This window comes from Thiohalorhabdus denitrificans (assembly GCF_001399755.1).
Taxonomy (GTDB): Bacteria; Pseudomonadota; Gammaproteobacteria; order Thiohalorhabdales; family Thiohalorhabdaceae; genus Thiohalorhabdus; species Thiohalorhabdus denitrificans.
Map to the genome: position 1 here is coordinate 1 of NZ_LJCP01000008.1, position 57,671 is coordinate 57,671.

The window sequence follows — 57,671 nt, forward strand, 5'->3', positions numbered from 1 at the left end:
CCGGGTGGAGCGGGACTTCCAGGCCGAGGCACCGGATACGCTCTGGGTCTCGGACATCACCTATGTACCCACGGACGCCGGTTTTCTGTACCTGGCCGTGGTGCTCGATGTCTTCAGCCGCGGGGTGATCGGCTGGTCGATGGCCGGCCACATGCGCACCGAGCTGGTACTAAACGCCCTGGATATGGCGATTCAGAGTCGCCAGCCGGAGTCGGTAATTCATCATTCGGACCAGGGTTGCCAGTACACGTCGCTGGCGTTCGGCCTGCGCTGCCAGGAGGCCGGTGTGGCCCAATCCATGGGCTCAGTCGGTGATTGCTACGACAACGCCCTGGCCGAGAGCTTTTTCGCTACCCTCGAATGCGAATTGATCGACCGCCAGCGCTTCCGAAACCATGCGGAGGCCAAGCGGGCGATCTTCGAATTCATCGAGGGCTGGTACAACTTGAGGCGACGCCATTCCGCCCTCGGCCAGCAGGCCCCGAAGGCCTATGAAGCGGCCTGGCGGGATGCCGCGTAAACCAAACTGTTACCTGTCCACTGAAACGGGGCAACTCCACTTTAGGTAGTGGGTGTCCTTTAGGTTGCTCGCCACTGGATAGGAGTGGAACTCCGGCCTTGGAGTAACGAGGAAGGCAATAAAAAGGAGACAAATACCCCAAACCAGGCGGGCTTTTCGGCCAGTTCTGAGAAAAATTGGTAAAACCCTCCAGGCAACGACCACTCCTGCAGCAAGCACCGCCAACAAAGCCAAAATTGGCCAAAAAAGGCTCTTTGTTTTTCCACCTAACAGAAAATCCAGGAAAACCGGTAGGACAGATATTAAGAACCCTACAACCACCCAGACCAAGAGCAGGGTTAAGATCCAGGCCCCTAACTTATTCATTCCTGGTCCATTTCCAGCTCATTCAGAATGGGTATCCCTTACCTGCGCTGGGTAGCAGATCATTTGGCGTTAGGTTGATTGGGAAATTTTGAACTGACAGCCCGAGAAAAAAAGTACAACCTAGCATAAAATTGCCCATAAACCAGAATAATGAATATTGAATTTATTACCTCCCACTCCGTTACACCAACTCGGTAAAAACGGCTAAGAATATAAGCTAGAGCGTTTAGCCCCAAAAAATAAATTAAAAAGGATTGAAGCATGAAAGGAGGGGAAACCAAGAATAAAAATCCAGAAAACCCCAATTCCTTTTCTATATTATAACTTTTAAAAGAAAAAGTGGTTCCTACAGCTATCATCAAAATAACTACCGGGATTTCCATAAATAAAATGGGATATTCTGGAGCAGACCCCAACATTGAATAATACCCCAGGGCAACAATTATAATTTGGGTAAGAATTACATACCTAACTAGAAAAATATTTTTATTATCCGCCCTAAAGAATGAATCCATTGCCTTATTAGCACTTATATAATTCAGCATACCCCCCTCCTTTTTAAGCCCCCGCCCGGGGCCTGACATCTACTATCAATTATCTACCGCTTCTTACCCAAATAACCGATACCAGGCCCGAAAAAAAAGCAACTGGGAAGAAGACCCTAGAATTCATTACCCATTTTCCAAGAACACCGGGAATGCGGAAAGTGGCCAGAATTGGGTCCCACCAACTTTCGACCGGTCTCATTGAGATGTTCCCTGGACCAAAGGGGACGTCTGGATTTTTGGGGACCGGTATCTCACCGAGGCTAATAATCGACAAAGGCATGGTTACGAGTGGGGCAAGGAGAGCGACCAACAGGCTGATAAGAAGGATCCAAAAGAGCCCCTTAAGGGTTCCCCGCCTTTCGGCACTCCAAATAGGAGTTTGAAGGCGCGGTACTTCCCGGCAGGACCCAGTCGAAGGTTGGCTTTGGGCAACCCATCGGGCCGTTAAACAGCCAGTGAGCAATCCCACCACAAAAAGGGTGACAAGGTGTTGGAAACCGAACCACCCCCAGGCCAGGCTCCAGAAGGGGTAGGTCAGCTGTTCCCACCAACTTGAATTCAAGCCGTACATCCGGAGGGTGAACGGCTGATAGAAAAAAGCCACAACCAGGCTCACCACAGCGCAGCGCCATAAAATGGCCATTTCGCCCCCTTTTTAAATCGCCCCACCGGCTGCCCCGGTCCTCGGCACCTCCAAAGAAAGTGGGTGTCCCTTGGTGTCCCTACGCTGGCGCCGAGACCGGGCGGCTGTAAGCGAGGCCGGGGCACCCACCGCCGAGCCGAAGGCCCGCAACAGCCGGTCGGACTCGGCGGCCAGGGCCTCGGCATCCATGCCAAGGCGGTCCAGGATCTTGGGCTTTCCTGGCGGAATGCGCCCCCGCTTGGCCGGATGCACCGCCCGGCCCAGCCAGTCCACCAGCTCCAGATAGTCGTCGAAGGCGTAGGGGATGGCCCAGCCCAAATGCCCCGTCGCATCGAAGGGCATCAACGGCGCCTTGGGCAAGGCAGCCGCCCCCTCCTCGGAGCCCTCCGCCTCCCCTTCGGCCACCGGACCGTCCACCCGCTCCGGCTCCCGCCCCAACCGCTGCTGGATGGACGTATAGTCCGATTCTTCGGGCGTCTCGGCCATGCCCGCCCGGATGGGGTTCAGGTCCACATAGGCCAAGGCCGCGATCAGCGCCTGCTCGTCCAACAGGGCCTGGCTCTTGAACCGCCCCTCCCAGAATCGCCCCTTCACCCCGTCCTCGGCATTGGCCTGCCAGGCGATGCCCTCGTTCAGGGTGCGCATGAACCAGGACAAGTCCTGAAGCCGGGCCCGATACTGCTCGGCCCACTGAGACACGGCCAGGACCTCCCCTTCATCGAGCCCCTCGCGCCCTTCGGCCAGATACCGCCGAACCAATAGCGGCCCGGCGTACAGAGCTGTCCAGCGCCCCAAGACCTCGTCCAGGCTCCAATTGGCCGCACGCTCCGTATCGATCCGCACCACCACGTGGAAGTGGTTGCTCATCACCGCGTAGCCCGCGACATCCACCGCAAACACCGAGGCAAGCTGCTGCAGGCGGTCGGCGATCCAGCCGCGCCGGTGCTCATAACTCACGCCTGTAAGCCGGTCCTCCCCACATAGAAAGGCCCGGCGAACGCAGCGGGAGACACAGTGGTACCAGGGGGTATCGGAGACAGAGACCAGGGTGGAGCGAGGCTGGGTCATGGGGCAGGCCTCCCGACAAGAACATATTGAGAACTCACCAGGGAGGGTACCCCAGGGCAATCAAAGTGGGTGTCCCTTATCTATCTCGGTGTCCCTTATCCAATCTCAGCCCTCCAGAAGGTGGGTGTCCCTTTCCTTCTAGGAATACCTCTCAAGATTTCTTGCGGCATCAAGGCGAAGGTCGGTCCTTGCCCTAAACCAAGCCCGCCCGATGAAAAGATATATAGCCCAAGCCCAGGCCGAAGGGACGAGCCCTGGGGTTAGCTGAACCAAGATTAGCCAAGCGATAAAAGCCTCGAAAGCGGAAGCCAGGTGATGCCAGGGACGTCTAGTCAGCATTCCGAAGTCGTGCCCGATTCCGAGAATGAGAACGGGGAGAAGGTTCCATTTCAGTAGCGTTGCCAGCCCCGCAAGCCCAAGCCCTTGGGTAAGGGCGAGCAAAACTGCGGATATAGCAATATAGACCTCGATCGCCTGGTAAACCTCAAGGCGCAAGCGTTTCCCCGCCAGTCGGAATCTCCTCCGGCGTGGTAATTGGGCAGTATAGTCGACCAGTTCATCAGAGAGCGGAGAGGGATCTTGAGTCAAAGAGGGCTCGCAGGTTTCCGGTATTAAGGAGCTAAATGGGGCCCCCCTTGTTGGGAGGCCGCAAAGAAGATGGGTGTCCCTAGCAGAGTGAAATAACTTTCCATGATTACACCTGCCAAGCGAAGTGGGTGTCCCTTAGCTACGATCTGTTAGGTTCGCCCTGTCGCTGCATATCTATATCTACATCCCTTATCTTGCGAGTCGTTTGGTGATCCGAATTGGGGAGGTAGTTAATACTTCTTCACATCGAACCGACGGGTTTTCTTCGATTTTTATCCAAAAATCACCGTCCCAGTATTTTTGGGCTATCTGTGACATATTCATATTTAGGCCTGGCAGGGGTTGGACAAGGTTAAAGTCGGACCGATGCTCCCCCGCTTCTGGGTCAACCTTTTCCACTTCGTAAATTACCGGCCAAAAACTATTAGGAGAATTTTTCTTAATAGCCTCTACGTATAAATTTAAAGACTCTAGATTAGAACAGCAGAAGCAGGAATTAAGCCTTGAGGGTTTTTCTGGGTGATAAATGGAGCGCACCCTTTCTAGTTCGGTTTCTCTTTCCCAATGAGGATGCCCCTCTCCAACCGCACCGATTACTCGCCCATAATTTCCGGGAAGGATAACGCTTCCGATTTCTAGCAAAACGGGCGAAGAATGATATAACATATTCATTTTATTGGCCTTAGTAGAAACCAGATCAAAACGACAATTTGAGGGTATGAACCGCCCTCAGACAAAATGCAAAATCCACTTGCCGCGCTGAGGAGCCTTCAAAGAGGCCGAGCGGCATTTGGCATGGAGAAGCCTTCTTGAAATGGACATCCCGAGAACTTGCAAGGGAGGCTAACCCAAGGCAATCAAGGTGGGTATCCCATATCCAATGGTCGACTTCGTCGAAGAAGTCGCGAACAGAGAAAGTGGGTGTCCCTTACCCGATCCTACATCAATATCATACCTCGCACAGTTCCCTGGCCTTTTGGGCGAGAATTTCTGCTCGTTCCTGCACAAAGGGAATAAATGTATCTTTAAAAAGTGAATGGGGACAAAGGTGAGATTCAAGGATCTCATCAACATTTCCTGCCATATTCGTTTTATACTCACTCGGGGCCTTCTTCCCAATCTCTCTATTATCTGCCGCTGAAATAAAACACAGATTTGCCAACACATTAGGATTGTAATCAGTCTGACCTGTACTTAACAAAAAGGCTTTCGGCATAATATGATGAAACTGCTTTCTGTTATACTTTTGCAATTTTTCACTAAGATCGACGGACGTCCCGCTCACGAAATTTTTTGGATTATATTGGGCTAGCATCGCTACAAATGTTTTTGTGCTTACCGAATTTATCTGGAACGCATTTCTAATGAAGAAACCCGGATCAATTGAAACACTGATATTATCGATAGAGGAACTAGCCCCTTCTTTCAACTTTACCATTTCTACAATATCTGCATCCATGTTTCGGAGTACGCCACTGCTAAATCTTTTAGAGAAAGAGGATCTCCAAAACCACCTATTTAATTTTTCTTTTTGTTCTCCAGAAAAATTAAAATCTACACCATCCTTCTTGGAGAAGAAAACAGATAGTGGAACTATTATATTATGGTACGGGAGATTTTCTATAGTTGGGAGTGAGTATTCGCCCCAAATAAAATCTAAAGCCCCTTTAATTCCATTTAACACCTCATCAAATCTAGCTCGAACGTCGGCCCCATTCAAATTAACCAAACTTTCCGGACGCGATGAACCTGTTAAAACCGATGCAGTACATCTCAGTAACAAGCTAATATCATTAGAAATATCAGTGAATCCATACTGATTCAATTCATCTATTAGATCCTGAAATTGCTCTTGCAACTGGAAATCTTCACTCCAGGTCCAAGCTGACAGCAATTGCAAGGTGTCCAGAGGGACACCTTGACGATTAATCCTTTCAAATATTATTGCGACTTTTTCTTTTTCATCAGTCTTGAATGTTTGCACAGGTATTCTTGCTTCTTTAAATACAGACTGCATTTGATCAATATTTGCAGCCAAATCGTCGTCCATTTCTTTGGTCATTTTTCTATATTCAGACGTGTTAAATATACAACTTAATGGAAAATGCTTGCTAGGGTCCACCTCATCTTCGGACAAAGCAAAAAATTGTGTTTCCTGTATATCTTCCGTCTTAGAAAAATCGTAATAAATTTCCTTCCAATCCGAAGAACTGCCGGACAACTCCGTTTGGAAAACACCAAAAATAGAGGTTATTCTTTGCTGACCATCTAGAACATAATCAATAGGGAAATCTGAATTGGGCTCAGGCAAGTGGAATGGCCCAAGCTCTCTCTCTGTCTTTAGTTGCTCATTTGTTCTCCAAAATAGAAGGGTTCCAAAAGGGTAATTCTTGTAAACGCTATCAATCAAAAATGCAACCCTGTCCGGCTCCCAAACGAATCCCCTTTGGAATGCCGGTATTCTAATTTGACCTCGGTAAACAGCATCCAATATTTCCCTTATTGTAAAGTTATCCATAATAACTCTTTCCTCTATCCGGGGTTTTATAAGTTTCTTTATAAAGTTGCCTTTTAAGACATCTAACCAAACCCACCCCCACCCGGCAACGCCAACTCCAACTCCTCCCCAGGCGACATCCCAAAAGCCGCCTTAGGTTCTAATTGGTTGCCTCCCAACACCACCCTTCCAGGCCGCCCAACCTCACCACCACCGGCCCCAGGCGCCCCGGCCCGAGTCCGCTCCGCCATCACCGACACATGCGCCGCCTCATCCACAGTCAGCCGCACCCGCTGGCCGCGGCCCCCGGTGTGAGTCCCGCCCCCACCGGACCCCTCAATCAACGACTTCTCCAGAATACGAACTGGCGTAGTAGCCTCGATCACCTCCACGGGGACCGCCTGCACCCCGCTCGGGAAGGCGGTGGCGTCGAGGCCGTCCCATTCCGGGCCGGCACCCATGCCGCCGCTTAGGAAGAAAGTCTGCGCCCAGGGGCGCTCGGTGCCCTGGATGTTCACGCCCCACAGGCCCGTGGCCCCCTCGGCGGGCAGGGGGATGGCCTGGCCGAGCGCGCCCATCACCGCCGGGGTGGCGAAGTGGCCGATGATGTGGCGGGCGGCCACGGGCTGGGGCGGAACGGCGTTCAGCAGGCAGCCCTCCGGGGCGGTGACGTGGATGGGGCGGAAGGAGCCGGCGTTGTGCGGGATGTCCGCGGCCACGGCGCAGGTGACGGCGTAGATGGCGTAGGCGGCGGTGTAGTTGAGCACCACGTTGATGCCCCGCGCCTGCGCGGGCGCCGTCCCGGCGAAGTCGCAGGTGATCTCCTCGCCGGCCACGGTCACCGTGCAGCGGATGGGCAGGGGCTCCTCGAAGCCGTCCAGCCAGACTTCGTGGGAATAGGTGCCGTCGGGGATGCGGGCGATGGCCTCGCGCACCGCCGCCTCGGAGCGGCCCAGGATCTCGTCGGCGAGGTCGTTGACGTCCAGGTCCAGGCTCTCCAGGCGGCGGGTGGCCACCTCGCCGCCGGTGACCTGGGCTCTAAGGTCGCCGAGCACCACCTCCGGCACGCGCACGTTCTCGCGGATGATGGCCTTGATGGTGGGGTCCGGCTCGCCCCGGCGGTGGAACTTCACCCACGGCAGGCCCAGGCCTTCCTCGAAGACGTCGCGGCCCTCGGTGGTGAGGCCCCGGCCGCCGATGTCGGCGGCGTGGCAGGTGGAGGCGAAGTAGGCGACGGGGGCGCCGCCGTTGAATACGGGGGTGACCACGGTGATGTCGTGGCGGTGGCCGGAGACGGCCCAGGGGTTGTTGGTGAGCAGGACGTCGCCCGCTTCCAGGGTCTCGGCGGGGACGTCTTCGAGCATGTCGGCCACGGCCTGGGCCATGGTGTTGATGTGGCCGGGGGTGCCGGTGACCGCCTGGGCGAGCATGCGGCCCTGGCGGTCGAAGACGCCGGCGGAGAGGTCGCCGGCCTCGCGCACCACGTTGGAGAAGGCGGTGCGCTGCAGGCTGGCGGCCTGTTCGTTGACCAGGGCGATGAGGCGGTTCCAGGCGGTGCGGAGGGCGATCTCGGTCATGGTTGGGATCTTTGCCCTCGTTTGGGGAGGGCGGTGGTGTTTCGGATCCGGGGTTTGTTTGGGTGGTCGCGACGGGGGCCGTCGCTCCTACGGAATTCTTTCCGCATTGTGCCGCATCGGGCGGGTCGCGGGCTGGAGCCCGCTCCTACACCCGTTTGGGGCCCGTTTGGGTGGTCGCGACGGGGGCCGTCGCTCCTACTGGAATTTCCCGCATTGTGGCGCATCGGGCGGGGACGCCGCTCCTACGGTTCCCTCCGCCCGGGTTGTTACTTCGAGCCCCTTTGTTCCCCCTGATTTTTGGGGGCTTTGGGCTAGACGGTAGCGCCGTACGGGCTTGTCCGCAAGCGTGGGGGAGCGGGTCCGGAACCGTCAGTAAATGCCCACGTCCAGGTAGGAGCGGGCGATCTTGCGGATGGCGATGACGTAGGCGGCGGTGCGGTAGTCGTGGACGGTGTTGTCCTCCTCCAGGACCTCGCGGATCTCCTGGAAGGCCAAGCGCATGGTGTCGTCGAGGCCGGAGCGGATCAGGTCGATCTCGTGGGGGGCGCGGGTGAGGCCTTCCTTGGCGTGCGCGGGCATGTGGATGCCGGCGTGGTCCTCCAGCAGGGTGGCCATCTGCATGCCGCGCAGCTGGTCGTGGCGCCGCTGCATGAGGCCGAAGCGGATGTGGGAGAGGTTGCGGATCCACTCGAAGTAGGAAACGGTGACGCCGCCGGCGTTCACCAGGCTGTCGGGCAGGATCACCACGCCCCGCCGGTGCAGGATCTCGTCGGCGGCGAAGGTGACCGGCCCGTTGGCCGCCTCCACCACCAGGCCGGCGCGGATGCGCCCGGCGTTGCCGGAGTGGATTTGGCCTTCCAGGGCGGCGGGAATGAGGATGTCGCAGTCCATCTCCAGCGCTTGGGCGCCCTCCTCGCTGAACTCCGCCTTGGGGAAGCCGCGCAGGCCGCGGTGGCGCTCCAGGTAGCGGCGCACCTCCTCCACGGGCAGGCCGTCCTCGTCCACCACCACGCCGTCGCGCTCAATGACGGCGACGACGCGCGCGCCGTCCTCCTCGGCGAGGAACCGGGCCAGGTGGTAGCCCACGTTGCCCAGGCCCTGCACCACGATGCGCTTGCCGCGCAGGTCGCCCTCCAGGCCGGCCTCCCCCACCGCCTCCGGGTGGCGGAAGAATTCCCGCAGCACGTACTGCACGCCGCGCCCGGTGGCCTCCACCCGGCCGCGGATGCCGCCCTGGTCCACGGGCTTGCCGGTGACCGCCGCCAGGTAGTTGATGTCCTCGGGGTAGAGGTGCTTGTAGGTGTCGGCGATCCAGGCCATCTCCCGCTGGCCGGTGCCCATGTCCGGCGCCGGCACGTTGGTGGCCGGGCTCAGCACCCCCTTGCGCACCAGCTCCAGGGTGAAGCGGCGGGTGATGAGCATGAGCTCCTTGCGCGTGTACTCCCGGGGGTCGATGAGCAGGCCGCCCTTGGCGCCGCCGAAGGGGATGTCCACGGTGGCGCACTTGTAGCTCATCAAGGCCGCGAGGGCCTCCACCTCGTCCTGGCAGACCTCGGGGGCGAAGCGCAGCCCGCCCTTGGCGGGCAGGCGGTGGGTGCTGTGGGTGGCGCGCCAGCCGGTGAACACCCGCACCTCCCCCTGCAGCTCCACGGGGAAGGTGACCTGGATCACCGAGTTGCAGGGCTTGATGGCGGCGGCCACGCCGGAATCCAGGCCGATGGCCTCCACGGCCCGGTCCACCATGCGCTCCACGTTCTCCCGGAAGGAGGTTCGCGGCTCGACGGCCTCCGCTTCGGCCATGGGCGGGCTCCGTTGTGGGGAAGGAAACACCCGGGGCGTACCGCCGCCCCGTACCCCCATCCTTAGCCGGACCGCAGGCGCCGGGCAATCGGCAAGGGCCCTGTCGGGAGATGCGGGGAAGCTCTTTTGCGGGGCTGGGGGTTCGCTGTGGGGGTGCTGTGGGAGCGGTCCGTGACCGCGACAACCAAAGGGGGCCACCAGGGTCGCGGTCATGGACCGCTCCCACAACTGCCTTTTCCCCCTCAGTCCCTTTTGTCCAGGCCAGGCGCCGACCGCTTCCTAGTAGGGCACGGCGATGGGCTCGTAGGGGGCGCGGTCCGGGGGGCCGGCGGCGAACAGGAAGTGGACGCCGCCGCCGTAGCCGGGGTAGCGCGGCACGGCCACCAGGTGGCTGCAGATGGTGCCGAAGCCGTTCTCCTCCAGGTTCATGGCGGCGTCGGGGTAGCCGCGGGGGTAGCCGCGGTCGGCGAGCACCGTGCGCCAGGTGTCCCAGTTCTCCTCCTGGGGCTGGGGGACCTCGGCCTCGCGGAAGCGCGGCAGGTTGAAGTTGATGCGGTGGTCGGTGGGGTCGTCGAGGTCGCCGCTGGTGAGCATGTGCAGGCCCTCGGGCACCTCCCGGACCTCAATGTCGCTGCCCTGCTCGTCGCGGTGGGCGACCCAGTAGGCGGCGGTGGGGCCACCCACGAACAGGTTGAAGGCGCGGTAGGCGCGCGGCTCCAGCTCCGCCAGGGCCTCGGCGGCGCGCTCCGCCTCGGCGTGCTCCAGGGCCTCCAGCACCAGCTCGCCCCGGCTGCGCCGCCCCTCCTGCGGGCCCAGGGTGCCGCGCCGGTTGGCCACCGCCGCCACCAAGCCGTAGCGGTTCACGGCGAACCAGCTGCCGTGGCCGTGCTCGTCCAGGCCGCCCACCACCTCGGGCCGCTCCGGCCAGTGGACCCCCGGCCGCTCCCAGGAGCGGCCGCGCATCTCGTCCCGGTTGGCCCCCACCAGCAGGGGCCAGTCGTGGTCGGGGCGGCGGAGGACGACGAGGGTGCACATGGGAGCTCTCGGTGGGGGTTGCGGTGTTTGGTACGTCCGCTCCTGGCCCATGGATGCGGCATCGGAGCCAGGTGTTCAAGGGTGGAGAATCCCTAGCGGGGTCGCGGCGGGGACGCCGCTCCTACCCCGCAATTGCCCGTAGGAGCGACGGCCCCCGTCGCGACCACCCTGCGGGGAGGTGCGGAGGGGCCTCATTCGATCCGGTAGGGCCGCCGGTACTCTCCGTGCAGCTTCATGCGCCCGTTGGCAGCGAACCACCGGATCAGCTCGTCGGTGGCCTCCAGGATGTCGCGGTCGCCGTAGATGCGCGGCAGCTCGCCGCCCCAGGCCTCCTCCTCGTCGGGGTACTTCACGGCCAGGTGCACCAGGGAGGAGAAGAAGCGGCGCAGGTTCACCAGCAGGTCGAAGGGCGACTGGTCCCGGGACAGGTCCAGGGCCTCCAGGTTCTCGAAGGTGACCCGGAACGGGGTCTGGATCTCCGTGGGCACGTAGAGCGCGTCGTTCCAGAGCTGGGCGGTGTCGATGGCGTCGCCGGTGTCGTGGACGTACTCGGCGTAGGAGCGCGGGCCGCCCACGTGGACGTGCATGAGGCCGTCCAGGGCGTCGCCGAAGCAGGTGCGCAGCCACTCGGTGACCCGTTGGGCGTAGTCGCCCCCGGGGCGCTCCACCAGGTCGAAGGGGTAGACCGCCTCGGCGTTGGCGGGGTGGGCCTTCACGCCCAGGAAGGTGAGCATCTCCTCCACCGTGCCGGCGCCGCCGGGGTGGATGCGGCCGCGGTGGGAGGCGCGGATGAAGGCCTCCATGCGCTTCTCCACGTCCGGGAAGATCACCAGCTCGGAGATGATGCCGTTGGGGGCCTCGGCGGCGATAATGCCGCGCTCGGAGAAGCCGATGTAGTCGCGGTGGATGCCGCGCTTGTGGTAGTCCTGCTTGCCGTAGGCCACCAGGGAGCCCTTGAAGGGCGCCTTCATCACCCCGGGCCCGCAGCCGGTGATGAACTCGGTGCCGTTGCCGAGGGCGTCCCAGTAGCCGGTCTCCTTGGCGAAGTCGTACTCGTCGCGGCTCACGGCGTGGCCGCCCCAGACGAAGGTGCGCGGCCGCGGCGCCTGGTCCAGCAGCGGGGTGCGCGCCACGAAGCTGCGCACGTAGCGGGAAGTCGCGGCGGAGGGGTCGGTGGCCTCGGGGAAGGCCGGCTCCATGACGAAGTCGCGCACGGCCTGGCAGATCTGGCGCTTCTGCCGCGCGGGCAGGTCGCCGTTCAGCAGCGATCCCGGGGGCATCCCGGTGCAGCGCAGGACCAGCCCGCGGTCGGTGCGCCGCACGGTGATCTCCATGGCGGAGAACTTCTCGCGCAGCTCCCGCTTGTCGTCGTTGTCTTCCTTGTGGATGTCGATGAGGGCGGCCACGGTCTCGCGGAAGCCGTTGCGCTCGGTCTGGATCCGCTCGGCGATGCGGTCGGCCACCGGGCCGTGGAAGGTGTCGATGCCCAGGATCTCGGGGCGGATGTCCACCTCGAGCGTTTCCGTATAGGGGGGCGGATTCAAAGTCATGGCGCCTCGCTATGGTTGCAAAGCCGCCCCGGCGTGCGGAGGCCGGACTTCCCACCATAGCAGCTTGTCGCCCGCCGCCGATCCCCCCGAGCCGGGAGGCCGGCGGGCGCTGGCGTGACCGCGGACGGGGAAGATCAGGAAAGCGTGAGCCGCAGGCTGCCGTCGCCGAGCAGGTCCACCTGGCTGTCCGGTGGCACCACCAGGGTGGAGGCGGCGTCGACGATGAGGGCCGGGCCCTCCAGGTGGGGCGGCAGGTCGGCGCGGCGGTAGCGGGGGGTGTCCACCCAGTCGCCGTCGAACACGGCGGGTGCCTCGGCGTAGGGCGCGCCGCCGCCCGGGGCCACCCGCGGCCAGCCGACCTCCGGCGCCGGCCCGGTGGCGCGGACGCGCCAGGACACCGCCTCCACCGGGTTGCCGGGGGCGGTGCGGCCGAACAGCTCCGCGTAGGCGGTTTCGAAGCGCGCCCGCACGTCGTCGGCGTCCAGCTTGCCCTCCGCCAGGGCCACGGGGACCTCCGTGCCCTGCCCCGCGTAGCGCAGGGTGGCCCAGCGCTCCACCGCCACCTCGCGCGCCCCGGCGTGGCTAAGGCGCTCCAGGCAGTCGTCCTCCAGCTCCTTGAGAAGCCGGTCCACGGCGTCCAGGTCCAGCTCCCCCAGCACCCCCGGCCAGGAGCGGGTGCGCTCGAAGGCCGGGGCCTGGGCCAGGCAGCCGTGGGCCGAGGCCACCCCCGCGCCCACCGGCAGCAGCACCGAGCGCACCCCCAGCCGCCGCGCCACCGAGGCCGCGTGCACCGGCCCGGCGCCGCCGAAGGCCACCATGCTGTACTCCGCCGGCTCCAGGCCCTTCTCCACGGCGTGGATGCGGGTGGCCTCCACCATGTCCTCGTCGATGGCCTGGCGCACCGCCCAGGCCACCTCCACCGGATCGTCGCCCAGGGTGGCCAGGGCCCGGCGGGCGCCCTCCACGTCCAGGGCCATGGACCCGGCGGCGAAGGCCTCGGGATCCAGATAGCCCAGCAGCAGGTCGGCGTCGGTGACGGTGGGCTCGGTGCCGCCGCGGCCGTAGCACACCGGGCCGGGATCGGCCCCGGCGCTGTCGGGGCCCGCGTGGATCAGGCCCAGGGAGTCGCGGCGGGCGATGGAGCCGCCGCCGGCGCCGATCTCGATGAGGTCCACCACCGGCACCAGCAGCGGCAGGCCGGAGCCGGCCTTGTGCCGGTGGACGCGGGCGGCCTCGAACCGGGGCTCGATGAGCGGCCGGCCGCCCTTGATGTAGCAGGCCTTGGCGGTGGTGCCGCCGATGTCGAAGGACAGGATCCGGTCCTCGCCCGGCATGGAGCGGGCCGCCTCCGTGGCGCCGGCGGCCGGGCCCGACTCCAGGATGCGGATGGGGAAGTGGGCGGCGTCCTCGGGGGTGGTGATGCCCTCGTGGGACAGGGCGATGTACAGCGGCGCCCGCAGGCCCTCGGCGGCCAGGGCGTCGCGCATGCGCTCCAGGTAGCGGCGGGCGATGGGCAGCACGTAGGCGTTGGCCATGGCCGTGGTCATGCGGGGGTGCTCGCGGATCTCCGGGGCCGCCTCCGAGGACAGGGAGACGTCCACGCCGTCCGGCAGGGCGTCGCGCACCGCCCGCTCCTGGGCGCCGCTGGCGTAGGCGTGCAGCAGGCACACCGCCACCGCCTCCACCCCGGAGAGGTCGAGGTTGCGCACCGCCTCGGGGTCCACGGCCTCCAGCTCGGTGCCGTCGGCCTTGAGCCGCCCGGGCACCTCGAAGCGCCGCTCGGGCGGCACCAGCGGCTCGGGCTTGCGCAGGGCCAGGTCGTAGAGGTCGTAGCGGCCCTCGTCGCCGATGTCGGGGAGGTCCTTGAATCCGGCGTTGGTGATCAAGGCGGTGGGGACGCCCTTGCGCTCGATGAGGGCGTTGGTGATGAGGGTGGTGGCGTGGACCACCGCCTCGGCGGCGCCGAAGTCCACGCCCTCCGCCGCCAGGCCGCGAATCCCTTCCAGCACCCCCTGGATGGGGTCGTCGGGGGTGGTGAGGACCTTGCGGTCCACGCGCCGGTGGCTGCCCGGCTCCACCGCCACCACGTCCGTGAAGGTCCCGCCGATGTCCACGCCGATGCGCCAGGCCATGTTCCCTCCCGTTCCCTGCTGGCCGTGTCCCGCGCCCGAGCCCGGCAAGGGTAGCGCCCCCCGCGCTCTGGGGGGAAGCCCCGCGTCCCCTAGGTAGCCGCAGCCCCCGTCCATCCCTGGGCAGCGCCGGTCCCGTGGGCTAACAATCGAATTTTAGCCCTTTTCTCCCAATCCGGCCGAACGGCCCGGAGCAAGGAAGGTTTCCATGCAGGCACGAACTTGGCTCCAGACCGGCCTCGCCGGCCTCCTGGCCCTGGCCGCCTGGCAGGCACAGGCCGGGCTGGAGATCGTCGGCGAGGAGGACACGACCACCCTGGTCTCCGAGGGCCAGCTGAAGAGCGAGGCGCGGGGGCCGGAGGACGTGACCCACATCTTCGACGTCAACGCGGGCACCATCACCCTCGTCCACCCCACGGAGGGAATTCACGCCACCGGCACCCCGGCGGACTACTGCCAGGCGCTCAAGGAGCTCCAGGAGGAGATGGAGGCGGACCTGACCGAGGAGGAGCGCCGGATGGTGGAGGAGTTCAAGCGCGGCCTCCGCGAGCAGACCAAGGAGAACCCCGAGGTGCGCGTGGAGGAGCGCGGCCCGGGGGAGCAGGTGGCCGGCTACGGCACCCGCCACTACCGGGTCTTGGTGGACGACCAGCTCACCGAGGAGGTGTGGCTGAGCAACGATCCGAGCCTGCTCGGGGAGTTCGGGGACTACGGCAAGCTCATCGACATGACCACCGAGGTCAGCCGGTGCGTCTCCGACACCATGGGGATCGCCGGGGGCTCCCTGGAGGAGCAGGCGGCCTACCAGGATCTGATGCGCAAGGGGATTGAGCTGAAATCCACGGAGCACAGCGACGGCCAGACCGCCACCGAGCGGGTCCAGGCCGTCCGGGAGCGCAACATCCCCGCCGAGGTCTTCCGCCCCCCCGAGGACTCCCGGGAGGCCACCATCAAGGAGGTGATGCGCGCTGCCCAGGAGGCCGGATCCGGGCCGTAGGGGCTCGGGGCCGCGGGCCTCAGCCCCGGATCCGGGTGAACAGCTCGGCGCGCGCCCCGCTGTCGAGCAGGCCGTCGATGCCCGGGTACAGCACCTGCTCCTCCTTGGCGTTGTGCAGCCCCAGGCGGTCCTGGAGCTGCTCCTCCAGGTCCGGGAGCCCCTCGGGGCGTCCCGCCGCCAGCGCCTCGTCCATGTAGCCGAGGACCCGCTCGATCTCGCGGTGCTCTTGGCGCATCACCTCCGTGGGTCCGGCCAGCTGCATGCCGGTGTGCTCCTCGAAGAGGGGGAACAGGTGCTCCTCCTCCCAGGCGATATGTTGCCGAAGGCCCTGCTGGAAGTCGCCGAGCAGGGCCGGCGCCTCCTCGGGGCGGTTGGCGCGGGCCTCCTGATAGCGCTCGTACAGCGTATCCAGGCGGCGGTGGTCGTTCTGAAAGAAGGCGGTGACGGTTTCCGTTTGCGCATCCATGGCCGGGCCTCGCTGTCTGCCGCGCGGCGGGGACGCCGCGGTTGCCGAAGGGACGAACCCAGCCTAGACCCTACCCCTTTGGTGGGAATTGACGACCGTCAACGGGCCGGTCGAGAATACGCCGGTCGAGCGTTCCAGTGCGGCATTCTCCGCGAAGCCACCGACCGGGAGACTCCCAAGTGACCAGACAGAAGGGCCCGCCGGGGCGCGTGGTCTACCCCATCGGCAACCGGCTGTACGTCAACCTCACCAACGGGTGCAGCCTGAAGTGCAGCTTCTGCTTCAAGAACACCGGGCAGGGGCCGCAGGTGGACGACTATGACCTGACCCTGGAGCGCCAGCCCTCCCCCACCGACATCCGCAAGGGCCTCGCCGACCTGGAGGGCTACGAGGAGGTGGTGTTCTGCGGCTTCGGCGAGCCCACCCTGCGCCTGCCCACCATGCTGGAGATCGCGGAGTTCATCCAGCGCAAGGGCAAGCCGGTGCGGCTGAACACCGACGGCCTAGCCAACCGGGTGTTCCGCCGCGACGTGACCCCCCAGCTCGCGGGCCGCGTCGACCGCGTTTCCGTCTCCCTGAACGCCCAGGACGCCGAAACCTACAACCGCCTCTGCCGCCCCCCCTGGCCCGACGCCTTCGACTACCTGCAGGACTTCATCCGCAAGGCCCGCGAGCATGTGGAGCAGGTCACCGCCACCGCCGTGGAGGGACTGGAGGGGGTGGACATCGAGGCCTGCCGTCGGCTCGCCGAGGAGGAGCTGGGGGTGGAGTTCCGCCCCCGCCAGCTGGACCGCGTGGGCTGACCCCGCCCGGAGTCCCTCTTGGCCACCCACCATCACGACCACAACCACGGGCACGGCCACGCCCCCGCCAACGGCCGGTTACTGCGGTGGGCCCTGGCCCTGACCCTGGGCTTCGCCGCCGTGGAGGCCGTAGGCGGCTGGCTCTCCGGCTCCCTGGCCCTGCTCGGCGACGCCGGGCACATGCTCACCGACTCCGTGTCCCTCGGCCTGGCCGCCCTGGCGGCGCGGGTGGCCCAGCGCCCGCCCAGCGCCCGGCACTCCTACGGCCTGGGGCGTATCGAGGTGCTCGCCGCCCTGGTGAACGGCGCCTTCATGCTGGCGGTGGTGGCGGGCATCGCCGTGGCCGCCCTGGACCGCTTCGCCAACCCCCGCGAGGTGGCCGGGGGCACGGTGCTGGTGGTGGCGGCCCTGGGGCTGGTGGTGAACCTGGGCGCGGCCTGGCTGCTGCACGGCGGCGAAGGCCTGAATGTGCGCGGGGCCCTGCTGCACGTCATGGGCGACCTGCTCGGCTCCGTGGCCGCCATCGCCTCCGGCGCGGTGATCCTGCTCACCGGCTGGACGCCCATCGACCCCATCCTGTCGCTGGTGATCTGCGTCCTCATCCTCTTCGCCAGCTTCAACCTGCTGCGCGAGGGGGTGCACGTGCTCATGGAGGGGGTGCCGCCGCACCTGGACCTGCCGGAGGTGGGCCGGACCCTGGCGGAGGTGGAGGGAGTGCACTCGGTGCACGACCTGCACATCTGGGTGCCGGACTCGGGCATGACCGCCCTGTCCGCCCATGTGGTGGTGGAGGACCTGAAGGACTGGGAGGTGCTGCTGGACCGCCTGCACGACGTGCTGCGCGCGGAGTTCGGCATCGAGCACGCCACCCTGCAGCCGGAGCCCCTGCACAAGCCGCTGCACCCCATGCCCTTTGAGGAGGCGCCGCACCGCGGACCCTCCGCGGAGTGATTGCCAACCCCTGTGGGAGCAGTCAGCCATGTGGGAGCGGTCCGTGACCGCGACCGAAAAGCCCTACAAACCATCGCCGGGGTGTGGGGGAATGCGCCTCGTTCCCGGGAGCCCCGGGCTCCCGGGCTACGGGCGTCTGTCCCCGTCCTCGCAATCCCCGTACCAGAAAACCCTTTTTTCCCAGACAGCAGAAAATAAAGGCCTTTTCCGGACCGGCTTGAAACCGGCCCGGGAGCCCGTCAAATCCGCCTTCACCCGCCGGTCGCCGACCCACCCCCCTAAAGGAGGTTCCGGAGCCCCGGCCGGAGGGGCGAGCCCCCGGATCAGGCTGGCCCGGAGCCGCCGGCTCCGGGGTTGGGCCCCGTTAAACGGGCGGACACCCCCATCCTTCCTATTCCAGCCGCGCGCCCCGCAGCCGGTTCAGCGCGGCCATGGCCTCGAACACCCGGGGCCGGGCCAGGTCGCCGTCGGGCTTGTCGAACAGGCGGTGCCACTCCGCCCCCTCCAGACGCTCGCGCAGCCAGGCGGGCGGGTCGGCCACCGTGCCGCCCTCGTCGCTCAGCTTGGCCAGCAGCTGGCCGACGGCACGCACCTGGGAGGTGTCGGCCACCTGCTCCACCGCGCGCAGGTCCACGTCCTCGCGGCCGAACACCAGGTGGTCCCGGCCCTTGCCCTGCACCTTGCGCTTGCCCTGCTTGACCGTGGGGTCCACCGAGCGGGTGTCCAGCGCCCGGACCCGGGGGGCCTCCAGGTCCGTCTCGTGCTCCTCGCGCCGGCCGGTGACGTGGGTGGCGGCGATCTCGCGGGCCTTGTCGGTGACGTCGAGGGGCACGTACTCCTGCATCTGCACCACCGTGTCGGCGCAGTCGAAATAGTCGCCGGAGCCGCCCATGACCAGGATGGTGGAGATGCCCAGGCGGTCACGGAGCTGGCGGATGCGGTCCACGAAGGGGGTGATGGGCTCGCTCTCCTTGGCCACCAGCGCCTGCATGCGCTCGTCGCGGATCATGAAGTTGGTGGCGGAAGTGTCCTCGTCCACCAGCAGGGACCGGCAGCCCGCCTCCAGGGCCTCCTGCAGCGCGGCGGCCTGGGAGGTGGAGCCGGAGGCCAGGTCGGTGGAGAAGGCGCTGGTGGACTTGCCGTAGGGCAGGTGGTTGATGAAGGGGGACAGGTCCACGCCCGAGACGGCGCGCCCGTCCTCGGCACGCACCTTCACCGCCGTGGGGTCGGCCACGATCTGCTCGCGGCCGTCCCCGGGAACGTGGTCGTAGACCCCCGTCTCCAGGGCGTTCAGGAGGGTGGACTTGCCGTGGAAGCCGCCGCCCACGATGAGGGTGATGCCGCGCGGGACCCCCATGCCCGTCACCTCGCCGGCGTTGGGGGTGGGCAGGGTCACGCGCAGGGACTCGGGGCTCTGCCAGGGGATGGCATCGGCCAGCGGCCGGTCGTCCACGCCGGAACGGCGCGGCAGCACCGCGCCGTCGCCGACGAAGGCCACCAGGTCGCGCTCCGCCAGGGCCTCGCGCAGGGCCACTTGGTCCTCCACCGCCGCGCAATGGCGCAGCAGGGCCCCGGTGTCCAGGCGCGCCGCCTCGGCGGCGTCCCGGACGATGCGGGGCAGGCGGTCGCACAGCAGCTCCCGGGCCTTGCGGCCGAGGATCTTGCGCCCCGCCGCCGGCAGGCTGGCGGTGAAGCGCAGCTCCACCCCCGCCTCGGTGAACAGGCAGGCGGTGCGCTCGAGGACGGTCTGGCGGCCGGCGTCGATGCCCACGTCCTGCTCCTCGCGCGCGGCGCGGCGGAAGGCCCGGGCCAGGAAGTCCCTCGCCGCCCGCGCCCGGGACGGCGAGGCGTGCACGGCCTCCGGCAGGTCCGCCACCGCCCAGGGCACAACGGCCCGCAGCCGCGAGGGGGCCGCGAAGGGGTCGGCCTGGACGTGGTCGATGAGGAGGGTGAAGCGCTCGAAGTCGTAGCGCCCGGCGATGTCCTTGTAGGCCTTGTAGCCGCGGCCGTCGATGCGCTCCAGGGTCTGCTCCAGCTGCTTGGCGTCGGCCATCAGCGCTCCTCGCTGGCTTGTGCGTTGCCGGTGTCGGCGAGCGGCCATTCCCGCAGGGTGGTGTAGGCGGCGCCCTGCGGCCCCAGGCTGGAGGCCACCAGCACGAAGCGGTCCACCCGCCACTCCAGGGGGCCGATCACCTGGCGGCCCGGCATCCGGGCCGCCTTGCGGGCCACGGTGATGTGCACCTGGAAGGGGCGGCGGTCCCGCTCCACGCCGCAGGGCTCCAGCGCCCGCCCCAGTTCGTCGGCCAGGGCCGGGAGGGCCTCGGGGGTCCGGGTGGGCCCGGCCCAGAGCAGGCCCCGGCGGGCCCAGTACCCCAGGCGGTCGAGGGTCAGGGGGAAGGCCTCACCGTTTAGCGTGTCCGCGGCTTCCTCGGCGCAGCGCCGGGCCTCGGGCCCCACCTCGCCGAGGAAGGCGAGGGTCACGTGCAGGTTCTCGGCGGGCACCAGGCGGCCCCGCCGTCCTCCCAGGGCCGCGCGGGCGGCCTCCGCCAGCTCCTTTTGAAGGTCCGCCGGCGGCCACAGGGCGAAGAACAGTCGCTGGGCTTCCTCGGTTTCCGCCATGCCATCCCCCGAACCGGGAAAGGCTATCAACCCGCCGGAGGCCCTTCCAAACGCCCCCCGGGCCTTTCCCGCCATTCTACAGAGGGCGGCGCCAGGGGCAGCCCGCCCCGTGGGAGCGATCCGTGACCGCGACCGGCCGGAAGGGAACCTCCGGGCCGGCCTGCCCTCTTACTCGCATAATACCCACCGGTCGGGCCCCTTCCCGAGGGGGCTCCCAGGGACGTTACAATAGGACCCCTGGACCCTGTATGCCCTTAAGGTAGCTCTAACCATGGACCTTCCCGACGGACTCCTGCCCACCTCCTGGGTTCTCGGAAGCCACCTGCTGTTCGCCTTCCTGCTCGCGGGGCTCGTCCGCACGGCACCCTGGCGGAACCTGGCCAACCGGCCGGACCTGGCGCTGGTGTTCGCCGGCTTCCTGGCCGGGGTGGTCTTCCTGTGGACCGCCCGCGCGGGGATCCCGCAGAACCCCGGGCTCAACCTGCACCTGCTCGGGGCGGCCATCCTAACCCTCGCCTTCGGCTGGCCGCTGGCCCTCCTGGGGCTGATCATCGTCCTGCTGATCACCACCTTCCTGGGGAACTCCGGCTGGGAGACCTTCTCCCTCAACGCCCTGCTGCTGGCGGGGGTTCCGGTGCTAGTGGCCGCGGGGGTGCACCAGTTCGTCCACCGCCGACTGCCCAACCACCCCTTCGTCTACATCTTCGTCAGCGCCTTCCTGGGCGGCGCGCTGACCATGGGGGCCCTGGCCGCGGTATCGGGGGCCGTGCTCTCGCTGTCCGGCACCTACGGCGTGGAGGCCCTGGTGCGGGAGTACCTGCGCTACTTCCCGCTGCTCATATTCCCGGAGGCCTTCCTCACCGGCGGCATCCTCGCCATCCTCGTGGTGTATCGGCCGGAGTGGGTGGCCACCTTCGACGACGAGGCCTACATCAAGGGCAAGTAGGAGCGGCCGTCCACAAAAAAGGCCCCGGCTCATGCCGGGGCCTTTGCTCGTCGCGCCGGGGCGGCCTCAGGCGAGGGGGCTGCCCGTTTCGTCGGTGACCGTGACCCGCACGGGGATCCCCTGGCGCACGCTGGAGGTGACGGGGCAGTGGTCCTCGAACAGCTCGGTGCAGCGGCGCACCTTGGTGTCCACCTCCAGGCCGCGTACCCGCAGGGTTACCTCCAGGCTGCCGACGCGTAGGTGACCGCGCTCGTTGCGGGTCATGAACCCCCGCACGGTGGTCTCCAGCCCCTCCGGCTCGCGCTCGAACTTGCGCAGGCAGAACAGCAGGCTCGCCGACAGGCAGTCGCCCACCGCCGCCGCCAGGGTGCGGGCGGCGTCCGGACCGGTCTGGTCCCCCAGGGGGGCGGGCTCGTCCATCACGCCGTGGGCCACGCCCTCCTGCCGGAAGTCCACGTCGAAGGCCCACCGGCCGCGGTGGGCCAGCTCGACCTCGAAGTCCGGAGCGCCGGAGTCCGCCATGGGCCGGTCCTCAGGCCTTGCCCTGCAGTTGGCGCACCACGTTCTCGTCCTCCAGGGTGGAGATGTCCTGGGTCACCTCCTCGCCGGAGGCGATGGTGCGCAGCAGCCGCCGCATGATCTTACCCGAGCGGGTCTTGGGCAGGGCGTCGGCGAAGCGGATCTCGTCGGGCCGGGCGATGGCGCCGATCTCGTCGGTGACGTGCGCCCGCAGGGCCTCGCGCAGGGCCTCCAGGTCCTCGTCCTCCCGTTTCCCCTGCAGGATCACGAAGGCGAAGATGGAGTTGCCCTTCACCTCGTCGGGACGGCCCACCACCGCGGCCTCCGCCACCTTGTCGTGGGCGACCAGGGCCGACTCGACCTCCATGGTGCCCATGCGGTGGCCGGAGACGTTGATGACGTCGTCGATGCGGCCGAGGATCCAGAAGTAGCCGTCTTCGTCACGCGTGGCGGAGTCGCCGGCCAGGTACATGTACTGGTCGGGGAAGTGGGACCAGTAGGTATCGATGTAGCGCTGGTCGTCGCCCCACACGGTGCGCAGCATGGAGGGCACCGGCCGGCGCAGCACGAGCAGCCCGCCGTGGTGGCTGCCGGGTTCCACCGTATTGCCCTCCTCGTCCACCACGTCGGCCATCACCCCGGGCAGCGGCAGGGTGCAGGAGCCGGGCTTCAGCGGCACGGCGCCGGGCAGCGGGCTGATCATGTGGCTGCCGGTCTCCGTCTGCCACCAGGTGTCCACGATGGGGCAGCGCCCGCCGCCGATGACCTGGTAGTACCACATCCAGGCGGCGGGGTTGATGGGCTCGCCCACGGTGCCCAGCAGCCGCAGCTTGGACAGGTCGTGCTTGTTCGGCCACTCATCGCCCTGCTTCATGAGCGCCCGGATGGCGGTGGGGGCGGTGTAGAACACGGTGGTGCCGGTGCGCTCGGCGATGGACCACAGCCGGCCCGGGTCGGGGACGGTGGGCGCGCCCTCGTACATGACCTGGGTGGCCCCCACGGCCATGGGCCCGTAGGCGATGTAGGTGTGGCCGGTGATCCAGCCCACGTCGGCGGTGCACCAGTAGACGTCGTCCTCGCCGATGTCGAACACCCACTTCATGGAGGTGATGGCGCCGAGCAGGTAGCCGGCGCTGGAGTGCACCACGCCCTTGGGCTTACCGGTGGAGCCGGAGGTGTAGAGGATGAACAGCGGGTGCTCGGCCTCCACCGGCTCCGGGGCGCAATCCGCGGACTCGCGCTCCATGATCTCGCGGAACCAGACGTCGCGGCCCTCGGTCCAGTCGATCTCGTTCTCGGCGCGCTGGAGCACCACCACGTGCTCCACCGTGTCGCAGCCCTCGTTGAGGGCGCGGTCCACGTTCTTCTTCAGGGCCACGGTCTTGCCGCCGCGGATGCCGCCGTCGGCGGTGATCACCACCTTGGCCCCGGCGTCCTCGATGCGGTCCTTGAGCGCCTCGGCGGAGAAGCCGCCGAACACCACCGAGTGGGTGGCCCCGATGCGAGCGCAGGCCTGCATGGCCACCACGGCCTCGGGGACCATAGGCATGTAGATCACCACCCGGTCGCCCTTCTCCACACCGTAGGACTTCAGGGCGTTGCCGAGCTTGCCCACCTCCTCGAGGAGCTCGGCGTAGGTGAAGTTGCGGGTGTCCCCGGGCTCGCCCTCCCAGAGGATGGCGGGGCGGTCGCCGTTGCCGGCCTCGATGTGGCGGTCCAGGCAGTTGTAGCTGACGTTGAGGGTGCCGTCGGCGAACCACTTGTAGAAGGGCGGGTTGCTCTCGTCGAGCACCTGGCTGAAGGGCTTGCTCCAGGTGATCTCCTGCCGGGCCTGCTCGGCCCAGAAGCCCTCGTAGTCCTGGGTGGCCTGCCTGGCCATGTCCAGGTACTGCTCCATACCGGCGATGCGGGCATGCTCGGCGAATTCGGCGGGCACCTCGAACACGCGGTTCTCGGTGAGCACTGTCTCCAAGGTCTCGTCCGTCATAACGCCCCGTCCTTGCCGTTCCAGGTGAGCTTTCCGGCCTCCCGCGCGCGGCGCCGGGAACCGGCCTTTATCTCCGCCGGACCCGCCGGACGGGTCCGGTTCCTTCCTCGCATGTCCGCATCCGGGGGCAGCCGTCGGCCTCCGAGCCTCCTAAAAGAATAGCCGCTTCCGGGCGCCCTCCTCCACCGCCCCCGCCCCTTCAGGGCAGGGGCTCCCAGCCGACCGAGGCGACCCGGAATTCCCCGGGGCACCCGGTGAGCCGCAGGATCTCCATCCCGGGCCGCCTTCCGGCCCCGTCGGCGGGCGCCCTATCGTACCCCACCACGTAGCGGTCGGGACGCACCCGGCGCACCCACAGGTTCTCCGGGTCTCCCGCCTCCCGATCCGCGAGGAAGGCCTTGACCCGCCACAGGATTTCCGGACCGGCGGGCCGCTCCAGGTGCTCCGCGGCCAGCAGGCGTGGGGAGCTTCCCTCTTTCGCGGTGAAATACAGGCGCTGGCGCCCGAAGGCGATGCCGTCGGGCGCGCAGCGGAAGCGCTCGAAGTCGTAGACCAGCCGGTGGCCGTTTTCCTTGTAGATCCGGACCTCGTCGATGTCCATCCGGCGCTGGGGGTAGGCCGCCGCGCGGCGTTCGATCCTTCGCAGGTAGGCCCCCGCGTCCTCCCCCCGGTCGTTGCGGAAGTCCGGGTGTATCAGGGCGTCCAGGGCGGCGTGATCGCCGCTTTCCCGGGCCTCCAGGAAGCGGTCGAGCCGCTCCAGGAGCTCGGCGCGGCGCTCCTCGTACCGGCTGGGGGCCAGGAGGTCCGGCCTGCCGGTTATGACCACCGGGGTGCCGATGTCCAGCGCCTCCTTGAGGACCTCCAGGCTGGTATTGTCGAAGGCCACGCAGCCCTTGGTGTCCGTCTTGTCCTCGTCTTCCTCGTCCACCCCGTGGAGCCAGATGCCGTAGCCGGTCTTGTCGCGGATCCGGTCGACGATGTTGGGGTAGTTCAGGGGGAAGGCCCCGGCGCCGTACCGCGGGGCCAGACGCGGCTCGGGGAGATAGCGCTGGATGTAGTACACCCCCTCGGGGGTGCGCTTGTCCCCCTCCACCCGCTTGTCGCCCGGGTTGGCCCCGAGCAGGATGCGGCCGAAGCGCCGCACCACCCGGGGCCGGTCGTCCTCGGCCTCCACCAGGTAGGCGGAGCGAACGTCCTTGGCCACCAGCACCATGCGGTGGGGCGGGGCGTCGCGGAAGAAAGCGTTCCCCACCACCTTTTCGGCGGCGTGGACGCTCGCCGCCGTCATGCCCCCCAGAAGCACTCCGGCCAGGATGCCGATGCGCATGGTCCCCCCTTGCGGCCCGCCCGGCCGCCTCCCCCTTGTTCTTCCCGATGCCCCGGGCGGGCTTCCCCGCCCGTTGCTCCTCAGCCCTCGTCGAGCCCCGATCCGGATGCCTGCTCAACAACCCCGCCCGCCAGCAGGTGATCGGAGCGGCCGTTCTTGGCGAGCTTGTAGGTCACGGCGTCCACCAGGGCCTGGTAGGAGGCCTCGATGACGTTGGCGGACACCCCCACCGTACCCCAGTGCTCGTGCGGGTCGCCCGACTCGATCAGCACCCGCACCGCGGCGTCGGTGCCGCCCCCGGCGGACACCACCCGCACCTTGAAGTCCACCAGGTCCATCTCGCGCAGCTCCGGGTAGAAGCCCACCAGGGCCTTGCGCAAGGCGTGGTCCAGGGCGTTCACGGGGCCGTTCCCGGTGCCCGCGGTGTGGGCCCGTTCGCCGCCCACCTCCAGCATGACCGTGGCCTCGCTCTCGGGGGCCTCGCCAGCGTGGCGCTTGGCGTCGAGCACGCGGAAGCCCACCAGGCGGAAGTACTCGGGCAGGTCGCCGATGACCCGGCGCACCACCAGCTCGAAGGAGGCGTCCGCGCCCTCGAACTGGTAGCCCTGGTGCTCCAGGTCCTTGATGCGCTCCACCACCTGGGCCACCGCGGCGTCGTTGCCTTCCAGGCGGTCGAGAAGCCCCAGCTCCTGGAGCTTGTGGACGATGTTGGAGCGCCCCGATTGGTCGGAGACCAGGATGCGGCGCACGTTGCCCACCGCCTCGGGGGCGATGTGCTCGTAGGTGCGCGCGTCCTTGCGTACCGCGGATACGTGGACCCCGCCCTTGTGGGCGAAGGCGGACTGCCCCACGAAGGGCTGGTTGTTCCGGGGGCTGCGGTTGGCCAGCTCGTCCACCAACCGGGAGGTGGCGGTGAGCCGTTCCAGCTCCTCCGGCCCCAGCTGCGCCCCGCGGTAGCCCAGTTTGAGGATCAGGTTGGGCAGGATGGCGGTAAGGTCGGCGTTGCCGCAGCGCTCGCCCAGGCCGTTGAGGGTGCCCTGCACGTGGCGCACGCCGTGCTCCACGGCGGCCAGGGTGTTGGCCACCGCCAGGCCGCCGTCGTTGTGGCAGTGGATGCCCAGCACCTCGCCGGGCAGGCGCTCCCGCACCGCGTCCACCGCCGCGCCGATCTGTGCCGGCAGGCCGCCGCCGTTGGTGTCGCACAGGACGAGGCGGTCGGCGCCGCCGTCGGCCGCGGCTTCCAGGACGCGCAGGGCGTAGTCGGGGTGGTTGGCGTAGCCGTCGAAGAAGTGCTCGGCGTCGAACAGCACCACGCCGAGCTGCTCCTTGAGGTAGGCCACGGAGTCGCGCACCAGGGCCAGGTTCTCCTCCAGGCCGATGCCCAGGCCCAGCTCCACGTGCAGGTCCCACGCCTTGCCGAAGATCACCGCGCCGTCCGGGCCGGCGGCCACCAGGCCCGAGAGGACCGGATCCTGCGCGGGGGTGTTGCCCGAGCGCATGGTGGAGCCGAAGGCCAGCAGCCGGGCATGGCGGAGCGTGCGCTCCCGCGCCGCCTCGAAGAAGGCGTCGTCGCGGGGGTTGGCCCCGGGCCAGCCGCCCTCGATGAAGTCCACGCCCAGATGGTCGAGGGCCTCCGCGAGGTGCAGCTTGTCCTCCACCGAGAAGGACACGGCCTCCGACTGCCCGCCGTCGCGGAGGGTGGTGTCGAAGACCTCGATGTTGCTATCGGTCGGGTTGGTCAAGGCGTATCGGTCCGGGGGAACGGTCAGGCATTTAAAGTGGGACGCGGATGGGGCGCACCACCCGTGGGAGCGGTCCGTGACCGCGATCCGTATCCGGAGCCTCATCGTCGCGGTCAGGGACCCCTCCCACGGCGGCCGCGCCCCTCAATGGATGTGGTCGCGCTCCTCCACCGGCTTGTCCAGCTCGAAGGCCTCGTGCAGGGCGCGCACCGCCAGCTCGGTGTACTTCTGGTCCACCACCACCGAGACCTTGATCTCCGAGGTGGCGATCATCTGGATGTTCACGCCCTCGTTGGACAGGGCCTCGAACATGCGGTCCGCCACACCGGCGTGGTTGCGCATGCCCACGCCCACCACGGAGATCTTGGCGATGCGGTCGCTGCCGGTGAGGGCCTCGGCCTCGATCTCCTTGCAGACCGGGTCGAGCACCTCCATCACCTGCTTGTAGTCGGAGCGCGGCACGGTGAAGGTGAAGTCCGTCTTGCCGTGCTCGCCCTGGTTCTGAATGATCATGTCGACGTTGATGCTGGCCTTGGCGGCGGCGCCGATCACCGCGTGGGCGATTCCCGGTCGGTCCGGGACGCCGATGATGGTCACCTTGGCCTCGTCCTCGTTATGGGCGATCCCGGAAACTAGGGCCTTTTCCATGGCCTCCTCCTCGACGGTGATGAGCGTGCCTTCCCCTTCCCCGAAGGTAGACCGCACACGCACCGGGACGTTGTACTTGCCGGCGAACTCCACGGCCCGGATCTGCAGCACCTTGGCGCCCAGGCTGGCCAGCTCGATCATCTCCTCGAAGGTGATCTTATCCAGCCGCCGGGCATCGGCCACGATGCGCGGGTCGGTGGTGTAAACGCCGTCCACGTCGGTGTAGATGTGGCACTCGTCGGCTTCCAGGGCCGCCGCCAGGGCCACGGCCGTGGTGTCGGAGCCGCCCCGGCCCAGGGTGGTCACCGAGCCGTCGGGCCCCAGGCCCTGGAAGCCGGCCACCACCGGGATGCCGCCCGCCTCCAGCTCGGCCCGCAGGTTCTCGCGGTCGATGTCGTGGATGCGCGCCTTGGTGTGGACGTCGTCGGTGTGTACGGGCACCTGCCAGCCCGCGAAGGAGCGCGACGCGTGGCCGCGCTGCTGCAGGGCCATGGCCATGAGGCTGATGGTGACCTGCTCCCCGGTGGCCAGCAGCTGGTCCATCTCCCGTTCCGGCGGCTGCTCGTGGAGGGCCTCCGCCATCTCCACGAGGTCGTCGGTCTGTCCGCCCATGGCGGAGACCACCACCACCACGTCGTTGCCGCGCTCGCGCTCGGCGAGCACGCGCTCGGCGGCGTGGCGGATCTTGCCCACGTCCGCCAGCGAGCTGCCCCCGAATTTCTGAACGATTAACGCCATGGATTCCCTATGTTGGTGCGCTCCGCGTCCCGACGGACGCACCATTTTGGTGCATTCGCGATCCGTAAGCGGCCATTGTATCGCACGCGGCGACGCTCCGGGAGGCACGGGGGCCGCCTTCCGCCGCCACCCGGCCGAACCGGCATCCCCCTTGCAAGAGGTCCTCCGGAAGCACCAAACCGGAAAGGCCCGCCCCGATGAGCAGCATGAGCTACCTCCACATCCTCGAGCGCTACCAGGACCACCGCGGGGCCATCGCCGAGCTGTTGGCCTCCCTGGTGACCGGGATCGCCGAGCATCGCGCCGTGGACGACCCCGCGTCCCTGCAGGGGGAGGTCCACGCCCTGGCCGAGCGCTACCCCTTTCTCGACATGGTCTACACCCTCGATGCCCAGGGAATCCAGACCAGCGACAACATGGTGAACCAGGGCAAGGCCCTTGCCCGCACCGGGGTGGGCGCCGACCGCAGCCAGCGCCCCTATTTCCGCCTCGCCCGCGGGACGCAGGAGGTCGTCGTCACCGAGCCCTACCTCTCGGCCACGGGCCACAACCTCTGCCTGTCGGCGGCCCTGGAGCTGCGCGACGCCACGGGCCGGGCCCGGGGCTACCTGGTTCTCGACGCGGACCTGGCGGAGATCGTGGCCTTCCTCCTGGGGGACCGCGAACGCCGGCGGTTCCAGCCCGTGTTCAAGGCCGTCTACTCCCTGATTGTGGCCGGGCTCCTGGCGGTGGTGGGGGTGCTGCTGGCCTTCTCGGTCCAGGAGCTCGGGGCGCTGCTGCCCGGGGCGGACGGCGGTTCCGACAGGGCGCTGCACCTCAAGCCCTTCGGGGTGATCATCTTCCTCACCCTGTCGCTGGCCATCTTCGATCTGGCCAAGACCATCCTCGAGGAGGAGGTGCTCACCCACAAGGACATCTTCCGCCACAGCTCCACCCGCCGCACCATCACCCGTTTCATCGCCGCCATCCTGATCGCGGTGTCCATCGAATCTTTGCTGCTGATGTTCAAGGCGGCCCTCGGCGAAGGGGAAGGCATCCTGCCCGCCGTGGCCATGATGCTCACCGTGGTGGGCCTGCTACTGGGCCTGGGGGTCTACGTCTACCTCGGCAGCCGCGCGGAGGTGACCCTCCTGAGCTGGCAGAAGCGCCGGGAGGAGCCCTTCCCGGCCGCGTCGCCCGCGGCTCCGGCCCGGCACCCGGAGGCCCCGGGACCGGCGGCGCCTCGACCCGAGCGGGCGCTGACGGAATAGGCGGGGGCGAACCCCGCCGGGAACCCGATCCGGCACCCGGGGTCGGAGGATGCGAAACGTATTGCGAATCGTTCCCATTTCTTCTATGTTGTGTGGAACAACTTCCACCCGGTGGGGATTGCTCATGTACGTCTGCATCTGCAAGGGGGTGACCGAGCGCCAGATCCATCAGGCCGTGGCCGAGGGCGCCCGGGACCTGGAGGACCTCCAGAACCGGCTGGGCGCATCCACGGGCTGCGGCACCTGCGCGGAGTTCACCACCGAGTGCCTGCGCGAGGCCCTGGAGCAGTTCGCCCCCGAGACGACCCTTCCCCAGCCCGCCTGACCGGAGGCCGGGGCGGAAAAGCCCCGCTCCTCCGTCTCCCCGGATCTCGTTCGCGGAAAACCCCCAGCACCCTCTCCGCCCGACCGCGCGTCTGCTAACTTGGACAGAAGGCCTTTCCGGCCCGTCGCCTCCCCACGACGGACCGGGGGTCGGGGCCTTTCCGACGGCCCGGACCGGGCCGCCGTACCGAGACCCGTTGCCGCCCGCCCAGGGGCGGCGGAAATGGCTTGCTTTGCCCCCACGCCCGCGGCCCCGCCCTTCCGCTCCCGGACCACCGTCGCCGCTGCGGCGCGCGGGGGCGCTGCTCGTCCTCGCCCTGGTGCCCGGGCTCGCCCCGGCCGATCCGGACACCCTGCGCCTGGAGGTGGACGGCGTGAGCGGGGAGCTGGAGCGGAACATCCGCGCCTACCTATCCATCGCCGAGCTGGCCGGGACCGAGGACCCTGACCCCACGAACATAAGCCGGAACCACCGCGCCGCCCCCGAGGAGATCCGGGAGGCCCTCCAGCCCTTCGGCTTCTACAACCCGGATATCCGGGGCTCCCTGGACCGGGATGGCGACGCCTGGGTGGCCCGCTACGAGGTGGATCGCGGGCCGCCCACCATCATCACCGAGCTGGAACTGCGGATCATGGGACCCGGGCGGGACGATGGTGGGCTGGCCCGGGTCCTGGAGGACTCGGGCCTCAAGGAGGGGGAACGCCTACGCCACGACCGCTATTCCGCCACCAAGGACGACCTTCTGGAGCAGGCCGTGGCGTCCGGCTACCTGGACGCCCGCTTCACCCGCAACGAGATCCGGGTCCATCCCGCCCGCAACGAGGCCCGGGTGGCGCTGGTCATGGACAGTGGCCCGGCCTACTACTTCGGCAATATCCGCGTGGAGCAGGACATCCTGGACCCCGCTTTCGTGGAACGGCTGCTGCCCGTGGAACGCGCCGAGCGGCTCACCTCCCGGCGGCTCCTGGATCTGCAGTTCGCCCTCTCCGATACGGACTACTTCGAGCGCGTGGCCGTGAACATGGCGCGGCAAGAGGCCGCGCCCTACACGCCGGAGGAGGACGGAGCGGAGGAGGCCCGAATCGTCCCCGTGGAGGTGGCCACCGACCCGAAGAAGCCCCGCCTCTACAGCATCGGCGTGGGGTACGGCACGGACACCGGCCCCCGGCTCACCGGCGCCGTGGAGTTCCGGCACATCAACCAGCAGGGCCACCAGTTCCGCACCGACCTGTTCCTCTCCGAGGTGCGCCAGGGGCTGGCGGCCCGCTACCGGATCCCCATCAAGAACGTGCGCACCGACAGCTACAACATCCTGGGGCGGATCACCCAGGAGGAGCTGGGCGACACCCGCAACCACCGCTACCTCTTCGGCGTCAGCGAGGACCGGGGCTTTCTCGGCTGGCAGCGCAGCCTCTACGCCAACGTCTCCCGCGACTTCACCTTCGTGGGGGACGACGACCGCGACTACACCTTCCTGGCCCCCGGGGGCAGCATGTCCCGCTCCAAGGCCGACGACCGCCTCTACCCGCGCCGCGGCTGGAGCCTGTTCTTCGACCTGCACGGGGCCCATGAGAGCCTGCTCTCCGACGCCAGCTTCCTGCAGGGCCAGACCCGGGCCCAGGGGATCCTGCCCCTGGGCCCGCAAACCCGCCTGCTGGGCCGGGTCCACGCGGGGGCCACCCGAGTGAACCGGGTCACGGACATCCCCGCCTCGGAGCGCTTCTTCGCCGGTGGTGACCGCAGCGTCCGCGGCTATCCCTACCAGGACCTGGGGCCGCAGGACGCCGACGGCCACACCATCGGCGGCCGCTATCTCCTCACCGGCAGCGTGGAGGTGGACCACCGGGTGTGGGGCAACTTCGGCGTGGCCGCCTTCTGGGACGCCGGCAACGCCTCCAACCAGTGGCCTCCGGATCCCGTGGAGGCCGTGGGCGTGGGACTCCGCTACGCCTCGCCCCTGGGGATGATCCGCCTGGACTTCGCCACCCCGCAGGACACGATCATCCGCGAGGACCTGGAGATGGCCCCGGACTGGCGCCTGCACTTCAGCATGGGGCCGGACCTGTGAGGCGGCGCTGGATCGCCTTCTGGATCGTCCTCGCCGCCCTCCTCGGCGGCGGGGCCTTCCTGCTGCTCACCGAGACCGGCCTGCAGTGGACGTGGCGGCTGGTCCGACCCGCCCTCCCGGAGGGCCTGGAGGTGGCCTCCGTGGAGGGGCGGCTGGTGGGCCCCGTCCGGGTGCGGGACGCGACCCTGGAGACAGCCTCCTTCCGGGCGCGCATGGCCCGCGGGGAGCTGGACTGGCGGGCCTCGGACCTGCTGCGCGGCCGGATCACGGTGAGCCGCCTGATCGTGGAGGACTACCGCTACACCGCCCTGCCTGGCGCCCCGGAGCCCGAACCGGAGACCGGGGAAGGGCCGACCACCTCCGCCTTCCTGCCCGTCCGCATCGAGGACGCCCGCTTCCTGAACGGCGAGATCCGCGGCGCCCCGGACGCCGAGCCCACCCTGGTGACCGCCCTCACCGGCGCCGTGGGGATCGGCCCGGAGGGGCTGTACTGGGACAACCTGGAGCTGGAAACCCCGGAGCTGGAGGCATGGAGCGGCGGGCGCATCGACCACGCGGACGACGCCCCCGACGGCGTGGCGGGGAGCCTGGGCTGGACCCTCCGGCTGCCCGACCAGCCGGAGATGGCGGGACGGCTCGAGGTTTCGGGTACTCTTCAGGCCCTGGAATTCGACCACCGGGTGACCCGGCCCTGGGCCGTCGCCACCACGGGACGCATCGATGACCCCCTGGAGGAGCCCCGCTGGGAGGCCCGGATTACCGGGGAGGATCTGGACCTGCGGACCCTCGGCCCCGGGCTCCCCGCGGGTGCGGGGGATCTGGACCTGCGCCTGCACGGCAGCACCGAGGACCTGGAGGCCTCCGGGGGGGTGGACCTACGGCTCCCGGAGCGCCCGCCCCTGCACCTGGAGGTCGACCTGGCGGGGAACCTGCCGGAGCGGGCCGTGGATATCCGCGAGCTGTTGGTTACCGCCGAGGGCCTGCCCGCCCGGCTGAGCGCCCGGGGGCGGGTGGCCATGCCGGCGGAGGGGCCGGAGGTGGATCTGCGCGGCGACTGGCGGGACTTGCGCTGGCCCCTGGAGGACGAGGCGGCCCCCTGGCAGTCGGCGCAGGGCAATTGGCGGGCTTTCGGCGACTGGGAGGCGCTGCACGCGCGCATGGAGGGCGCCCTGGGCGATGGGGACTTCCACGCCGCCGCCACCTACCAGGGCGGACCCTTGGGCCTGGCCATCAACTGGCACAATCTGCGCTGGCCCGGCCCACGCGCCCTGGCCTCGCCCCGCGGCCACGCCACCCTTGCCGGGACCATGGAGGACTACCGCCTCCGCCTCGATGCGGCGGGCCGCGCCGAGGAGCTGCCCGACCTCCACCTGACCGGCCGGGCCCGGGGCGGCCCGGACAGCCTGGATCTCCAGAGCCTGCGCCTGGAGGCCCTGGAGGGCACCCTCGAGGCCAGCGGGGACGTGGGCTGGGGGGAACGCTTCGCCGCCGACCTCGCGCTCCGGGGCCGGGACCTCAACCCCGGCCCCCTGCTGCCTCAGTGGCCCGGGGCCCTGGATATGGAGGCCGGGGTGCAGGCGGAGATGAGTCCCGAAGGGCCCGCGGCGGAGGTCTCCGACCTGCTCGTGGAGGGACGGCTCCGGGGCCGCCCGGTGCGGGTCAGCGGCAGCGGCGCCTATGGCGGCGGGGCGCTGGAGCTGACGCGTCTGCGGCTGCGCAGTGGGGCCTCCACCCTCGCGGCGGAGGGCCGGGTGGGGGAGGAGCTGGACCTGGCCTGGAACATTTCCAGCGACGACCTGGAGGAGGTCCATCCGGAGGCCGGGGGCACCCTGCACGGCGAAGGGCGGGTCACCGGGCGCCTGCCGCTGCCCCGGGTGAGCGCCGAGCTGACCGGCGAGGGCCTGCGGTGGGGAGAGTCCACCGTGGAGGGCGTGGAGCTGGAGGCCGAGATCCACCCGCGGGGCGCCGCCCCCTCCCGCCTGAAGGTGGCGGTGCGCAACGCCCGGGCCGGTGACACCCGCCTCGCCACCCTCGCCCTGGAGGGCCGCGGGACGCCCGATGACCACGCCATCCGGCTGGACCTCGACTCCTCCCAGGGGCAGGCGGATCTCCGGACCTCGGGGAGCTGGCGGGAGGCGGCCCAGGAGCTGACCTTCCGCCTGGAGCAGGCCCACCTCCGCCCGGCGAACCTGCCCGACTGGCGGCTGGAAGCCCCGGTGGAGGGGGCCATCGGCGCCGCCACCGCCCGCCTCGGGCGCGGCTGCTGGAGCGACGGCGAGGGACGGCTCTGCCTGGAGGGGGAGCGCGGCCCCGAGGAGGTCCACGGGGCGCTCGCCGCCCAGGGGATCCCGCTGGGCTACCTCCTGCCCCTGCTGCCGCCGGACACCGGTATCGAGGGCACCCTCAGCGCCTCCGGGACCTTCACCATGCCCACGGACGGCCCGCCCACCGGCCGGATGACGGTGGTCACCAGCGCGGGGCGCATCCTGCAGACCGGGGACGCCGAGGCCCTCAACGGCCAGCAGGTGCTGGAACTCCGCCCGAGCTGGGCGACGGCGGAGATCGACGGCCAGCGGGCGGTAACCGATTTCGCCCTGAACCTCGGCGACGACGACCGGCTCACCGCCCATGCCGAACTGGGCCTGGGCGAGGGCCCCATGGCCGACCAGCCCCTGTCCGGCCGGCTGCGGGGCGCCATCACCGACCTCGAGCCCATCTCCATCTTCGCCCCCGACATCCAGGACGTGGATGGCGCCCTGCGCGCCGACCTCCGGGTGGACGGCACGGTGGCCGAGCCCCGCCCCTCCGGGGAGCTGGGCCTCCAGGCCGACACCGCCACCCTGGTCCCCGCCGGCCTGACCATCCGCAACTTCCGCCTGGTGGCCACACCCGAATCCACCCGCTCCATCAGCCTCCAGGGCCACGCGGAATCGGGAGAAGGCTCCCTGGACCTGGCGGGCGCGGCCGCCATGGGCGAAGACGGCCCCACCGCGGACCTGGCCATCACCGGGGAGGACTTCCTCGCCTACGACACCACCGACATCCGGGTCTGGATCTCCCCCGACCTCAAGGTGGAGGCGCAGCGTCCGCGGGTCGACGTCACCGGGACGGTGCGCATTCCCCGGGCGGAGATCGAGATCAAGGAGCTGCCCGCCTCCGGGGTGGTGCAGGTCTCCGAGGACCAGGTCCTGGTGACCGAGGAGGACGAGGTGGAGGGCGTGGAGCCGCCCTGGGAGGTCTCCGCCCGCGTGCGGGTGGTCCTGGGCGACCTGGTACGGTTCGAGGGCTTCGGCCTGAAGACCCGAATCGTGGGGGACCTGACGGTGCAGGAGAGCCCGGGGCAGCCCACCACCGCCACCGGCGAGGTGCGCACCGAGGAGGGCGAGTACAAGGCCTACGGCCAGGACCTGGAGATCCGCACCGGACGGCTGGTGTTCGGCGGGGGACCGGTCTCCTCCCCGGGCCTGGAGGTGCGGGCGGTGCGCACGCCCCGGCCCGACATCACCGTAGGGGTGGAGGCCAAGGGCCCCCTGCGCGAGCCGGAATTCTCCCTGTTCTCCGAACCCGGCATGTCGCAGACGGAGCAGCTGTCCTGGCTGGTGCTGGGCCGGCCGCTGGATCAGGCCTCGCGGGGGGAACAGTCGGCCCTGAGCCAGGCGGCCATCCTCCTGGGTCGCAAGGGCGGCCAATTCCTGGCGGAGACCATCGGCGAGGACCTGGGCCTCGACGAAGTGTCGCTGGAGGCCCAGGAGACCACCACCGAGGAGGGGGAGCAGACCGAGGAAGCCGCCCTGGTGCTGGGCAAATACCTCTCGCCGCGCCTATACGTGAGCTACGGCATCGGCCTGTTCGACTCCGCCAACACCTTCCGCATGACCTACACCCTCGCCCGCCATTGGCGGCTGGTCACCGAGTCCAGCGCCCAGGAGACCGGCGGCGACTTGTTCTACACCATCGAGAGCGGCGGGGACTGAACCGGCCGCCCTTCCCTGCTAGGATGTGCGGCCTTTCGAACCGCTCCCGGATGGCCCCATGGCGCACACCCATCTCAAGGGCAAGGACTGCCCCCTTGAAGCCACCATCGAGACCCTCTCCGCGCGCCTGGCCGAGGCCGGCTTCGCCGTGGAGGAGGCCTCCTGGCTGAACCCCGTGGCCCACGTCCACTCCGTGCACATCCGCGAGGTGGACTGCCCGCTGCTGTTCACCAACGGCAAGGGCGCCTCCCGCAAGGCCTGTCTGGCCAGCGGGCTGGGGGAGTTCGTGGAGCGGCTGGCCAACAACTACTTCTTCGCCGACTTCTACCTGGGCCCGGAGCTCGCCGCGGCGCCCTTCGTCCACTACCCCTTCGAGCGCTGGTTCCCCATCCCTGGGGACGGTGGGATCCCCGAAGGCCTGCTGGACGAGGACCTGCTGGCCGTCTACGACCCCGAGGGCGAGCTGCGCGCCGAGCACCTGGTGGACACCAACTCCGGCGCCTTCGAGCGCGGCGTCTGCGCCCTGCCCTACGTGCGCCAGCGCGACGGCACCACGCGCTGGTTCCCGGTCAGCCTGATCGGCAACCTCTACGTCAGCAACGGCATGTCCGCCGGCAACACCCCCGAGGAAGCCCAGGTGCAGGGCCTGGCGGAGATCCTCGAGCGCGCCGTGAAGAGCCGCGTCATCGCCGAGGGCCTCGCCTTGCCGCAGGTGCCGGAAGCGGTGCTGGACCGCTACCCGGCCATCCGGGAGGGCATCCGCGGCCTGGAGGCGGCCGGCTTCGGCGTGCGGGTGTGCGACGCGTCCCTGGGCGGGCGCTACCCGGTGATGAACGTCACCCTGCTCAACCCCGCCGACGGCAGCGTGTTCGCCTCCTTCGGGGCCCATCCCACCTTCGAGATCGCCCTGGAACGGGCCCTTACCGAGCTGCTGCAGGGCCGCGGCCTGGACCAGCTGGACGGCTTCCGCCCGCCCACCTTCGACATGGCGGAGGTGGCCGATCCGCAGAACCTGGAGCTGCACTTCATCGACTCCAGCGGCGTGGTGGCCTGGGATTTCCTGCGGGAGGAGCCGGACCATCCCTTCGCCGACTGGAACCTGGAGGCCGACAACGCCACCGAGCGCGACCACCTGGTCGGCCTCCTGCACGAGGAGGGCTTCGACGTCTTCATCGCCGACTACACCCACCTCGGCGCCTACGCCTGCCGCATCCTGGTGCCCGGGCTCTCGGAGATCTATCCGGTGGACGAGCTGGTGGTGAACAACAACAACGAGGGCGCCCGGGTCCGCGAGCGGATCCTTTCCCTGCCGGACCTGGGGGCCGCGCAGTGGGCCGCCCTGTACGAGGAGCTGGAGGAGGGCGCCCACAACGACTACCAGCCCGTGCACGAGCTCATCGGCGTCGCTCCGGAGCCGGACACCCTGTGGGCGCAGATGCGCCTCGGCGAGCTCAAGGCCCTGCTGGCACTGGCCCTGGGCCGGGAGGAGGAGGCCTTGGGCTGGGTGGAGTGGTGCCTGCACACCGGCGAGCTCCCGGAGGCGCGCCTGCCGCTGTTCCGCTGTCTGCAGGCCCTGCTGGAGATGGCCCTGGCGGGCCGAGCGCCCGAGGACTTCCGGCCCGCCCTCGCCCGGCTGTACGGGGTGGCGACCGTGGCCCGCGCCGAGGCCGTCCTAAACGGGCGGGAGCTATTCCCCGGCCTGGGCCGCCCCGGCCCAAGCCTGGAGGGCTTCGAACGGCACCGGGCCCTGCTGGCGGCCTACCGCAAGCTCCACGAGGTCAAGGAAGGGGCCGCCCTGGCCCAATAACCGATCCGTAACCGGGGGGACGAAACAAAACGGGCAACCCCTCAGGGCCGCCCGTTTCCGGTTTGGCCGACCTGGCGGTGGCTCAGGTAGCCAGGCAGCTCTCCACGTACTCGGGCACCCGCTCCAGGGCCGCCTCCAGGTTCTCCGGATCCTTGCCGCCAGCCTGGGCCATGTCCGCCCGGCCGCCGCCCTTGCCACCCACGCCTTCCGCCACCCGGTTCACCAGGTCGCCGGCGGAGAAGCGGTCGGTCAGGTCGTCGGTGACGCCGGCAATGAGGCTCACCTTGCCCTTCTCCGGGTCCGGCACGCCGAGGACGATCACCCCGGAGCCGAGCTTCTGCTTGAGCTGGTCCACGGTCTGGCGCAAAGACTTGGGGTCCTGGCCCTCCAGGGCGGCGGCAAGCACCTTGGTCCCGCCCACCTCCTGGACCCGGTCCAGGAGGTCGCCGCTGGCGGCGGTGGCCAGCTTGCTCTTGAGCCGCTCCACCTCCTTCTCCAGATCACGGGACCGCTCCACCAGCTCCGCCACCCGCTCGTCGGCGTCGGCGCGGGTGCCCTTGAGGAGCCCGGCGATGCGGCCGATCTGGTCCTCCTGGCCCTGCACGTAATTGAGCGCCTCCTGGCCGGTGAGGGCGGTGATCCGCCGCACCCCGGCGGCGATGCCGGTCTCCTCCACGATCTTGAACAGGCTGATGTTGCCGGTGCGGGAGACGTGGGTGCCGCCGCACAGCTCCATGGAGGCCGGGCCCATTGTGATCACCCGCACCTGCTCGCCGTACTTCTCGTCGAAGAAGGCGATGGCCCCCTTGGCCTGGGCCTGGTCCAGGGTCATCCAGTCGGCGCTCACCTCGTAGTTGGCGCGGATGTGGCGGTTCACCTCGTTCTCGATGGTGCGCAGCTGGTCGGGGGTCAGCCCCTCGTAGTGGCTGAAGTCGAAGCGCAGGCGCTCCGGCTCCACCAGCGAGCCCATCTGGCGGACGTGCTCGCCGACCTGGCGGCGCAGCGCCCCGTGCAGGAGGTGGGTCGCCGAGTGGTTGTAGGCGGTGGCGTGGCGGGCGGACTCGTCCACCGTGCAGTGCACCGTCTCGCCGGTCTTCAACCGGCCCCGCTCCAGCCGGCCCACGTGGGCCACCAGCCCGGGCAGGGGAAGCTGGGTGTCGGTGACCACGAACTCCGCCTCGGCGGTGGTGATGCGCCCGGTGTCGCCCACCTGGCCGCCCGACTCGCCGTAGAAGGGGGTCTGGTTGAGCACCAGCACCGCCTCCTCGCCGGCGTTCAGCTCCTGGAAGCAGGCGTCGTCCTTGAGGATCCCGGTGAGGGCGGCCTCGGCGCTGAGGGACTGGTAGCCGAGGAACTCGGTGCCCTGGTGGCTCTCCAGGAGGTCGTAGTAGGCCTGCGGAACCCGCTCCTCGCCGGAGCCGCCCCAGGAGGCCCGGGCGCGGGCCTTCTGCTCGGCCATGTGCTCGTCGAAACCGGCGGTGTCCACGCTCAGGCCCCGCTCCCGGGCAATGTCCTCGGTGAGGTCCAGGGGGAATCCGTAGGTGTCGTAGAGCCGGAAGGCGGCCTCGCCAGGGATCTCCCGGGCGCCCTCGGACAGGTTGCGGACCACCTCCTCGAGGTGGGCCAGGCCGTCGGACAGGGTGGCCGCGAAGCGCTCCTCCTCGATCCGCAGCACCCGCTCGATGGTGGCCTGCTGCTCGTCCAGCTCGGTGAAGTGGTGGCCCATGGCGTCCACCAGGGGCTGCACCAGCTGGTGGAAGAAGGACCCCTCGATGCCGAGCATGCGGCCGTGGCGGGCGGCCCGCCGGATGATGCGGCGCAGCACGTAGCCGCGCCCCTCGTTGGAGGGGATGACGCCGTCGGTGATCAGGAACGAGCAGGCGCGGATGTGGTCCGCGATCACGCGCAGGCTGACGTCGGTGGCGTCGGCGTCGTTGTAGCGCACCCCGGCCAGCTCCGCCGCCTTGTGGATCAGGGGCAGGAACAGGTCGGTGTCGAAGTTGTTGTGCACCCCCTCCATGACCGCGGCGATGCGCTCCAGGCCCATGCCGGTGTCGATGTTGGGCTTGGGCAGGTCGTGGAGATTGCCCTCGGCGTCCCGGTTGTACTGCATGAACACCAGGTTCCAGATCTCCACGTAGCGGTCGCCCTCGTCCTCGCCGGAGCCGGGAGGCGAGCCGGGCAACTCGGGGCCGTGGTCGTAGAAGATCTCGGAGCAGGGGCCGCAGGGACCGGTGTCGCCCATGGACCAGAAGTTGTCCTCGGCGCCCACGTAGGCGAAGCGCGCGGAGTCGATGCCCATCTCGTCGAGCCAGATGCGCGCCGCCTCCTCGTCCTCGGTGTACACCGTGACGAAGAGCTTCTCCTCCGGCAGGCCGAGGTCCTCGGTAAGGAAGGCCCAGGCGTACTGGATGGCCTCGCGCTTGAAGTAGTCGCCGAAGGAGAAGTTGCCCAGCATCTCGAAGAAGGTGTGGTGCCGGGCGGTGTGGCCCACGTTCTCCAGGTCGTTGTGCTTGCCGCCGGCGCGCAGGCAGCGCTGGCTGGTGACTGCGCGGTTGTAGTCCCGGTGCTCGCGACCCAGGAACACGTCCTTGAACTGCACCATGCCGGCGTTGGTGAACAGCAGGGTGGGGTCGTTCTGGGGCACGAGCGAAGCGCTCGGCACCACCTCGTGGTCCCGAGCCGCGAAGAACTCCAGGAACCTTCTACGAATCTCGGCGCCTTCCATGACGGGCCTCTTCCGCAATCCAGTGGGGGGAGTCGGTGCGCCCTTCCGGGGGCGCAAGGCACGGACGGGCGGGGCCTCGGCATGGCCCCGCCCGTCCGCGTCCTCGGTTCGTGGTTTAGAAACCCGCTTCGTCCTCCGGGTTTCCGCCGCCCCGCAGCAGCCCGGCGCAGACTTCCGGATCAAAGCCGCGCTGCTGCAGATAACGCGTGCGCTTGGCCCGCTCCCGGACATCCGCGGGCGGTGTGTGGCCGAAGCGCTTGGCAAGCTGATCGGCCGCCAGGCGCCGCTCCTCGTCCCGCTCCAGGGCGGCGTGCCGCAGCCCCTCGCCGTCCACGCCGTGCTCGCGCAGCTCCGCCTCCACCCGGCGCGGGCCGAAGCCCTTGGCGAAGCGGGCGCGGGCGTATTCCTCGGCGAAACGCCGGTCCGACTGGGCCCCCTCCGCCTCCAGGCGGTCCAGGGCGGCATCGGCGGCCGGGCGCGGGTGGTCCCGCTCGGCCAGCTTGCGGGCCAGCTCCCGCCGGCTGTGATCCCGGCGCACCAGGAGCTTGAGCGCCTGCGCGTAGGCGGCCTCCACGGCCTCGTCGTCCCGGCCTTCCGGCTCCGTCATGGCGCCCCGTCCGGACCTAGGCCTGCCCCTGCTCCGCCTTGCCGCCGGCATCCTTGCCGCCGCCGGCCTTCTTCTCGGCGCCCTGGGCCGCGCCCTTGTCCGCGGCGGCTTCGGCGGCCTTTGGCTCCCCGTCGCCGACCGGCGCGGGGCTCAGGCCGGCGGCCTCGCGGATCTTGGATTCCAGCTCCGCCGCCATCTCGGGGTTGTCCTTGAGGAACTGGCGGACGTTCTGCTTGCCCTGGCCGATGCGCTCCCCGTTATAGGAGTACCACGCCCCGGACTTCTCGATCAGGCCGTGCTCCACGCCCAGGTCGATGATCTCGCTCTCCCGGGAGACGCCCTCGCCGTAGAGGATGTCGAACTCGGCCTCGCGGAACGGCGGGGCCACCTTGTTCTTGATCACCTTGACCCGGGTGTGGTTCCCCAGGACCTCTTCGCCCTGCTTGATGGCGCCGGTGCGGCGGATGTCCAGGCGCACGGCGGAGTAGAACTTGAGGGCGTTGCCGCCGGTGGTCGTTTCCGGGCTGCCGAACATGACACCGATCTTCATGCGGATCTGGTTGATGAAGAAGACGGTGGTCTTGGAGTTGTTGATGGAGCCCGTGAGCTTGCGCAGGGCCTGGGACAGCAGGCGGGCCTGCAGGCCCACGTGGGAGTCGCCCATCTCGCCCTCGATCTCGGCCTTGGGCACCAGGGCGGCCACCGAGTCGATCACCACCGCGTGCACCGCCCCGGAGCGCACCAGCATGTCGGCGATCTCCAGGGCCTGCTCGCCGGTGTCCGGCTGGGAGACCAGCAGCTCGTCCACGTTGACGCCCAGCTTGCGGGCGTAGGTGGGGTCCAGGGCGTGCTCGGCGTCGATAAAGGCCGCCACGCCGCCGGCCCTCTGGGCCTCGGCCAGGGCGTGCAGGGTCAGGGTGGTCTTGCCCGAGGACTCCGGACCGAAGATCTCGATCACCCGGCCGCGCGGATAGCCCCCCACGCCCATGGCGATGTCCAGGTTCAGGGAGCCCGACGGGGTCACGGGGACGTCGAAGGCCTCCTGGTCCCCCAGGCGCATGACCGAGCCCTTGCCGAACTGCCGGTCGATGTTCTTGATCGCCGAGTCGAGCGCCTTCTGCTTTTCCGCATCCATAGCCGCCACCTTTTCGGAACGCCGGCGCCTCTCGGGCACCGCGGAATATTCGGACTGTTATCCGCAGGGTAACGCACCCGGAACGTTTTGAGAACTTTCCGAGAACAAAAAGCCGGCCGACCCCGGGGAGCCCCCGGCCGGATTCACTCCACCAGCTCCAGGGCCAGGGCGATGGCGGCGTTCACCGTCCGCCAGCGGACCTCCCCGCGGGTGCCGGGGAGCACGAAGCGCCGGGCCTCGGGGGCGGCGTCGCGGCCCCCGGCGCCGATCCACACCGTGCCCACCGGCTTCTCCCCGGTGCCTCCCCCGGGGCCGGCGATCCCGGTGACGGCCAGGGCCAGATCGGCCGGGCTCCGCTCCAGGGCCCCCTGGACCATGGCGCGGGCCACCGGCTCGCTCACGGCCCCATGGCGCTCCAGGACGCCGCCGGGGACACCCAGCAGGGCCTCCTTGGCGGCGTTGGTGTAGGTGACCCAGCCGCGCTCCACGTAGGCGGAGCTGCCGGGGACCGCCGTGAGCCGCTCGGCAATGCCGCCGCCGGTGCACGATTCCGCGGTGGCGATGGTCCGCCCGGCGGCCGTCAGGCGCTGCCCCAGGTGGCGCTCGGGGGACCGCAGCCCGGGATCCAGCCAGGGATCCCGGGCGCCCGCCGCATCGTCCACCCACCACTCGCCGGGGAGGCCGGGGCTCAGGGTGGCGCCTGCCGGCAGGCGGGCGCGCAGGCCCTCCTCGTCGGGGGCCACGGCAGCGAACCGGCCCGGCCGCCGCGGGTCCAGCCCGGCCGCCGCCAGGGCCGCCACCAGGGCCTCCTCGGCCAGCTCGGGCTGGCGGATGCGCACGGCGAGGATCCCCTCCTCCCGGGACCAATCCGCCACCGCCAGCCCGTCCAGGACCACCGGCTGGCCCGCCTCCGGGCCCGCACCGGGGGCCAGGGTGACCCACAGGTCCGGGCGGGCCGCCTCCGGGACGGGCGCGAAGCCGGACAAGCCGACAAGTGTCCGAAGCCGGGCGAGCCGGGCGGCCAGCCAGGGCTCGGCCACCTGTCCGGGGACATGGATGACGGCCTGTCCGGACATGGCGCGTACCTCCGGGGCCTAGCCCGCGTAGCCCCCGGGCCACCAGCGGAACAGGAGCTGGAGCACCGCCAGGGCGTAGAGCCCCGCCACCACATCGTCCAGCATGATGCCCAGTCCGCCGGAGATCCGGGCATCCAGCCAGCCGATGGGAAATGGCTTGAGAATATCAAAGGCCCGAAAGAGGATAAAGCCGGCCACGATGGGGCCCCAGCCGGGAGGCGCGGCGGTCATGGCGATGAGGTAGCCCACCACCTCGTCCCAGACCACGGGAGAGGGATCGCCCACCCCGTAGGCCCGCGCACCCACGGAGCAGATCCAGACGTGGAGGGGGAAGGCGGCCAGAACCACCAGCAGGTAGAGGTGCCAGGGCAGGACCGCCGACAGGGCCATATACAGCGGGATGCCGAGCAGGGTGCCGAAGGTGCCCGGAGCCAGGGGGAGGCGGCCCAGCCCCAGCCCCTCCGCCAGCCAGACCACGGGCTTCACGCGCCGTCCCTTTCCTCGGCGGGGAAATGGTCGTAGCCGCCACTCTCCCCGGGCACGCCCGCGCCGAACACCTCACCAGGGCGCTCCGCCACCACCCGGCCGATGGGGGTGAAGCGGGTATCGGCCTCGTACTTGGCCCGGTGAATGCCCTCGAAGGCCTCCTCCCCGGCGGCGAAGACCAGCTCGAAGTCCTCGCCCCCGGACAGGGCCAGGGGCAGGGGGTCCCGCCCGGTGGCCCAGGACCACTCGCCCATGGGGGCCGACAGGGGCAGCCGCGCGGTGTCCAGCTCGAGGCCCACCCCGCTGGCCGACGCCAGATGGCGCAGGTCCGCGAGCAGGCCGTCGCTCACGTCGATGGCGGCGGAGGCCACCCCGGCGATTCCCTGGCCGTAGGCCAGCGGGGGGCGCGGGCGCAGATGGCGCTCCACCAGGAGGTCGTAGGCGGGCAGCCAGTCCGCGGGGGGATCGCGGAGCAGCTCCAGCCCAGCGGCGGCGTCCCCCAGGGTGCCCGTGACGTACACGGTCTCGCCGGGGCGGGCGCCGTCGCGGCGCAGGGCCCGCTCCGGGGCCACCCGGCCGAGCAGGGTGAGGGATAGGGCCAACGGCCCCGGCGTGGCCACCGTGTCGCCGCCCACCAGGGCGATGCCCCACGTCTCCAGCGCCTCCTGCAGGCCGTCGGCCAGGAGGCCGGCCCGCTCCCGGGCCAGGTCCTTTGGCAGGGAGGCGGCGAGCAGGGCGTGGCGGGGCCGGGCCCCCATGGCGGCGAGGTCGGAGACGTTCACGGCCACCGCCTTCCAGCCCAGCGCCGCGGCGTCGCCGCCCGGCAGGGCGTGCACGCCCTCCTCCACGGTGTCCACGGCCGCCACCCAGTCCGCGTCCCCGCCGTGGGCGAGCAGGGCGGCGTCGTCGCCGATGCCGGCGTGGACATCCGCCGGCCGGGAACGGTCGCGGTGGAAAAGCTCCTCGATGAGGGCGAATTCCCCCGCCGTGCCGATGCGCCCTTCCCTATCCGTCACCGGCGGAGCCCCCGTCCCCCTGGGCGCGGCGCTCGCGGGCGATGCGGTCGAGGACGGCGTTGACGAAGCGATAGCCCTGGTCCGTGCCGAAGGACTTGGCCAGCTCCACCCCCTCGTTGATCACCACCCGGTAGGGCACGTCCTCCCGCTCCAGGAGCTCCCCGACCCCGGCGCGCAGGATGGCCTGCTCCACGCCGGTGAGCTCGGAGAGGCGCCGGGGCATGATGGCCGGGGCGATGAGGGCGTCGATCTCCTCGTGGCGCTCCACGGCCTTGCGCAGCAGGTGCTGGAAATAGGCGCGCTCCGCCCCCTCCAGGTACCCGGCGTCGAGGAACTCCATCTCCAGCTCCCGGGGGTCCTGGGGGTTGTAATGCCACTGGTACAGCGCCTGCACCAGGGCCTCGCGGGCGCGGTGTCGTTCGTTCATGGGACGGATGATTCCTGCCAGATGTGCTCGGTATAGAATTCTATTAAGGAAAGGGGCCGTCCGCGTGCTCGCCCGCCAAAAGGGCTTCAGAACGTGCGCAGGCCGCATGTAGGAGCCCGCTTCAGCGGGCGATGGCCGGATAGGGCCCGCAGGGCTGGGTAGACATCGCTCCCTAAAGTGAGCTCCTACGAGTGAGCTCCCCCAGTTCCGAAGGCCGTTGTACCGGCCCGGCCTCAGCCCTCGAGCTGCCCCATCACCCGCACCATCTCCAGGGCGGCCATGGCGGCGTCGGCGCCCTTGTTGCCGGCCTTGGTGCCGGCGCGCTCGATGGCCTGCTCCAGGGTGTCGGTGGTGATGATGCCGTATCCCACCGGCACGCCCGATTCCATCTGCACCTGAGCCAGGCCCTTGCTAACCTCGGCGGCCACGTAGTCGAAATGGGGGGTGGAGCCGCGGATCACCGCGCCCAGGGCGATGACGGCGTCGAAGCGGCCGCTGGCCGCCATGCGCTGGGCCGCCAAGGGGATCTCGAAGGAGCCGGGCACCCGCACCAGGGTCAGGTCGTCGCCGTCCGCTCCGTTGCGGACCAGGATGTCCTCGGCCCCGCCCACCATGTGGTCCACCACCAAGCTGTTGAAACGGCTGGCGATCAGGCCGAAGCGGAGTCCGCTCGCGTCCAGCCGGCCCTCAATGGTCTTCATTGGCCCCTCCCCGGTTGGCCCCTTGCTGCGTGGTCGTATCGGTCCGGTCCCGCTCCCGCCGCGCGTCCACCGGCTCGCCCACGGGCGGCAGCATGTGGCCCAGCTTGTCGCGCTTGGCGGCCAGATAGCGCTCGTTGGCGGGGTGGGTGGCGCAGATCAGCGGCACGCGCTCCACCACCTCCAGGCCGTAGCCGCGCAGACCGATGATCTTCTTTGGATTGTTGGTCATGAGCCGGAGCTTGCGCACGCCAAGCTGGCGCAAGATCTGGGCGCCCACGCCGTAGTTGCGCAGGTCTGCCTGATAGCCCAGCTCGGTGTTGGCCTCCACCGTGTCGCGCCCGGCGTCCTGCAGGTTGTAGGCGCGCAGCTTGTCGATGAGGCCGATGCCGCGGCCCTCCTGGCGCAGGTAGACGATGACGCCGCGCCCCTCCGCGGCAATCTGCTCCATGGCGCCGTGCAGCTGGGACTGGCAGTCGCAGCGGCGGCTGCCGAAGATGTCGCCGGTGAGGCACTCGGAGTGCATGCGGGTGAGCACCGGCTCGCCGTCGTCGATATCCCCCAGCACCAGGGCCACGTGCTCGCGTTCGTCCACGTCCGACTCGAAGGCCACCACCCGGAACTCGCCGAGGTCGGTGGGCAGGCGCGTGTCCACGGCCTTGCGCACCAGGGACTCGGCCTCCATGCGGTACTGCACCAGGTCGGCGATGGTGCCGATCTTGAGGCCGTGCTCCTCGGCGAAGGTCTCCAGGTCCGGAAGCCGGGCCATGGTGCCGTCGTCGTTCATGATCTCGCAGATCACCCCGGCGGGCTTCAGACCGGCGAGACGCGCCAGGTCCACCGATGCCTCGGTGTGGCCGGTGCGCGTGAGTACCCCGCCCTCCACCGCCCGCAGGGGGAAGACGTGGCCGGGCTGGACCAGATCCTCGGAGCCCGCATCGTCGCCGATGGCCGTCTGGATGGTGTGGGCGCGGTCGGCGGCGGAGATGCCCGTGGTCACCCCCTCCGCCGCCTCGATGGAGACGGTGAAGTTGGTGGCGTGCTTGGCGTCCCGGTTGCGCACCATGAGGGGAAGCTCGAGCTGATCGGTCTGGTCCGGGGTAAGGGCCAGACAGATCAGGCCGCGGCCGTACTTGGCCATGAAATTGATCTGCTCGGGGGTGGCGTGCTCGGCGGCCAGAACAAGGTCGCCCTCGTTCTCGCGGTCCTCGTCGTCCATGAGGATCACCTGCTTGCCGGCACGCAGGTCTTCCAGCAGTTCTGGGATGGGGCTGATGGCCATGGTCTCGTTGCTGCCAGCCGGGTGGGCGCCCGAATCCTCGGGCAGAATGGGTCACGGGCCGGGGCCTTGCCCCGACCCCGGATTCGCTCCGGCGGAGGGCGGGGCTCCGCCGCGGCTACGGATGAGACAGCCGCCCCCGCACGGGGTTCGGGATGGCCGGGGCCCGGCCCTAGCCGCCTTCCCCGAGCCCGGAAAAACCGGCCCGGGCCAGGGACGCCGCGTCCAGGCCGCCGCCCTCCCCGGATGCGTCCTCACCCCGCACGAGCCGCTCCAGGTAGCGGGCGATCAGGTCCACCTCCAGATTGAGCCGGTCGCCGGGGTGCCGGTCGCCCAGGGTGGTGTGGGCCAGGGTGTGCGGCACTAGGTTGACGTCGAAGCGGTTCCCCTCCACCCCGTTCACCGTCAGGCTCACCCCGTCCAGGCAGACCGAGCCCTTCTCGGCCACGTAGCGGCTCAGGTGCGCGGGGACCTCCAGGACGAAGCGCTCGCTGCGCGCCTCCTGGCGCCGTTCCTGCAGCACCGCCAGGCCGTCCACGTGGCCGGAGACCAGATGCCCCCCCAGCCGGGTGGTGGGCAGCAGGGCTTTCTCCAGGTTCACCCGGGAGCCCACCGTCAGGTCGCCGAAAGCGGTGCGCTCCCAGGTCTCCACAGAGACGTCGGCGGCGAAGCCCCCCTCCTCCAGGGCCACCACCGTGAGGCAGGGTCCGGAGACGGCGATGCTGTCGCCCAGGGCCACGTCGCCCAGCTCCAGACCGCCGGCGCGGATGGCGACCCGCCAGTCGCCCGCCGCGGGCTGGATGGAGCGCACGGTACCGACCGCCTGGATGATGCCTGTGAACACGTTCGAAACCTTCCCGGCGGGGCCGGAGCAGCGGGGTCGGCGGAAGGCCGGGGCACGGCGCCTCTCCGCCCCATAGAGGATACCCGCCGCCACCCTTCGGGAAAACCCACCCGGGGTCCTCCCGGTTTCCCGGGAATCACCCTTCCCGGTGCGGCTCGGCGACGATCCGGGTATCGGTACCGACGCCCCGGCGCTCCAGGATGCGCAGATTGATGCGCTCGGCCATGGAACCGATGGGCGGGCCCTCGAACATACCCAGCCCCCCGGCGCCGATGATGCTCGGCGCCTGGTAGGCCACCAGCCGGTCCACCCAGCCGCCGCGCAGCAGGGCCCCCGCCAGGGTGGCGCCGCACTCGGCCAGCACGGAGTTGATCTCCCGTCGGCCCAGCTCGTGGAGGACGGCGCCCAGGGCGGGGCAGCCCCCGTCGCCTTCCTCCAGGGTGATCACCTCGGCCCCCGCCGCTTCCAGGGCCCGGCGCCGCTCCGCCGAGGCTCCCGGGCCACCCACCATCAGGACCCCCCCCGGGCCGGTCACCACCCGGGCCCCGGGCGGCGTGCGCAGGCGGCTGTCCAGGACCACCCGCAGGGGATGGGCGCCCCCCTCGGGGAGGCGCGCGGTGAGGGAGGGGTTGTCGGCGAGGACCGTGCCGCTGCCGGTGAGGAGGGCGGCGTGGGCGTGCCGCAGACGGTGGACGTCGGCGCGCGCCGCCTCGGAGGTGATCCACTGGCTCTCGCCGGTGCTGGTGGCCGTGTGGCCGTCCAGGCTGGAGGCCAACTTGAGGGTGAGCCACGGCCGGCCGCTGCGCACCCGGCTGAGGAAGCCGGCGTTCACCGCTTCCGCCTCCTCCGCCAGGAGCCCGCTCTCCGTGGCGATGCCGGCCTCCTCCAAGCGCCGCAGCCCGCGGCCCCGGACCCGCTCGTCCGGGTCCACCAGGGCGGCCACCACGCGCCCCACCCCCGCCTCCACCAGGCGGTCGGCGCAGGGCGGCGTGCGCCCGTGGTGGCTGCAGGGCTCCAGGGTGACGTAGGCCGTGGCGCCCCGGGCGGCCTCCCCGGCCCGCTCCAGGGCCCGCACCTCGGCGTGCGGTCCGCCCACGCGCTCGTGAAACCCCTCCCCCACCACGCGGCCGTCGCGCACCAGCACGCAGCCCACCATGGGGTTGGGGTCGGTCCAGCCCAGCCCCCGCCGCGCCAAGGCCAGGGCCCGGCGCATGTGGCGGGTATCCTCGGCGTGGGTGGCGGGCGGGGAATCCGGCATGGGCGCCTGTCCGGTCAGCACCGGAGGGGGGGACGGTCGACGGCCGGGCCGGCGCGCACGCCTCAGCCCTCCTCCCGGTTGAGGCGGTCCAACTCCGCCCGGAAGGCGTTGACGTCCTCGAAGCGGCGGTAGACCGAAGCGAAGCGCACGTAGGCCACCTCGTCCAGGTCGCGCAGGGCCTCCATGACCCACTCGCCGATGCGCCGGGAGGGCAGCTCCTTCTCCCCGGACTGCATGAGGCGCTGCTTGATGTCCTGCACCACCCCCTCCACGGCCTCGGAGGCCACGGGCCGCTTCTCCAGGGCCCGCATGAGCCCGGCGCGGAGCTTGTCCTCGCTGAAGGGCTCGCGGCGGCCGTCGCCCTTCACCACCTGGGGGAGGCGCATCTCCACCCGCTCGAAGGTGGTGAAGCGCGCCCCGCAGGCCTGGCAGGCGCGCCGGCGGCGAACCGCCGCGCCTCCCTCGGCCAGACGGCTGTCCTGGACCCGGGTCTCCTCGTTGCTGCAGAAGGGGCAGCGCAAGGGGCGCCCAGCTTTCCTTAGAAGTCGTAGATGGGGAACTGCCGGTTGAGCTCCACCACCTGCTCCTTCACCGAGGCGATGGTCTCCTCGGATTCGGGGTTGTCGAGCACGTCGGCGATCCAGCCGGCCACCTTCTCCGCCTCGGCGTCCTTGAAGCCGCGGGCGGTCATGGCCGCGGTGCCGATGCGGACGCCGCTGGTGACGAAGGGCGACTCCTTGTCGAAGGGCACGCCGTTCTTGTTGGTGGTGATGTTGGCCTTGCCCAGGGCCGCCTCGGCGTCCTTGCCGGTGATGCCCTTCTCGGCGAGGTTCACCAGGAACAGGTGGTTGTCGGTGCCGCCGGAGACGATCTTGTAGCCGCGTGCAGCCAGGGTGTCGGCCATGACCTGCGCGGAGCGCACTACCTGCTTCTGGTCCGACTGGAAGGGCTCCTCCATGGCCTCCTTGAAGGCCACCGCCTTGCCGGCGATCACGTGCATCAGGGGGCCGCCCTGGATGCCCGGGAAGATGTTGGAGTTGGCCTTCTTGGCCAGGTCGGCGTCGTTGGTCAGGATCAGGCCGCCCCGGGGGCCGCGCAGGGTCTTGTGGGTGGTGGAGGTGGTGAAGTGGGCGTGCGGCACCGGGTTGGGGTGCAGGCCCGCCGCCACCAGGCCGGCGATGTGGGCCATGTCCACCATGAGCCAGGCCCCCACCTCGTCGGCGATCTCGCGGAACTTGGCGAAGTCGATGCTCCGGGAGTAGGCGCTGGCACCGGCGATGATCAGCTTGGGCTGGTGCTCCTTGGCCTGGGCCCGTACGTGGTCGTAGTCCAGCTGCTCGGTGTCGGCGTCGAGGCCGTAGGAGACCACGTTGAACAGCTTGCCGGACAGGTTCACCGGGGCGCCGTGGGTCAGGTGGCCGCCGTGGGCCAGGTCCATACCCATGATGGTGTCGCCGGGGGCGAGCAGGGAGAAGAACACGGCCTGGTTCGCCTGAGAGCCGGAGTGGGGCTGGACGTTGGCGTACTCGGCGCCGAACAGCTTCTTGGCCCGGTCGATGGCCAGCTGCTCCACCACGTCCACGTACTCGCAACCGCCGTAATACCGCCGCCCCGGGTAGCCCTCGGCGTACTTATTGGTGAGCTTGGAGCCTTGGGCCTCCATCACCCGCGGCGAGGTGGAGTTCTCGGACGCGATCAGCTCGATGTGCTCCTCCTGGCGGCGGCCCTCGTTGAGGATCGCCTCGTTAAGCTCGGGATCGAAGCTGGCGATGGTGTCCGATTTGGAGTACATGGACTGGTCTTCTCCTGCTGCTGGGACTGGTTGGCGCCGCCCCGAACGGGGCGGCGTGTTGCGGCGGGGAGGGCCGGTCAGCCCTCGATGGACTCGATCTTCTCCACCCGGTTGGCGTGCCGCCCGCCCTCGAACTCCGCGCTCATCCACGCATCGAAGATGCTCGCGGCCAGGCCGGGGCCGATGGCGCGGCCGCCCAGGACCAGCACGTTGGCGTCGTTGTGCTGCCGGGACATGCGGGCCTCGAACTCGTTGTGGCAGAGAGCGGCGCGGACGCCCTTGTGGCGGTTGGCGGCCATGCTGATGCCCAGGCCGGTGCCGCACACCAGCACGGCCCGATCGGCCTCGCCGCTGCGCATCTTCTCCACGGCCATCACGGCGTAGTCGGGGTAGTCCACGCTGGCGTCCTCGTGGGTCCCCAAGTCCACCACCTCGTAACCGCGCTCGCGTGCGTGCTCCAGAACCATGCGTCGCAGCTCAAGGCCGCCGTGATCGGATGCCATTACAATGCGCATGCCCGCCTCCAGAAAATTCAAGGGCCGAAGCGTGGTTCGGCTCGTCATTGGGCAACTGATAAACTATTTAACTTACGAAATCCGCCTTCCCAGTGCAAGCATAGACCATGGACGTCATCCAGCTACATGCCGCCGCGGCCAGCCTCGCGCCTCGGTTCACGGGCCGCGCCGTGCGGGCCGTGGGCGGGCCCGAGCAGGCCCCCGAGCTGCACTTCGGCGCCCCCCCCATCCTGCGCGTGTCCCTCACGGGCCAGTTCCGGGGCCTGTTCCCCCTGAGCGAGACCCAGGGGGACGCGGAGGGCGGCTTCCCGGCCTACCTCCACCAGCGTCTGGCCGGGTTCCACCTGGAGGCCATCGAGCATCCCTGGCCCGACCGAGTGGTGGTGCTGCGCTTCGCCCGCAAGCGCCTCACCGGCAAATACGACCGCCGCGCCCTGGTGGCCGAGTTCCTGGGCAAGCGCTGCAACGCCGCCCTGCTCACCAGCGACGACCGGGTGGACCGGCCCCTGCACCGGCCCGATCTCACCGACCCCGACGCCCGCTTCCTGCCGGGCATGGCCTACCGCCCCCCGGCGGCCCCGCCCGGCAGCGAGGCGGCCCAATGGAGCCTCCTGGAGGGTCCTCCTCCGGCCGACCTCGACCTCTCCGGACCCGCCGAGGAGGTGGCCCGGCGGGTGGTACCCCTGCCGCCACGGCTAGCCCAGGCCCTCGAGGAGCTGGGTGCCGGGGAACGCCGCGACCTGCTGGCCACCGCCGCCGAAGCCCTCGCCGAGCCAACCACGCAGTGGTTCCTCCACGAGGTGGAGGGCAAGCGCTTCCTCTACCCTTTCCCCCTGCCCAACTGGGCGGAGCCCGTGCCGGCCGGCCCCCTGGAGGAGGCCTGGCCGGGCTACATCGAGGCCACCATCCGCGCGGCCCGCGAGGAGCGCCTGCGCCAGCGCCTGGCCAGCCGCCTGCGCGGCCACCGCAAGCGCCTGGAGGATCGCCTGGAGAAGGTGCTGGCGGACGAGGCCCGGCACGCCCACCCGGAGGAGTACCGGCGGTACGGCCAGGCCCTTACCAGCCTAGGCGGCGGCGTGGCGCGGGAGGAGAACGTAGCCGCCACCGACTACCTGGCCAACCCGCCCGAGACCATTCGGGTCCCAGCGACGCCCGGTCGCAGCTACCAGGAGGAGGCCGAGCGCTACTTCAACAAGGCGCGCAAGGCGGAGCGCGGCCAGGAGCTCGCGGCCCGGCGGCGCTTCGAGACGGAGAGCGATCTCGCGGAGGTGGCCCGCCTGGAGGCGGACCTGGAGGAGGCCGACGCGGACACCCTGGAGGCCGTCGCCGACCGCCTGGATCGGCTGGAGGCGCTGCCGGCCGAGGAGCGCCACGGCACCCGCAAGCGCTCCCCCGAGGGCCCCGAGCCGCCTCGCGAGTACCAGTACGGGGGCCACACCATCCTGGTGGGCACCACCCGCGCCACCAACGACTGGCTCACCTTCCGACGGTCCCGGCCGTGGGACATCTGGCTCCACGTCCAGGGTCTGCCCGGCGCCCACGTGGTCATCCCGCGCGACCGCAAGGACCCCCTACCCCCGGACGAGGTGCTGGAGCACGCCGCCCGCTTGGTCGTCACCCACAGCCCCAAGGCGGACCGCAAGGCCGAGGTGGACTGGACCGAGGTGAAATACGTCCGCCGCCACCCCAACGGCAAGCCCGGCCAGGCCCTGTACACCCACTACCAGACCATCCTGGCCGAGGCCCTGCCCCCGGACGAGCTGTCCGCCGAGGCCCCGGCCCCTTCCGGACAGGAGCCATGAGCGCGCCCCCGCTGATCCTCGCCTCCACCTCCCCCTACCGCGCCGCCCAGCTCCGCCAGCTGGGGCTGGACTTCGAAACCGTCCCCCCCGGCGCGGACGAAACGCCCCGCCCCGGGGAGACCCCGGAAGCCCTTGCCGGGCGCCTCGCCGATGCCAAGGCAACCGCGGTGGCCCGCCGGCGCCCGGAGGCGGTGGTCATCGGCTCGGACCAGTGCGCCGCCCTCGGCCCGCGGATCCTCGGTAAGCCCGGGGATTTCGATACCGCCCGTGAGCAGCTTCGGGCGGCCTCGGGAAACACCGTGGTCTTCCACACGGGCGTCTGTGTCCGCCGGGGGGACAGCGGATTCCACCGCACGATGGTGGTGCCCTTCGCCGCCACCTTCCGGGAGCTGAGCGACGACCGGATCGCCCGCTACCTGGAGCACGACCGGCCCTACGACTGCGCGGGGAGCATCCGCACCGAGGGTTTGGGCCCGGCGCTCCTGGAACGCACCGAAGGTGACGACCCCACCGCGGTCACCGGGCTGCCGCTGATCCACACCGTGCGCCTGCTGGAGGCCGCCGGACGGCCCGTGCTCTGAGCTCCTGTCGCTTTTTTTGGCGACCTCCTCTTGACAAATTGTTCACATCCTTCCGGGCACCCCCGAACCCCCACTGTCCGATCCAACCACCCTGTCAAGGACAACCAGAAACTAACATTAATAGACTGTTTTTAAAGGTTTTTATATGTATGCCCAAGAACTAGGCAGGACCGCCCAACCTCCCGTGTCCCAAGGGCTCAGCGGCGCTACACAAGGGTTTTCCCCAAGGTTTTCCACAGGAACTGTGGGGAATCGTTCATCCCCGAGCGCCGCTCCGTGGGGCCTGGGGCCCGCCTTCGACCGGCTTTCCCAGGGGATCCGGGGAAGCGGCCCGAAGGCCCCCTGACGAGACCGGCCCTTTCGCCGGACCCCATGGACAGTCCCCCCACTTTCCCCTTGACTTTTGTTCACAGAGCGACCCAGGCCCCCACCCGGATCCGGACAAGCCCCCAGCATCCCGCCATTCCCGGAAGCCAAGAATGCATCTTTCTGTTTTTACTTTATTTTTTAAGGTGCCTACACCTTAACCCGAAATGCCGAAAGCCCGACGACACAAGGGCTCAGCGGCATTTCCCAGGCCTTTTCCCCAAGGTTATCCACAGGGCGTGTTAGGAATTGTCCGAACCCGACTACGGGCCTCCCCTGGAGGAAGGACACCCCGCCCCCGAACGGCCTTCATTCGGCGCCGCCCGCATCCCCGGAAGGGCCACGCCCTGGTATGCTGGCCGATCCGTCCGGCCCCGGAGGAGCCCATGACCCCCAGCGCCCCCAATCCGCCCCGGGTGTCGGCCCGGCGGCTGCCCGACGACGGCACCTACCCGAACAATCCGCGCCTGCCCCTGCTGGTCTACACGGGGGCCTTCCCCCCGAATGACCCGGAGGCCATCGAGGCGGTGTTGGCCGCCAACGGCTGGCCGCCCGCCTGGCGGTTCGGGGTCTTCAGCCATCACCACTACCACGCCACCGCCCACGAGGTGCTCGGCTGCTTCCAGGGCTCCGCCAGCCTCCAATTGGGCGGCCCGGAAGGCCCGATCCTGGAGGCCGCCGCGGGGGACGTGGTGGTTCTGCCCGCCGGCACCGCCCACAAGGCCGTGGAGAGCCACGGCGGCTTCCTCTGCGTGGGCGCCTACCCCGCCGGCCAGGACCCGGCCATGAACACCGGGCGCCCCGGCGAGCACGAGGACGCCGTTGCGCGCATCGCGCGGGTGCCCGTGCCCGAGGCCGATCCCGCCTACGGGCCGCAGGGGCCCCTCCTGGAGCACTGGGGCACGTAAGGTCCCGCAACGGGCCTTCGGAGAGAAGGAAGTTCGGCACTCATTCCCGGCTTTCCAGGGCGCGCAACCGGTTCCAGTCCGCGATGAGGTAGGTGCCGAGGGCGGGCTCGTCGGCGATGCGCGCCGCCATCCAGGCCGCCGCCTCCTGGCCGCGCCGCCGGTACTCCTGGTTCCCGGTCCGGGCCCCCAGTTCCGCCAGCACCCGCGCACCCAGGGCATTGGCGGAGGGCAGCGGGTTGTCGTTGAAGGGCTTGGTGCGCAGCCACTCCCCAGCCGGGGTCGGCCCTCCGGCGTAGAAGCCGCCGTTGCCCCCGTCCCAGAAGTGCTCCACGGCGGCGTCGGCCAGGGCCCGCGCCCGGGCGAGCCACCGCCCCGTGCCGGTCTGCCCGTGCAGGGCCAGCCCGGCCTCGGCCAGGGCCAGGTAGTCCTCCGCGGCGCCCGGCGGCCCGGCTTGCCCCGGCAGGGCGCTGCGCCTGACCCGGACCGGCTCCGCCGTCGGATCCACGAGGCGGTCCCAGACCGCCTCCGCCGCCTTCTCCGCCCTGCGGACGTAGCGGGCCTCCCCCAGAGCGCCGCCCGCGCGGGCCAGGGCGGTGATCATGTGGCCGTTCCAGGCGGCCACCAGCTTGTCGTCGGCGGGCGGGGCCGGCCGCTGGCGTCGCGCCCGCAGCAGCCGGGTGCGCGCCTCCCGGAGGTGGCGGTCCACCGCCTCCGGGGACAGCCCGAGCTCCTCCGCCACCGCCTCCCGGTCCCGGGCCCGGTAGAGCACATTGGCGCGGCCCAGCTCCGCGCTCTCCCCGGTGTTGCCCCCGGGCTTGACCCCGAAGCGCGCCGCCGCCACCGCGCGGCGCTCCCCCTTCCCCAGGGCTTGCGTGAACTGCTCCCAGGTCCAGGTGTAGTAGGCCCCCTCGGCGCTCCCCTGCGGGCGCTCCGGCCGGGCGCTGTCGGCGCTCAGGGCCGCCCGGTAGCCGCCCTCCGGCAGGGCCATTTGCCGCTCCACGAAGGCCAGGGTCTCCCGGGCCACCTCGGCCCAGCGATCCCCGCCGTATCGCTCCCCGGCCGCCAGCAGCGCCCGCACCAGCAGGGCCTGGTTGTAGAGCATCTTCTCGAAATGGGGCACCCGCCAGTCCGGGTCCACCGCGTAGCGGTGGAAGCCTCCGCCCAGCTGATCCCGGATCCCGCCCTCGGCCATGGCCTCGAGCGTGGTGCGCGCCATGTCGGCCTCGTCCTCGCCCCGGCCGAGCAGGAACAAGAGATCGGCCGGGCGGGGAAACTTGGGAGCCGTTCCGAAACCGCCCTGGAAGGGGGCGAACTCCCCGCGCAGGGCCTTCGCCGCCCGCCGGGGGAGGTCGGACCGCAGACCCCCGGGATCCACCGTCAGGCCGCGCCGGATCAGGGCCGCCCCCTCCTCCGCCCCCTGACGCACCCCCTCCTCGTCCTCCGTCCAGCGCCGGACCACCTCGCGGAGGAGCCCCTTCATGCCCGGCTGGCCCTCCTCCGCCTCGGGCGGGAAGTAGACCCCGCCCAGGAAGGGCTTGCCCTCCGGGGTGGCCCAGACGTTCAGGGGCCACCCGGCCGTTCCCGCGGTCTCCTCCACGAAGCGGCGGTAGGCCTGGTCCAGATCCGGGCGCTGCTCGCGGTCCACCTTCACCGCCACGAAATGGCGGTTCAGGAGCCGGGCGATCTCGGGGTCCGTGAAGGATTCCCGCTCCATCACGTGGCACCAGTGGCAGGTGAAGTAGCCCACGGAGATGAACAGGGGCCGGTTGGTGCGGCGGGCCCGCTCGAAGGCCGCCTCGCCCCAGGGGTACCACTCCACGGGGTTGTCGGCGTGCATGCGCAGGTACGGGCTCGCCGCCTGCTCCAGGCGCCAGCCCCCGCTGCGCTCCGCCTCCTTCTCGCCGCCCGCGTGGAGCGGCAGCGCCAGGGCCAGCATCCCCAGGACCACGCCCACCACGCGACCGGGGTTCCTGTCCACCGACCCCCGTAGAGGCCCTTCGTCGCTTGACATCCGTTCACAACCCTCCGCGGCCCGAACCGAGCACCGCCTTTCGGCGAGGAAAGTTCCGTCCTTCCAGGGGTATACGCATAAGAACCTGAAAATAAAACACTTACTTTTCTGCCTACACGCTGAGCCGATCCGCCCACCTGCCCGGCGCACAAGGGCCAGCGTCCCCTTTCAAGGCCCTGTCCACAACCTTTTCCACAGCCTCTGTGAGGAACTTCCCCCAACCGGCTCGGGCTTTCCCCATTCCGAAACCCGCTACCGGGCTTTCCGCTTTTGCTTTCCGCCCTCCCGGCCATCCTCCTTTACACTGCCCGTAGCCGGTCCACATCCAGCGTCGCCACGCCCTGCTCCAGGCGCACCACGCCCTCGGCCACGAAAGGGCCGAAGGCATGGAGCAGGCCGCCGTCGGCGGCGTAGGCGTCGGGGAACAGCACACACTCGGCGAGGCCGGTGCGGTCCTCCAGGGTGAGGAAGCACATGGGCCGGCCCTCGGCGCGGGTACGGGCGGGCTTGCGGGTCACCTGCCAGCCGGCCACCCGCACCCGGCGGCCGGCGTGCTCCGCCAGGCGCGTCGCCGGCACCATGCCGCGCCGCCACGGCGCCAGGCGGTGGCGGAACAGCGCCAGGGGATGGTCGCTGGCGGTCAGGCCCAGATAT

General features: G+C 69.3%; 45 protein-coding genes (1 of these 45 running past the window's edge). 13 read left to right on the forward strand and 32 right to left on the reverse strand.

The genetic code is table 11. The annotated features are described in order from the left end of the window. Nucleotides 1-520, forward strand: a 520-nt coding sequence (locus AN478_RS05025; RefSeq protein ID WP_156344087.1) for an IS3 family transposase, incomplete at its 5' end; no start/stop codon positions are given. Nucleotides 521-945: 425 nt separating this feature from the next. Here AN478_RS05025 and AN478_RS13915 read toward each other — a convergent pair. The 8 genes from AN478_RS13915 to AN478_RS05055 form a co-directional block, all read right to left on the reverse strand. Continuing rightward, nucleotides 946-1,431 (reverse strand): hypothetical protein, encoded by a 486-nt coding sequence (locus tag AN478_RS13915; protein ID WP_143004151.1) that lies wholly within the window; start codon nucleotides 1,429-1,431, stop codon nucleotides 946-948. Nucleotides 1,432-2,089: 658 nt separating this feature from the next. Further along, nucleotides 2,090-3,145, reverse strand: coding sequence for a hypothetical protein (locus AN478_RS05030; protein WP_054965534.1), 1,056 nt, complete (start codon nucleotides 3,143-3,145; stop codon nucleotides 2,090-2,092). Between the two features lie 1,537 nt (nucleotides 3,146-4,682). Then, a complete protein-coding gene (locus AN478_RS13485; RefSeq protein WP_074471433.1) occupies nucleotides 4,683-6,251 on the reverse strand; it encodes a GmrSD restriction endonuclease domain-containing protein in 1,569 nt (522 codons plus the stop codon). A 62-nt stretch (nucleotides 6,252-6,313) separates the two neighbouring features. Then, a complete protein-coding gene (locus AN478_RS05035) occupies nucleotides 6,314-7,807 on the reverse strand; it encodes a hydantoinase B/oxoprolinase family protein (protein WP_054965535.1) in 1,494 nt (497 codons plus the stop codon). Between the two features lie 369 nt (nucleotides 7,808-8,176). Next, entirely contained in the window at nucleotides 8,177-9,607 is a 1,431-nt protein-coding gene (locus AN478_RS05040; protein ID WP_054965536.1) for a Glu/Leu/Phe/Val family dehydrogenase, read from the reverse strand. A gap of 279 nt (nucleotides 9,608-9,886) precedes the next feature. Next, nucleotides 9,887-10,642 (reverse strand): NRDE family protein, encoded by a 756-nt coding sequence (locus AN478_RS05045; RefSeq protein WP_054965537.1) that lies wholly within the window; start codon nucleotides 10,640-10,642, stop codon nucleotides 9,887-9,889. A 191-nt stretch (nucleotides 10,643-10,833) separates the two neighbouring features. Continuing rightward, nucleotides 10,834-12,192: a pyrimidine/purine nucleotide monophosphate nucleosidase domain-containing protein gene (locus tag AN478_RS05050; RefSeq protein ID WP_082432842.1), complete on the reverse strand. Its 1,359-nt coding sequence runs from the start codon at nucleotides 12,190-12,192 to the stop codon at nucleotides 10,834-10,836. 134 nt (nucleotides 12,193-12,326) lie between these two features. Beyond that, a complete protein-coding gene (locus tag AN478_RS05055; protein WP_054965539.1) occupies nucleotides 12,327-14,324 on the reverse strand; it encodes a hydantoinase/oxoprolinase family protein in 1,998 nt (665 codons plus the stop codon). 205 nt (nucleotides 14,325-14,529) lie between these two features. On the opposite strand from AN478_RS05055, the gene AN478_RS05060 reads away from it, so the two are divergent. Continuing rightward, nucleotides 14,530-15,318, forward strand: coding sequence for a DUF4412 domain-containing protein (locus tag AN478_RS05060; protein WP_054965540.1), 789 nt, complete (start codon nucleotides 14,530-14,532; stop codon nucleotides 15,316-15,318). 19 nt (nucleotides 15,319-15,337) lie between these two features. Here AN478_RS05060 and AN478_RS05065 read toward each other — a convergent pair whose 3' ends face one another. Continuing rightward, entirely contained in the window at nucleotides 15,338-15,784 is a 447-nt protein-coding gene (locus AN478_RS05065; RefSeq protein ID WP_054965541.1) for a hemerythrin domain-containing protein, read from the reverse strand. A 179-nt stretch (nucleotides 15,785-15,963) separates the two neighbouring features. Here AN478_RS05065 and AN478_RS05070 point away from each other — a divergent pair, with 179 nt between their 5' ends. Together AN478_RS05070 and AN478_RS05075 are read left to right on the forward strand one after the other, a co-directional pair. Beyond that, the gene (locus AN478_RS05070) at nucleotides 15,964-16,587 is read left to right on the forward strand and encodes a TatD family nuclease-associated radical SAM protein (protein WP_054965542.1); all 624 of its coding nucleotides are present in this window, start codon (nucleotides 15,964-15,966) and stop codon (nucleotides 16,585-16,587) included. An 18-nt stretch (nucleotides 16,588-16,605) separates the two neighbouring features. Next, nucleotides 16,606-17,538 (forward strand): cation diffusion facilitator family transporter, encoded by a 933-nt coding sequence (locus tag AN478_RS05075; RefSeq protein WP_054965543.1) that lies wholly within the window; start codon nucleotides 16,606-16,608, stop codon nucleotides 17,536-17,538. A 391-nt stretch (nucleotides 17,539-17,929) separates the two neighbouring features. Here AN478_RS05075 and AN478_RS05080 read toward each other — a convergent pair whose 3' ends face one another. Together AN478_RS05080 and thpR are read right to left on the reverse strand one after the other, a co-directional pair. After that, nucleotides 17,930-19,591 carry an ABC-ATPase domain-containing protein gene (locus AN478_RS05080; protein WP_054965544.1) on the reverse strand — a complete coding sequence of 554 codons (1,662 nt, stop codon included), beginning with the start codon at nucleotides 19,589-19,591 and terminating at the stop codon, nucleotides 17,930-17,932. Next, entirely contained in the window at nucleotides 19,591-20,157 is a 567-nt protein-coding gene (thpR, locus tag AN478_RS05085; protein ID WP_054965545.1) for an RNA 2',3'-cyclic phosphodiesterase, read from the reverse strand. Before thpR ends, AN478_RS05080 begins: the two co-directional genes overlap by 1 nt. 271 nt (nucleotides 20,158-20,428) lie before the next feature. On the opposite strand from thpR, the gene AN478_RS05090 reads away from it, so the two are divergent. Then, on the forward strand, nucleotides 20,429-21,103 hold the full coding sequence (locus tag AN478_RS05090; RefSeq protein WP_054965546.1) for an energy-coupling factor ABC transporter permease: 675 nt from the start codon (nucleotides 20,429-20,431) through the stop codon (nucleotides 21,101-21,103). Nucleotides 21,104-21,169: 66 nt separating this feature from the next. On the opposite strand, the gene AN478_RS05095 is transcribed toward AN478_RS05090, so the two are convergent. The 5 genes from AN478_RS05095 to AN478_RS05115 all read right to left on the reverse strand — a co-directional run bounded on the left by AN478_RS05095 (nucleotide 21,170) and on the right by AN478_RS05115 (nucleotide 28,064). Further along, on the reverse strand, nucleotides 21,170-21,625 hold the full coding sequence (locus AN478_RS05095) for an OsmC family protein (protein ID WP_054965547.1): 456 nt from the start codon (nucleotides 21,623-21,625) through the stop codon (nucleotides 21,170-21,172). A 10-nt stretch (nucleotides 21,626-21,635) separates the two neighbouring features. Then, nucleotides 21,636-23,609 carry an acetate--CoA ligase gene (gene acs / locus AN478_RS05100; RefSeq protein WP_054965548.1) on the reverse strand — a complete coding sequence of 658 codons (1,974 nt, stop codon included), beginning with the start codon at nucleotides 23,607-23,609 and terminating at the stop codon, nucleotides 21,636-21,638. 199 nt (nucleotides 23,610-23,808) lie between these two features. Then, on the reverse strand, nucleotides 23,809-24,936 hold the full coding sequence (locus AN478_RS14320) for a L,D-transpeptidase family protein (protein WP_054965549.1): 1,128 nt from the start codon (nucleotides 24,934-24,936) through the stop codon (nucleotides 23,809-23,811). A gap of 80 nt (nucleotides 24,937-25,016) precedes the next feature. Further along, nucleotides 25,017-26,678: a citramalate synthase gene (gene cimA / locus AN478_RS05110; RefSeq protein ID WP_074471422.1), complete on the reverse strand. Its 1,662-nt coding sequence runs from the start codon at nucleotides 26,676-26,678 to the stop codon at nucleotides 25,017-25,019. Between the two features lie 144 nt (nucleotides 26,679-26,822). Next, nucleotides 26,823-28,064, reverse strand: a complete 1,242-nt coding sequence (locus AN478_RS05115) for an aspartate kinase (RefSeq protein WP_054965550.1) — start codon at nucleotides 28,062-28,064, stop codon at nucleotides 26,823-26,825. 197 nt (nucleotides 28,065-28,261) lie between these two features. On the opposite strand from AN478_RS05115, the gene AN478_RS05120 reads away from it, so the two are divergent. The 5 genes from AN478_RS05120 (at nucleotide 28,262) to ycaO (ending at nucleotide 37,488) form a co-directional block, all read left to right on the forward strand. Continuing rightward, complete coding sequence (locus tag AN478_RS05120; protein WP_074471421.1) at nucleotides 28,262-29,314, forward strand: PDC sensor domain-containing protein; 1,053 nt, start codon at nucleotides 28,262-28,264, stop codon at nucleotides 29,312-29,314. A gap of 124 nt (nucleotides 29,315-29,438) precedes the next feature. Then, complete coding sequence (locus AN478_RS05125) at nucleotides 29,439-29,639, forward strand: (2Fe-2S)-binding protein (protein WP_054965551.1); 201 nt, start codon at nucleotides 29,439-29,441, stop codon at nucleotides 29,637-29,639. Nucleotides 29,640-29,871: 232 nt separating this feature from the next. Continuing rightward, nucleotides 29,872-31,707, forward strand: a complete 1,836-nt coding sequence (locus tag AN478_RS05130) for an autotransporter assembly complex protein TamA (RefSeq protein WP_143004149.1) — start codon at nucleotides 29,872-29,874, stop codon at nucleotides 31,705-31,707. After that, nucleotides 31,704-35,681 carry a translocation/assembly module TamB domain-containing protein gene (locus AN478_RS05135; protein ID WP_054965553.1) on the forward strand — a complete coding sequence of 1,326 codons (3,978 nt, stop codon included), beginning with the start codon at nucleotides 31,704-31,706 and terminating at the stop codon, nucleotides 35,679-35,681. The genes AN478_RS05130 and AN478_RS05135 overlap by 4 nt, the downstream gene beginning before the upstream one ends. Nucleotides 35,682-35,739: 58 nt before the next feature. Beyond that, the gene (gene ycaO / locus AN478_RS05140; RefSeq protein ID WP_054965554.1) at nucleotides 35,740-37,488 is read left to right on the forward strand and encodes a 30S ribosomal protein S12 methylthiotransferase accessory factor YcaO; all 1,749 of its coding nucleotides are present in this window, start codon (nucleotides 35,740-35,742) and stop codon (nucleotides 37,486-37,488) included. A gap of 82 nt (nucleotides 37,489-37,570) precedes the next feature. Here ycaO and alaS read toward each other — a convergent pair whose 3' ends face one another. The 14 genes from alaS to rpiB form a co-directional block, all read right to left on the reverse strand. After that, complete coding sequence (alaS, locus tag AN478_RS05145; RefSeq protein WP_054965555.1) at nucleotides 37,571-40,216, reverse strand: alanine--tRNA ligase; 2,646 nt, start codon at nucleotides 40,214-40,216, stop codon at nucleotides 37,571-37,573. 115 nt (nucleotides 40,217-40,331) lie between these two features. Next, nucleotides 40,332-40,823 (reverse strand): regulatory protein RecX, encoded by a 492-nt coding sequence (locus AN478_RS05150; RefSeq protein WP_054965556.1) that lies wholly within the window; start codon nucleotides 40,821-40,823, stop codon nucleotides 40,332-40,334. 16 nt (nucleotides 40,824-40,839) lie between these two features. Continuing rightward, on the reverse strand, nucleotides 40,840-41,958 hold the full coding sequence (gene recA / locus AN478_RS05155) for a recombinase RecA (RefSeq protein WP_054965557.1): 1,119 nt from the start codon (nucleotides 41,956-41,958) through the stop codon (nucleotides 40,840-40,842). Nucleotides 41,959-42,101: 143 nt separating this feature from the next. Next, nucleotides 42,102-42,587: a CinA family protein gene (locus tag AN478_RS14825; RefSeq protein WP_082432890.1), complete on the reverse strand. Its 486-nt coding sequence runs from the start codon at nucleotides 42,585-42,587 to the stop codon at nucleotides 42,102-42,104. Nucleotides 42,588-43,052: 465 nt separating this feature from the next. After that, nucleotides 43,053-43,520, reverse strand: a complete 468-nt coding sequence (locus AN478_RS05165; protein WP_054965558.1) for a phosphatidylglycerophosphatase A family protein — start codon at nucleotides 43,518-43,520, stop codon at nucleotides 43,053-43,055. Next, nucleotides 43,517-44,536: a thiamine-phosphate kinase gene (gene thiL / locus AN478_RS05170; RefSeq protein WP_054965559.1), complete on the reverse strand. Its 1,020-nt coding sequence runs from the start codon at nucleotides 44,534-44,536 to the stop codon at nucleotides 43,517-43,519. Before thiL ends, AN478_RS05165 begins: the two co-directional genes overlap by 4 nt. After that, a complete protein-coding gene (gene nusB / locus AN478_RS05175; protein WP_054965560.1) occupies nucleotides 44,526-44,963 on the reverse strand; it encodes a transcription antitermination factor NusB in 438 nt (145 codons plus the stop codon). The genes thiL and nusB overlap by 11 nt, the downstream gene beginning before the upstream one ends. A 233-nt stretch (nucleotides 44,964-45,196) precedes the next feature. Beyond that, a complete protein-coding gene (gene ribH / locus AN478_RS05180; protein ID WP_054965561.1) occupies nucleotides 45,197-45,664 on the reverse strand; it encodes a 6,7-dimethyl-8-ribityllumazine synthase in 468 nt (155 codons plus the stop codon). Then, nucleotides 45,651-46,943 (reverse strand): bifunctional 3,4-dihydroxy-2-butanone-4-phosphate synthase/GTP cyclohydrolase II, encoded by a 1,293-nt coding sequence (locus AN478_RS05185; RefSeq protein WP_074471420.1) that lies wholly within the window; start codon nucleotides 46,941-46,943, stop codon nucleotides 45,651-45,653. Before AN478_RS05185 ends, ribH begins: the two co-directional genes overlap by 14 nt. Nucleotides 46,944-47,112: 169 nt before the next feature. After that, complete coding sequence (locus AN478_RS05190) at nucleotides 47,113-47,784, reverse strand: riboflavin synthase (RefSeq protein WP_054965562.1); 672 nt, start codon at nucleotides 47,782-47,784, stop codon at nucleotides 47,113-47,115. A 136-nt stretch (nucleotides 47,785-47,920) separates the two neighbouring features. Beyond that, nucleotides 47,921-49,042, reverse strand: a complete 1,122-nt coding sequence (ribD, locus tag AN478_RS05195; RefSeq protein ID WP_054965563.1) for a bifunctional diaminohydroxyphosphoribosylaminopyrimidine deaminase/5-amino-6-(5-phosphoribosylamino)uracil reductase RibD — start codon at nucleotides 49,040-49,042, stop codon at nucleotides 47,921-47,923. Between the two features lie 62 nt (nucleotides 49,043-49,104). Further along, nucleotides 49,105-49,563: a transcriptional regulator NrdR gene (gene nrdR / locus AN478_RS05200; protein ID WP_054965564.1), complete on the reverse strand. Its 459-nt coding sequence runs from the start codon at nucleotides 49,561-49,563 to the stop codon at nucleotides 49,105-49,107. Between the two features lie 17 nt (nucleotides 49,564-49,580). Beyond that, nucleotides 49,581-50,834, reverse strand: coding sequence for a serine hydroxymethyltransferase (gene glyA, locus AN478_RS05205; protein WP_054965565.1), 1,254 nt, complete (start codon nucleotides 50,832-50,834; stop codon nucleotides 49,581-49,583). Nucleotides 50,835-50,911: 77 nt separating this feature from the next. After that, complete coding sequence (gene rpiB, locus AN478_RS05210) at nucleotides 50,912-51,349, reverse strand: ribose 5-phosphate isomerase B (RefSeq protein WP_054965566.1); 438 nt, start codon at nucleotides 51,347-51,349, stop codon at nucleotides 50,912-50,914. A 107-nt stretch (nucleotides 51,350-51,456) separates the two neighbouring features. On the opposite strand from rpiB, the gene AN478_RS05215 reads away from it, so the two are divergent. The 3 genes from AN478_RS05215 to AN478_RS05225 all read left to right on the forward strand — a co-directional run bounded on the left by AN478_RS05215 (nucleotide 51,457) and on the right by AN478_RS05225 (nucleotide 55,006). Continuing rightward, on the forward strand, nucleotides 51,457-53,151 hold the full coding sequence (locus tag AN478_RS05215) for an NFACT RNA binding domain-containing protein (RefSeq protein WP_054965567.1): 1,695 nt from the start codon (nucleotides 51,457-51,459) through the stop codon (nucleotides 53,149-53,151). After that, nucleotides 53,148-53,732: a Maf family protein gene (locus tag AN478_RS05220; RefSeq protein ID WP_054965568.1), complete on the forward strand. Its 585-nt coding sequence runs from the start codon at nucleotides 53,148-53,150 to the stop codon at nucleotides 53,730-53,732. Before AN478_RS05215 ends, AN478_RS05220 begins: the two co-directional genes overlap by 4 nt. A gap of 752 nt (nucleotides 53,733-54,484) precedes the next feature. Beyond that, nucleotides 54,485-55,006: a hypothetical protein gene (locus AN478_RS05225; RefSeq protein ID WP_054965569.1), complete on the forward strand. Its 522-nt coding sequence runs from the start codon at nucleotides 54,485-54,487 to the stop codon at nucleotides 55,004-55,006. A 40-nt stretch (nucleotides 55,007-55,046) separates the two neighbouring features. Here AN478_RS05225 and AN478_RS05230 read toward each other — a convergent pair whose 3' ends face one another. Then, nucleotides 55,047-56,984: a thioredoxin domain-containing protein gene (locus tag AN478_RS05230; protein WP_176758772.1), complete on the reverse strand. Its 1,938-nt coding sequence runs from the start codon at nucleotides 56,982-56,984 to the stop codon at nucleotides 55,047-55,049. 332 nt (nucleotides 56,985-57,316) lie between these two features. Next, on the reverse strand, nucleotides 57,317-57,671 hold the 3' portion of the coding sequence (locus AN478_RS05235; RefSeq protein WP_054965571.1) for a DNA polymerase III subunit alpha. 2,723 nt of this gene lie beyond the right edge of the window; the window shows 355 of its 3,078 coding nt (coding positions 2,724-3,078); the start codon falls outside the window, past its right edge — the gene reads right to left on this strand; its stop codon occupies nucleotides 57,317-57,319.

Bases quoted from the DNA above. Each gene is read 5' to 3' on its own strand.
- AN478_RS13915 (WP_143004151.1), bottom strand. From the start codon at position 1,431: ATGCTGAATTATATAAGTGCTAATAAGGCAATGGATTCATTCTTTAGG.
- AN478_RS05030 (WP_054965534.1), bottom strand. From the start codon at position 3,145: ATGACCCAGCCTCGCTCCACCCTGGTCTCTGTCTCCGATACCCCCTGG.
- AN478_RS13485 (WP_074471433.1), bottom strand. From the start codon at position 6,251: ATGGATAACTTTACAATAAGGGAAATATTGGATGCTGTTTACCGAGGT.
- AN478_RS05035 (WP_054965535.1), bottom strand. From the start codon at position 7,807: ATGACCGAGATCGCCCTCCGCACCGCCTGGAACCGCCTCATCGCCCTG.
- AN478_RS05040 (WP_054965536.1), bottom strand. From the start codon at position 9,607: ATGGCCGAAGCGGAGGCCGTCGAGCCGCGAACCTCCTTCCGGGAGAAC.
- AN478_RS05045 (WP_054965537.1), bottom strand. From the start codon at position 10,642: ATGTGCACCCTCGTCGTCCTCCGCCGCCCCGACCACGACTGGCCCCTG.
- AN478_RS05050 (WP_082432842.1), bottom strand. From the start codon at position 12,192: ATGACTTTGAATCCGCCCCCCTATACGGAAACGCTCGAGGTGGACATC.
- AN478_RS05055 (WP_054965539.1), bottom strand. From the start codon at position 14,324: ATGGCCTGGCGCATCGGCGTGGACATCGGCGGGACCTTCACGGACGTG.
- AN478_RS05060 (WP_054965540.1), top strand. From the start codon at position 14,530: ATGCAGGCACGAACTTGGCTCCAGACCGGCCTCGCCGGCCTCCTGGCC.
- AN478_RS05065 (WP_054965541.1), bottom strand. From the start codon at position 15,784: ATGGATGCGCAAACGGAAACCGTCACCGCCTTCTTTCAGAACGACCAC.
- AN478_RS05080 (WP_054965544.1), bottom strand. From the start codon at position 19,591: ATGGCCGACGCCAAGCAGCTGGAGCAGACCCTGGAGCGCATCGACGGC.
- thpR (WP_054965545.1), bottom strand. From the start codon at position 20,157: ATGGCGGAAACCGAGGAAGCCCAGCGACTGTTCTTCGCCCTGTGGCCG.
- AN478_RS05090 (WP_054965546.1), top strand. From the start codon at position 20,429: ATGGACCTTCCCGACGGACTCCTGCCCACCTCCTGGGTTCTCGGAAGC.
- AN478_RS05095 (WP_054965547.1), bottom strand. From the start codon at position 21,625: ATGGCGGACTCCGGCGCTCCGGACTTCGAGGTCGAGCTGGCCCACCGC.
- acs (WP_054965548.1), bottom strand. From the start codon at position 23,609: ATGACGGACGAGACCTTGGAGACAGTGCTCACCGAGAACCGCGTGTTC.
- AN478_RS14320 (WP_054965549.1), bottom strand. From the start codon at position 24,936: ATGCGCATCGGCATCCTGGCCGGAGTGCTTCTGGGGGGCATGACGGCG.
- AN478_RS05115 (WP_054965550.1), bottom strand. From the start codon at position 28,064: ATGGCGTTAATCGTTCAGAAATTCGGGGGCAGCTCGCTGGCGGACGTG.
- AN478_RS05120 (WP_074471421.1), top strand. From the start codon at position 28,262: ATGAGCAGCATGAGCTACCTCCACATCCTCGAGCGCTACCAGGACCAC.
- AN478_RS05125 (WP_054965551.1), top strand. From the start codon at position 29,439: ATGTACGTCTGCATCTGCAAGGGGGTGACCGAGCGCCAGATCCATCAG.
- ycaO (WP_054965554.1), top strand. From the start codon at position 35,740: ATGGCGCACACCCATCTCAAGGGCAAGGACTGCCCCCTTGAAGCCACC.
- alaS (WP_054965555.1), bottom strand. From the start codon at position 40,216: ATGGAAGGCGCCGAGATTCGTAGAAGGTTCCTGGAGTTCTTCGCGGCT.
- AN478_RS05150 (WP_054965556.1), bottom strand. From the start codon at position 40,823: ATGACGGAGCCGGAAGGCCGGGACGACGAGGCCGTGGAGGCCGCCTAC.
- recA (WP_054965557.1), bottom strand. From the start codon at position 41,958: ATGGATGCGGAAAAGCAGAAGGCGCTCGACTCGGCGATCAAGAACATC.
- nusB (WP_054965560.1), bottom strand. From the start codon at position 44,963: ATGAACGAACGACACCGCGCCCGCGAGGCCCTGGTGCAGGCGCTGTAC.
- ribH (WP_054965561.1), bottom strand. From the start codon at position 45,664: ATGAAGACCATTGAGGGCCGGCTGGACGCGAGCGGACTCCGCTTCGGC.
- AN478_RS05185 (WP_074471420.1), bottom strand. From the start codon at position 46,943: ATGGCCATCAGCCCCATCCCAGAACTGCTGGAAGACCTGCGTGCCGGC.
- ribD (WP_054965563.1), bottom strand. From the start codon at position 49,042: ATGCCGGATTCCCCGCCCGCCACCCACGCCGAGGATACCCGCCACATG.
- glyA (WP_054965565.1), bottom strand. From the start codon at position 50,834: ATGTACTCCAAATCGGACACCATCGCCAGCTTCGATCCCGAGCTTAAC.
- rpiB (WP_054965566.1), bottom strand. From the start codon at position 51,349: ATGCGCATTGTAATGGCATCCGATCACGGCGGCCTTGAGCTGCGACGC.
- AN478_RS05215 (WP_054965567.1), top strand. From the start codon at position 51,457: ATGGACGTCATCCAGCTACATGCCGCCGCGGCCAGCCTCGCGCCTCGG.
- AN478_RS05220 (WP_054965568.1), top strand. From the start codon at position 53,148: ATGAGCGCGCCCCCGCTGATCCTCGCCTCCACCTCCCCCTACCGCGCC.
- AN478_RS05225 (WP_054965569.1), top strand. From the start codon at position 54,485: ATGACCCCCAGCGCCCCCAATCCGCCCCGGGTGTCGGCCCGGCGGCTG.